Raw genomic sequence first — 54,847 nt, 5'->3', positions numbered from 1 at the left:
CGTGCCGGGGCGGGCCGAGGAGGCGGCCGCGCAGTTCGGGTTCGCCTCGGCGACCCGCGACTGGCGCGAGGTCGCCGCGGATCCGCGCGTCCAGGCCGTCAGCATCACCGCGCCCAACTTCCTGCACCGCGAGATCGGCGTCGCGATGGCCGAGGCCGGCAAACACATCTGGATCGAGAAGCCGGTCGGCCTCACCGCCGAGGACGCCCGTGCGGTGGCCGACGCGGCGGCCAGGGCCGGCGTGCAGAGCGCGGTCGGCTTCAACTACCGCAACGCGCCCGCCGTCGAGACCGCCCGCGCGCTGATCGCCTCCGGGGAGATCGGCACGGTCACCCATGTCCGGGTCCGGCTCTTCAGCGACTACGCGGCCCACCCTCAGGGCGCCCTGACCTGGCGTTACGAGCGTGAACGCGGCGGCAGCGGAGTGCTCGGAGACCTCGCCTCGCACGGCGCCGACCTGGCCCGCTTCCTGCTCGGCGACATCGCTTCCCTCACGGCCGACACCGCGATCTTCGTGCCCGAGCGCGCCCGCCCCACCGGAGCCACCGCCGGGCACACCCTGGCGACCGGAGAGCTCGGGCCCGTCGAGAACGAGGACTACGTCAACTGCCTGCTGCGCTTCGCCTCCGGTGCCCGTGGCGTCCTGGAGGCCTGCCGGGTCTCGGTCGGCGAGCAGAACAACTACGGCTTCGAGGTCCACGGTACGAAGGGCGCGGTGTTCTGGGACTTCCGCCGCATGGGTGAGCTGGGCATCAGCCGCGGCACCGGCTACCAGGACCAGGCCGTCAGCACGGTGTATGTCGGCCCGGGCGACGGCGAGTTCGGCGCCTTCCAGCCGGGCGCGGCCAACGCCATGGGCTACGACGACCTCAAGGTCGTGGAGGCGTACCGCTTCCTGCGTTCGGTCGCCGAGGGCACGTCGTACGGGGCCACTGTGGAGGACGCCGTGCACAGCGCCGTCGTACTGGATGCCATGTCGCGGTCCGCGGAAAGCGGTGCGTGGGTGGAGGTGTCGGCATGACGGTGCGGGTGGGGGTGATCGGGGCCGGGGTGATGGGTGCCGATCATGTGCGGCTGCTGCACGGGTTCGTACCGTCGGCCGAGGCCGTGGCGGTGGCGGATGTCGACGGGACGCGAGCGAGGGCCGTCGCGTCCGGCGTGCCGGGGCGCTCGTCAGCCCCGACGCGTGGGCGCTGATCGCCGATTCCCGCGTGGACGCCGTCGTGGTCGCCTCCCACGACTCCACCCACGCCGAGCTGACCGTGGCCGCCGTGCGGGCCGGGAAGCCGGTGCTGTACGAGAAGCCGCTGGTGTCGACGGTCGCCGAGTGCGTCGAGGTCGTACGTGAGGACGACAAGGCGGGCGGCGGGCGCGTGTCGGTGGGGTTCATGCGGCGGTTCGACCCGGCGTACGTCGCGTTGAAGGCCGCGCCGGGAGAGGGCCGGTGCGGTCGGCCCGGGGTGGTGCACGGTGTGAGCCGGAGTGTGACCTCGGCACCGGGCGCGGTCGGAAGACAGTGCGGGATCGTCATCCCCGACGAACAGCCGGACCGGACCCGCGGCCGGACGGCGACCTAGTACGGCATGTTGTACGGCGTCACCACCTGTATCGCCGAAGGCGTCGTCGGCCCCGCCGGCGGCAACGCCCCGTGCGCCCGCATCACGATGTGGCACGCCTCCCGCATGTCCTGCCGCAGGTCGTGATGGAGGACTGCCGACAGGCGGTGTTCTCGCAGCAGCCGGTCGTTGTCGTGGTCCAGGTCGTGGGCCACGAACACCGCGCACTCCCTGCCCAGGTCCTCGAAGGCCCTGAGCGTGGCGATGTTGCCGCCGCCGATGGAGTAGACCGCCCGGATCTCCGGATCCCGCTCCAGAGCGGCCCGGACGAGGTCGTACTGCGTGGCGTCCAGGCCCTGTCCCTCGGCGATCTCCACCACCGCGCGTTCCGGGTGGCGGGTGCGCATCACGCTGCGGAACCCCATCTCACGCTCCTCCTCGTTGCGGAAGAAACCGCTGCTGAGACTGGTGAGGACGTTGCCGGGGCGGTCGCCGAGCCACTGGCCCATGAGGTAGGCGGCGGTCGCTCCCGCCGCCCGGTTGTCGATGCCCACGTAGGCGAGGCGGGCTGTGGATGGCAGGTCGGTGACCAGGGTGACCACGGGGATGCCCGCCTCCGCGAGCCGGCCGACCGCGGCCGTGACCTCGGGGACGTCGGGAGCCTTGAGGATCACGCCCTGGGAGCCACGACGGGCTATCCGGTCGAGGGTCTTCGTCAGCTCCGCCACCGGCCCGGTCTCACGGAAGTGGAAGCGGGAGCGCAGGACCGCGGGGTGCAGCGCGGGCAGCTCGGCCTCCAGGGCGGCACGCACGGCCGTCGAGAAGCGCTCCGGCGTCTGCATCACTATGTCGATCATGAAGGTGCGGCCGACCAGCCGGACCTGGGTGCGCTGCCGGTCCAGGTCGGTGATCGCCTGGCGGACCTCGCGGGCGGTGTTCTCCCGGACCCCTCCCCTGCCGTTCAGGACCCGGTCGACGGTGGCCTCGCTCAGCCCCGCCTGACGTGCGATCTCCCGGATCGGATAGGGGTGGCCCACGCGTGTGCTCCTTGAGGGGTTTTTGATGGTTGCCTGCTGGTTGTTCGACGGCTTTGTCATGACAAGAATGACAGCGCTGAGTCGCCCCTGTCACCGAGAGGACGCCGATGTCCTTCACCGCCGTACACCGCCGTGCCTGGCTGTCCGAGCAGGACTGCGACCTCGACTCGTTCCGCGCGCTCGTCGAGCGAACGGCCGACCCCGCCGACTACCCGCACGCCGCCGCCGTAGAGCGGAACGTCCTGCTGTACGACGCCGAGCGCGTCCGCGGTGCCAAGGACCGCCGGGAAGTGCAGGAGGAGCTGGTGCGGGCCCTGACCGACGGGCCCGGGGTCGTGGTCTTCCAGGGGGCGTTCCCCGATCACGCGGTCGTCGACCGGTTCACGGAGGTCTTCGACTCGCTGATCCGCGAGCAGTACGCGGCGGGCACGACCGCGGGCGACCACTTCGCGAAGCCCGGTGCCAACGAGCGGGTGTGGAACGCGCTGGAGAAGGCGGCCCTCTACGACCCCTCGGCGTTCGCCGACTACTACGCCAACCCGGTCCTCGCCCTGGTGTCCGAGGCGTGGCTCGGCCCCGGTTACCAGGTCACCTCCCAGGTCAACGTGGTCAACCCGGGCGGCCTCGCGCAGACCGTGCACCGCGACTACCACCTCGGCTTCCTCTCCGACGAGGTCGCCGCGGCCTATCCGGCGCACGTACACCGCCTCTCCCCCGTGCTCACGCTCCAGGGCGCCGTCGCGCACTGCGACATGCCGGTGGAGTCGGGGCCGACGCTGTACCTGCCGTTCTCGCAGATGTTCGAGCCCGGGTATCTGGCATGGCGGCGGCCGGAGTTCCAGGCGTACTTCAAGGAACACCACGTCCAGCTGCCGCTCGCGAAGGGCGACGCCGTCTTCTTCAACCCGGCGCTGTTCCACGCGGCCGGGACCAACCGCACCACCGACGTGCGGCGCATGGTCAACCTCCTGCAGGTGTCCTCGGCCTTCGGGCGTGCCATGGAGACCGTGGACCGGGAGGCGGTGTCGAACGCCGTCTACCCGGCGCTGCTGCGCCGCAAGGCGGACGGCGCCGACGCCGAGTGGCTGGACAACGTGATCGCCGCGAGCGCCGAGGGCTATCCCTTCCCCACCAATCTCGACAGCGACCCACCGGTCGACGGACTCGCCCCGCCCTCCCAGGCGGACCTCGTACGACGGGCGCTCGCCGAGGGCTGGACCCCACGGACCCTCAGGGACGAGCTGCGCGCGGGCGCCGACCGGCGTACGAGCTGAATCAGCGGCGCACAAGCTGAAAGGTACTGGCACATTCATGGGACTTCTCGACGACAAGGTCGTCCTCGTCAACGGCGGCAGCCAGGGCGTCGGTGCCGCCATCGCCCGGGCCGCCGTCCGCGAGGGCGCGGTCGTGGCCGTGACCGGCCGCCGCCCCGAGCCCGGTGCGGCGCTGGTGGCGGAGCTGGAGGCGGCCGGCGGCAAGGCGCTGTTCGTCCGCGCCGACCTCGCCGACGCCGAGCAGGCCAGGGCGTCCGTCACCCGGGTCGTCGAGGCGTACGGCCGTGTCGACTGCCTGGTGAACTCCGCCGGGCTCACCTCCCGGGGCACGCTCCTCGACACCACGCCCGAGCTGTTCGACCAGCACATCGCGATCAACCTCAAGGCGCCCTTCTTCGCCATGCAGGCGGCGGTGGCGGACATGGTCGGCCGCAAGGCGCCCGGCACGGTCGTCAACATCATCACCTCCTCGGCGCACGGCGGGCAGCCGTTCCTCGCGCCCTACGTCGCCGCGAAGGCGGGCCTGATCGGCCTCACCCGCAACGCCGCGCACGCCCACCGCTGGGACCGGGTCCGGATCAACGGCCTCAACATCGGCTGGACGGCGACCGAGGGCGAGGACGCCACCCAGAAGACCTTCCACGGCGCCGGCGACGACTGGCGTGAGGAGGCCGCCGCCAAGCTCCCGATGGGCAAGCTCGGCCAGCCCGACGAGATCGCCGACTTCGTGGTCCTCCTGCTGTCCGACCGGTCGGGCGTGGTGACCGGTTCGGTGATCGACTGGGACCAGAACGTCCTCGGCGGCCTCGACTGACCCCTCCCGCTCGAGAAACACCGCTCGCCCGAAACACTCTCAAGGAGCTGCACCCTCATGCGCATCGGAATCCTCGGCCTCGGCCGCATCGGCGCCTTCCACGCCGAGACCCTCTCCGGACTCGACGCCGTCGAGTCACTCGTGCTCACCGACCCCTTCGCGGAGGCCGCCAAGTCCGCCGCGGAGCGGTTCGGCGGCGAGGTCGTGGACTCGCCGGAGGCCCTGCTGGCCGCCGGCGTGGACGGCATCGTGGTCGCGGCGGCGACGGACGCCCACCCCAAGCTGATCCTGGCCGGCGTGGAGGCCGGCATCCCCGTCTTCTGCGAGAAGCCCGTCGCCAAGCACATGAGCGAGGGCGTCGAGGTCCTCAGGGCCGTCGACGGCAGCGACGTGCCGATCCAGATCGGCTACAACCGCCGTTTCGACGCCGGTTTCGTCAACGCCCGGGCCGCCGTGCAGAGCGGCGAGCTGGGCAAGCTGCACACCGTGCGCTCGACCACGCTGGACCCGGCCCCGCCGCCGGCCGCGTACGTCGCCGCCTCCGGGGGCATCTTCCGGGACTGCTCGGTGCACGACTTCGACATCATCCGCTGGGTGACCGGCCGCGAGGTCGTCGAGGTGTACGCCGTCGGCGGCAACCGGGGCGCCGAGTACATCAAGGAGGCGGGCGACGCCGACACCACCGGCGCGATCCTCACCCTCGACGACGGCACGATCGCGGTGGTCTCCAACTCCCGCCACAACGCGCGTGGTTATGACGTCCGCATGGAGATCCACGGCTTCACGGACTCCATCGCCGTCGGCCTGGAGGACAAGCTCCCGCTGCGCTCGGTCGAGCCCGGCGTGACCTTCCCCGCGGGCACCCCGCACGACTTCTTCATGGACCGCTTCACGGCCGCCTACCGCGCCGAACTCACCGCGTTCACCGAGGTCGTGGCCGGCACCCGGCCCTCGCCGTGCACGGTCGCGGACGCCCTGGAGGCGGGCTGGATCGCCGAGGCGTGCACGCTGTCGCTGCACGAGCACCGCCCGGTGACGATCGCCGAGGTCCGCTCCGCCTGAGCCGCACGCGAACACTCCGGTCCCGGCGCCCGTCTGCCGCGAGCCGTGACCGTCGTGGGCGCCGGACCGAGCGGCCTGGTCCTGGCACACGCCCAGGACCTCGCGCGCCATCACTGCCCGCCCGCGCGGCGCACACTGATCCGGCAGGACCCCGTCCTGCCGTCGTCGAGGAGGAACCGCGGACATGAGCGAACCGCTGCGCATCGGAGTACTGGGAGCCGCGCGGATCAGCGGCGCCTCACTGATCGGCCCGGCCCGGGCGACCGGTCACCGGGTCGTCGCGGTGGCCGCGCGGGACCGGTCCCGCGCCGAGGCCTACGCGGCCGAGCACGGTGTGGAGCGGGTGGCGGGGTCGTACACCGAGCTGATCGCCGACCCCGAGGTCGAGGTCGTCTACAACCCGCTCGCCAACGGTCTGCACGGGCCGTGGAACCTCGCGGCGCTCGCCGCGGGCAAGCACGTCCTGAGCGAGAAGCCGTCGGCGAGCAACGCCGAGGAGGCCGCGGAGGTGCGGGAGGCGGCCGCGAAGGCCGGCACGGTCTTCATGGAGGCCTTCCACTACCTCTTCCACCCGGTCACCCGGCGGCTCCACGAAGTCCTCGCGAGCGGTGAGATCGGCGAGTTGCGGCACGTGGAGGCCATGGTCGCGATCCAGGCGCCGGCGGACACCGACCCGCGCTGGTCGCTGCCGCTGGCCGGCGGCGCGGTGATGGACCTCGGCTGCTACAGCCTGCACGCCCTGCGCATGCTGGCCCCGTGGGCGGGCGGCGCACCGCGGCTGGTCTCCGCGCGGGGCGGGCAGCGGGCGGGGGCGCCCGGCGTCGACGAGTGGCTCGACGCCGACCTGGCGTTCCCCGGGGGCGCGACCGGGTCGGCGCGCTGCCACATGGCGTACGACGGGCTGGAGATGAGCTGCCGGATCATCGGTTCGCGGGGCGAGGTCCTCGCGCCGAACTTCGTGCTGCCGCACCGGGACGACCGGGTCGTGGTGCGCACCGGAGACGGCGAGCGCACCGAGCGGCTCGGTACGCGATCGTCGTACACCTACCAGTTGGAGGCGTTCGCTGAGCGGGTGCGCGGGGGCGCCCCGCTGCCGCTGGACGCGGACGACGCGGTGGCGACCATGACGCTGATCGACGCCGCCTACCGGGCGGCCGGGTTCGAGCCGCGGCCACGCGTGTCCTAGCTGTCGCGCAGCTCGGCCAGTTCACGCCGGGTGATCGACTCCTTGTCGGTCTGGCCCAGTTCACCGAGTACATCGGCCAGGCAGTCCAGCGCCGAGGTCAGCTCGCCCGCGCCGTGCGGCTTGCGGGCCTCGGCCACCGCCGCCACGGCACAGGCGCGGGCCTCGGCCGGGTCCCCGGTGGCGGTGTGGCAGCGGGCGAGATCGACCAGGAGCCGTACCCGCAACGGCAGAACGATCTCGGGGACGGCCCACGCGAGGGGCCCCCGCAGCGCCTCCCGGGCCTCGGGGCCCACGCCCAGCGCGTCCCCGTATCGCCCCAACGCCCTCAGCACACCGACCAGTTCGGCGAGCACCTGCGGACGCACCAGCTCGACGTGCGCCAGCTCCCGGAGCGACATGGCGGCGAGGAGCGCGGCACACTCCTCGTAGACGGCCACGGACTCCTCGCTGCGGCCGACCGCGGCGAGCAGCATCCCGTATGTCCGCAGCGCGCCGGGCAGGCTGCCGAGCGCCCGGGCCCTGCGGTGGGGGGCGGACAGGTGGCGGTACGCCTCCACGCACGCCTGTGCCACCGACACGGCCTCCTCGGTCCGGCCGACGCCGGCGAGCGCCTGCGCCCGCACGTCCCCGACGAAGGCGGCCAGCGCCCAGGGCGCCTCGCCCGGTACGGCGGTCGCTGCCGTGCACGCCTCCTCGAAGCGGCCGGACAGCAGCAACGCGTGGGCACGCAGCGCCAGGGCACGGCTCAGCCCCTCCGTGTCGGCCGTCCCGCGGTAGACCTCGACCGCCTCCTCGGCCCAGGCCAGCCGTCGCGCGGGCGACGGCGGCGGCAGCCCCGCCCAGGAAGGGGTGACGCAGTACGACAGCGCGGCCCCCAGCAGCGGTCCGCCCTTCTCCGGCGCCCATTTGGCCGCCGCGCGCGGCAACGGCAGCAGTATCCGTACGAGTCCCATGCGCACCCCCTCGCCGCCCCGCCGAGGACAGCCGCGCCATGGTCGCACAGGGGGTCACACCGATGCCGCGATTCACCGGGTCCGTAGCGAGCACGGGGGAACTTCACCGAACTCCCCCTGTACGGCGCGAAGTCAGCCGTACAGGGCGGGCCGTTCCACGAGTTCCACGGTCGTCCGGCCGCCCTCGTTCAGCGACCTCACGCCCGCCTCGCACACCGCGGCCGCCGCGTAGCCGTCCCACACGCTGGGGCCGGTGACCTCGCCGCGGCGGGTGGCGTCGACCCAGGCCTGGACCTCACGGTCGTAGGCGTCGGCGAAGCGTTCGACGAAGTCCTGGGCGATGGTGCCGCCCCAGCGTCCTGCCATGTTGGTGACCATGGCGTGGCCGTCGCCGATGCGGGCGGTGCCGCGTTCGCAGACCGCCTCGGCCTGGACCTGGTAGCCGAAGCCGCAGTTGACGAAGATCTCGACGTCGGCGAGAGCGCCGCCGTCGGTCTCGAAGACGACGAACTGCGGGTCCTGGAGGTCGTCGGGGGCGTTCACGGACGGCGTCGGGCGCAGCACCGTGACCGCGGTGATCTCGTGCCCGAGCAGCCAGCGGGTCACGTCGGTCTCATGGGCCACGGAGTCGCTGATCAGCATGGAGCTGGTGAAGAAGGGCGGGCTCGCGGCGTTGCGGTGCCGGTTGTGCAGCATCAGCGGCCGCCCCAACTGGCCCGTCTCCAGCAGTGACTTGAGCTTCATGTACTCGGTGTCGTAGCGCCGCATGAAGCCGACCTGGGCCCGTCTGCGGCCCAGTCGTTGCTCGGCCTCCACGACCCGCAGCGCGGAGGCCGCGTCGGGGGTGAGCGGCTTCTCGCACAGCACCGGCAGATCGTGCTCGAAGGCCTGGAGGAGGGCCGCCTCGTGGGCGGGGCCCGGCGAGGCGATCAGGACGGCGTCGACATCGGCCGCCGCCATCGCGGAGGCCGGGTCGGTGTGGGCGGTGCAGCCGTCGACGCGGGCGGCGATCTGCTTGGCGCGTTCCGTGTCGACGTCCACGACGGCACTCACCCGGGCGCCGCTGACGACCTCATGGATACGGCGGACGTGGTCGGCGCCCATCTTGCCGGTGCCGATGACGGCGACGCCCAGGGTGGCTCGCTCGGTCATGGTCATCCCTTCAGGCGCCGCAGGACCTCAGGAACTTACGGGTGCGCACCGCGATCGGCAGCGGCTTGTCCGGCTCGCACGGGTACATGTCCTGCTCGACGATGGCGAACAGCTCCACGCCGAGCTTCTGCGCTGCCACCAGGACGGGCTCCAACTCGGGTACACCGGACGGCGGTTCGCACATCACTCCGCGCTGGACGGCCGGGCCGAACGGCACCTCGTTCGTGACGACGTCCGCGAGGATCTCCGGGTCGACCTGCTTGAGGTGGAGATAGCCGATGCGCTCGCCGTAGGTCTCGATGAGCTTGACGCTGTCGCCGCCGCAGTAGGCGTAGTGCCCGGTGTCCAGGCAGAGGTTGACGAGTTCGGAGTCCGTCGAGTCCAGGAAGTGCTCGACGTGGTCCTCGGTGTCGAGGTGGGTGTCGGCGTGCGGGTGGACGACGATGTCCAGGCCGTACGCCTCCTTCACCTCGTGGCCGAGCCGTTCCATGCCCTTGGTCAGGTGTGCCCACTGCTCGTGGGTCAGCTCCGGTGGCTCGAGGATCTCGGCGGTCTTGTCGTCGCGCCAGAAGGACGGGATGACGACGAGATGCCCGGCCCCCATGGCCTGGGTGAGCGCGGCGACCTGGCTGACGTGCTCCCAGGTCGACTCCCAGACCGAGGGGCCGCGGTGCAGCCCGGTGAAGACCGTGCCCGCCGAGACCCTGAGGTCGCGCCGGGCGATCTCGTCGGTCAGCCGGGCCGGGTCGGTCGGCAGATAGCCGTACGGCCCCAGCTCGATCCAGGAGTAGCCCGCCTCGGCGACCTCGTCCAGGAAGCGTTCCCACGGCACCTGCACCGGGTCGTCGGGGAACCAGACGCCCCAGGAGTCCGGGGCCGAGCCGACGCGGATACGGTCGAGTGGGGCCGCCATCTCAGGACTTCCCCTCGCCGGTGGCGGCCACGGGTGCGGTGAGGTCCTGCTCCTCGGGGAGTGCTTCGGTGTCGACGCCGCGGACCTGGCTCAACTCGTGCTTGAGGGCGGCGAGTTCGGCGCCACCGGCCATGTGGTTGGTCAGCTCCTCCAGGGTGATCTGATCGCGGGAGGCGGACAGTTCCATGGTGCCCAGGCGCAGCACGCTGAAGTGGTCGCCGACCATGTAGGCGTGGTGCGGGTTGTGGGTGATGAAGATGACCCCGAGACCCCGGTCCCGCGCCGCGGCCACGTACTTGAGCACCACACCGGACTGCTTCACACCCAGCGCGGCGGTGGGCTCGTCCAGGATCAGGACGCGGGCGCCGAAGTACACGGCGCGGGCGATGGCCACGCACTGGCGCTGGCCGCCGGAGAGGGTGCCGATGGGCTGTTCGAGGTCGTCCAGGATGATGCCCATCTGGCGCAGCTCGTGGTCGGCGGTCTGTTTCATCCTCTCGATGTCGAGGCGACGCACGGGCCAGGGGCCCTTGGTCATCTCGGAGCCGAGGAAGAAGTTGCGCCATACCGGCATCAGGGGGACCACGGCGAGGTCCTGGTAGACGGTGGCGATGCCCTTGTCGAGGGCCTCGCGCGGGGTGGAGAAGCGCACCGGGGTGTTGTCGACGAGGAACTCGCCCTCGGTGTGCTGGTGCAGGCCGGAGATGATTTTGATGAGGGTGGACTTGCCGGCGCCGTTGTCGCCCAGCACACAGGTGACCTGGCTGGGGTGCACCTTCAGGCTGACTCCGTGCAGGGCGCGGACGTTGCCGTACGCCTTGCCGGCGTTGCGCAGTTCGACGATCACTCCGTCCGCGCCCGAGGTGTCGGGGGCGTCGGCGAGAATCGCGCCGTGCGTGCCGGTCTCTTCAGTGGTCATAGCGCAGTTACCTCCGGGTCGCGGTGCGGCTGACCCACAGATTGATCAGGACGGCGCCGAGCAGCATCACGCCGAGGAAGGCCTTGAACCAGTCCGGGTTCCAGTTGGCGTAGACGATGCCCTGCTGGACCATGCCGAACATGAACGCGCCGAAGACCGGACCGATCGCCGAGCCCGCGCCGCCGGTCAGCAGACAGCCGCCGATGACCGCCGCGGAGATGTAGATCAGTTCCTGGCCGACGCCCTCGCCGGACTGCACGGTGTTGAAGGAGAACAGGTTGTGCATGCCGACGAACCAGGCGGCGAAGCCGACCAGCATGAACAGGCTGATCTTCGTGAAGGTGACCGGCACGCCCACCGCCCGGGCGGAGTCCTTGTTGCCGCCCACCGCGAAGGTCCAGTTGCCGTACCGGGTGCGCAGCAGCACCCAGGTGGCGATCGCGGCGAACACCAGCCAGTACACAATCGTGATCTTGACCTGGACGCCGCCGACCTCGAAAGAACTCGCGAAGACCTTCTTGGCCTGGTCGAAGCCGTCCATGGTGCTGATGTCGTCGGTGGCCACATTGCCGGTCACCAACTTGGTCACGGCCAGGTTGACGCCCTGAAGGATCAAGAACGTGCCGAGCGTGATCAGGAAGCTGGGCAGGCCGGTCCTGACCACCAGCCAGCCGTTGAGGAACCCGATCGCCAGCGACACCAGCAGCGCCACCACGACGCCCGCCCACACGTTCAACGTCAGCTGGAAGGCGAACATGCTCGCGGTCAGCGCCGACGTGATCACCGCGACACCCGCCGACAGGTCGAACTCCCCGCCGATCATCAGCAGCGCCACCGGCAACGCCATGATCCCGATCGTCGACGACTGGTACAGGATGTTCGCCATCGAACTGCCGTCCCGCACCGGCGGAGCGGCGATCAGGAAGAACACCCACACCGCCACCGCACCCAGGAACACACCGACCTCGGGACGCGCCAACACGCGCAGCGCGAGCGGTCGTTCCGCGGTCCGGCCGTCCTTCACCTTGCCCGGGCCGGAGGCCGGCGGTGACGACACCGCCGGCTCGGCATGCTGGGTCATACCCATCACCTGGTGCCCTTCGCGGCGAACGCGGCCACCGCGTCGACGTTGGACTTGTCGACGAAGGCCGGGCCGGTCAGCACCGGCTGCTCGCCACCGCCCATGTAGTTGCCGTTGTTCTTGTAGAGCCACAGCGAGTCGATCGCCAGGTAGCCCTGGAGGTAGGGCTGCTGGTCGACGGCGAACTCGATGGTGCCCTTGCTGATGGCGCCCGTCAGGTCCTTGTTGAGGTCGAACGTGGCGATCTTGGCCTTGCTGCCCGCGTCGGACGCCGACTGCACCGCGGTCAGCGCGAAGGGCGCACCGAGCGTGACGACGTAGTCGATGGACTTGTCCTGCGTGAGCTTGGCAGTGATCGTCGACTTCACGGACGGCATGTCGGTGCCGTTGACGTTCAGCGTCTGCAGCTTGCCGGTGAAGGTCTTCTTCACACCGTCGCAGCGCTGGGTCAGGCCGATGTTGCCCTGCTCCTGGATGACACAGACGGCGTTCTTGGCGCCGGCCTCGTTCAGCCGCTTGCCGAGTGCCTCGCCGGCCACGGACTCGTCCTGGCCGAAGAACTCCATCAGGCCGAGCTTCTGCCAGTCGCTGACACCGGAGTTGAGGCCGACGACGGGTATGCCGGCCTTCTTCGCCTTGGCCACGACGTCCTTGAGGGCGTCCGGCTTGGCAAGGGTGATCGCGATGCCGTCGACCTTCTTGTCGATGGCGTTCTGGACCAGGGTGGCCTGGTTGGCCGCGCTCGGGTCGGCCGAGTAGACCAGGTCGACGTTGTCCTTGGCGGCGGCGGCCTGGGCGCCCTTGCGGACGATGTCCCAGAAGGTGTCGCCGGGCGACTGGTGCGTCACCAGCGCGATGGTCATCCGGGGGGTGGTGGCCTTGCCCGCGGAGGCGCCGTCCGCGCTCTCCTCGGACTTCTTGCCGCCCGAGCTGCTGGAGCAGCCGGCGAGCGTCAGGGCCGCGGCCGCAGCCAGGGCCACGGCGGGAGCGAATCTCCGCGAACGGGAGAGAGAAGAGCGGTCCATCTTTCCTTGCACCTCACTGTGCGACGGGGAGAACGTCGGGAAGGGGGTGGGATTCATGGCCCGGGACCTCGGGAGTTCCGGGTCTGGTGCCGCGACATCACGGCGGTTGCGTTGGGACGGAATCCAATCCCCGAGCGCGCCCGCTGTCAATACTTTGTTAAGACATCATTTCACAAGCAGGTCCGAATGTAAGTACAAACTATTGACAGCGTCACCCTTCGAGTCCTACACCTGGGGAAGCAACGGGCCTGTAGGGCCCGTACGTCCCCAGGTCGGATCGAGGAGCGTCGCGCATGGTCGAGCCAGTCCAGCAGTTCGACGTGATCAGTATGGGCCGTATCGGAGTTGATCTCTACCCGCAGCAGTCAGGGGTCCCTCTGGCGCAGGTCAAGACCTTCGGCAAGTTCCTCGGAGGATCGGCCGCCAACGTCGCGGTCGCCGCGTCCCGGCTCGGCTGCTCCACCGCGGTCATCACCCGTACCGGAGGGGACCCCTTCGGCACGTACCTCCACCAGACCCTCACGGAGTTCGGCGTCGACAACCGCTGGGTGACTCCTGTGGCGGCCTACCCGACCCCGGTCACCTTCTGCGAGATCTTCCCGCCGGACGACTTCCCGCTGTACTTCTACCGCCGCCCCAAGGCTCCCGACCTGGAGATACACACCGACGAGCTCGACTACTTCGCCATCCGCGCGGCCCGGATCTTCTGGATCACCGGCACGGGTCTGAGCGAGGAGCCGAGCCGCTCGGCCACGCTCGCCGCCCTGAAGTGCCGCGACAGGGCGGGCGCCACGGTCTTCGACCTCGACTGGCGGCCCGACCTGTGGAGTGACACGGCCTGGGCGGACCCCGAAGAAGCCCGCCCGTACTACGCCGAGGCCCTGCGGCACGCGACCGTCGCGGTCGGCAACCTCGACGAGTGCGAGATCGCCACCGGGGAGCGTGAACCCCGGGCGTGCGCCGAGGCCCTGCTGGCGGCCGGTGTGGAGCTCGCCGTGGTGAAGCAGGGCCCGAAGGGCGTCCTCGCCGTGCACCGCGACGGCACCACGGCCGAGGTCCCGCCGGTCCCGGTCGAGGTCGTCAACGGCCTCGGCGCCGGCGACGCGTTCGGCGGCTCGCTGTGCCACGGGCTGCTGTCCGGCTGGGAGCTGGAGCGGACCGTCCGGTACGCCAACGCGGCCGGCGCGCATGTCGCCGCCCGCCTCGCCTGCTCCTCCGCGATGCCGACGCAGGCCGAGATCGACAGTCTCCTGAACGGCGTCGCGCCGTGACCGGCCCGCCCGACGGCGGCTTGGCGTACGGGCCACGATATTGCCGTACGACAGTCCCAGCACCCGGCGGCGGGCGGTTCCGGGCTCCCGCCCGTGGCCGTGCCCAGCCACTCCCCGTACCACCTCGACGTCGCCGCGGGCCCGGCTGATCCGCGCCCACCCGGACCAGCCCGCCGACCCCCGCCTCCCCTCTACACGGCACCGGAGAAGTCCTGATGAGCAGCACCACCCGCCTGACCGTCGCGCAAGCCCTCGTGCGGTTCCTCTCCGTCCAGTACACGGAGCGGGACGGCGTACGGCACCGGCTGATCGCCGGGACCTGGGGCATCTTCGGCCACGGCAACGTGGCCGGCATCGGGCAGGCCCTCCTGGAGGCGGGTGAGGACGCGATGCCGTTCCACCAGGGCCGCAACGAGCAGGCGATGGTCCACGCGGCCGTGGGCCACGCCCGTCAGCTGAACCGCCTGTCGGCCCAGGCGGTCACGACGTCGATCGGCCCGGGCGCCACGAACCTGGTCACCGGCGCGGCCCTGGCGACGATCAACCGCCTCCCGGTCCTGCTCCTGCCCGGCGACTACTTCGCCACCCGCGCCGCCGACCCGCTCCTGCAGCAGCTGGAGCATCCGACGGAGGCGGACGTGTCGGTGAACGACACCCTGCGCCCGGTGTCCCGCTACTTCGACCGCATCCACCGCCCCGAGGCCCTGATCCCCTCCGCCCTCCAGGCCATGCGGGTCCTCGCCGACCCGGCCGAGACCGGCGCGGTCACCCTCGCCCTCCCCCAGGACGTGCAGGCGGAGGCGTACGACTGGCCCGAGGAGTTCTTCGCCGAGCGGGTGTGGCGGGTACGGCGTCCCGCGCCCGACCCGGTGGAGCTGGCGGAGGCGGTGCGGGCCATCCTGGGGGCCGCGCGCCCGCTGATCGTGGCGGGCGGAGGGGTCCACCACAGCGAGGCCGAGGAGGCGTTGAAGGCCTTCGCGGACGCCACCGGCATCCCCGTCACGTCCACGCAGGCGGGCAAGGGCTCCCTGCGCCACGACCACCCCGCCGACCTGGGCGGCATCGGCCACACCGGTACGGCGGTCGCCGACGACCTCGCACGCACCGCGGACCTGGTCATCGGTGTGGGCACGCGCTACTCCGACTTCACCACCGCCTCCGGCACCCTCTTCCAGAACCCGGACGTCCGTTTCCTCAACCTGAACATCACCTCCTTCGACGCCCACAAGCTGGCCGCGCGGACGGTCGTGTGCGATGCGCGAGCGGGTCTGGAGGCGCTCACGTCGGCGCTGGAGAGCCACCGCGTGAACGCGGCCTACGAAGCCGAGTACGGGGCGGGCAAGGAGCGCTGGGAGCGAGTCGTGACCCGGGCCTTCGACGCTGCGGACGAGAACGCGGTCCCGACCCAGACCCAGCTGCTGGGCGCGCTGGACGCGGTCGTCGGCGACGAGGACGTGGTGATCAACGCGGCCGGCTCGCTCCCCGGCGACCTGCACAAACTGTGGCGGACCCGCAGCCCCCGCCAGTACCACCTGGAGTACGGCTACTCCTGCATGGGCTACGAGATCCCGGCCGCGATCGGCGTCCAGCAGGCGACCCCGGACACCCCGGTGTGGGCGCTGGTCGGCGACGGCACCTACCTGATGATGCCGACGGAACTCGTCACCGCCGTCCAGGAGGGCCTGCCGATCAACCTCGTCCTCATCCAGAACCACGGCTACGCCTCGATCGGCGGCCTGTCGGAGTCGGTGGGCGGCGAGCGGTTCGGCACCGCCTACCGCTACCGGGCGGCCGACGGCACCTTCAGCGGGGCCCCGCTCCCGGTCGACCTGGCCGCCAACGCGGCGAGCCTCGGCATGGACGTGGTGCGCGCCAAGACCGTACGGGAGCTGCGCGAGGCCCTGGCCACGGCCCGCGCCTCGGACCGGCCGACCTGCGTCTACGTCGAGACGGACACCGCGACCCCGACCGCTCCCCCGGCAGCGGCCTGGTGGGACGTGCCGGTGGCGGAGACGGCGTCGCGCGAGGCCGCCGTGGAGGCGAGGACGGAGTACGACCGTCAGGCAGCCGCGCGCCGCACCCACCTCTGATGGCCCGCCCCCGACCCTTTGAGGGAGGTACCCCCATGGCGAAGCCCCGCGACACGTCACGTGCTGCGACCGCCCCCGCGCTCGACTCCCTGGACTTCGCCCTGGACCGGGGCAGTCCGGTGCCGCTGTACTACCAGCTCGCCCGGCAGCTGGAGGAGGCGATCGAGCACGGGGCGCTCGCCCCGGGAAACCTCCTGGGCAACGAGATCGACCTCTCGATCCGCCTCGGCCTGTCCCGCCCGACCGTCCGCCAGGCCATCCAGACCCTGGTGGAGAAGGGCCTGCTGGTCCGCCGGCGCGGGGTGGGCACGCAGGTGGTGCACAGCCAGGTCAAGCGCCCCCTGGAGCTCAGCAGCCTCTACGACGACCTGGAGGCGGCCGGGCAGGGTCCGGCGACGCGGGTCGTGCGCAACGAGACCGTGCCGGTGTCCGCCGACGTGGCGGCCGCGCTGTCCGTCCCGGAGGGCAGCGAGGTCACGGCGCTCGAGCGCCTGCGCCTGACCCACGGCCAGCCCGTGGCCCTCCTCTGCAACTACCTGCCCACCGGCCTCCTCCACCTCGACAGCGACCGCTTGGAGACCACCGGCCTCTACCGCATGCTGCGCACCGCCGGCATCACCCTGCACAGCGCCCGCCAGACCATCGGCGCCCGCTCCGCCACCGCCGAGGAGGCCGCCCGCCTCGACGAACAGGCGGGCGCGGCGGTCCTGACCATGCAACGCACGGCCTACGACGACACCGGCCGCCCGGTCGAGTACGGCACCCACATCTACCGGGCGTCGCGGTACACCTTTGACTTCCGGCTGCTGGTCAGGCCCTGACCGGGCAGCGGGATCAGTACGCCGAGTCCAGCCGCGCCCGCTGCTCCCCCGTGAGCTCCAGATCCACCGCCGCCAGGTTCTCCTCCAGCTGGGCCACCGACGACATCCCGACCAGCGGGACGATCGGCAGGTCGCCGCCTGCCTGCCAGGACAGGACGACCTGGTTGACGGTCGCGCCCGTCTCCTTCGCCACCTCGGTCAGAGCCTTCAGACGAGCCGGCGTGCCCGAGTGGTCGAAGTCGGCGGGGAGGCGGTCCGGGTGGGTGTAGGCGCCCTTCAGGAGGGGTGAGTACGCGACCAGGGTGAGGTCGGGCTCCGCGCGCAGGTAGCTCAACAGGTCCGCGCCCGCGTGGCCGAGGCTGCCGTCGGGGAAGAGGGGATCCGGGACGTCGGTCCGGGGGCGCAGGTGGCTGTGGGCGTACTGGAGGACCTCGTAGGCGGGAAGGCCGGCCGCAGCCGCCAGGGCGCGGGCCCGTTCCACCCGCCACACCGCGTGGTTGCTCACTCCCAGCAGGCCCACCGTGCCCTCGGCGACCAGTTCGGCGAATCCCTCCACCGTTTCCTGGAGCGGGACCGCGTGGTCCTCGATGTGCGCGTAGAGCAGGTCCAGCTTCGACACACCCAGGCGTTCCCGGCTGCGTTCCGCGGACTCTCGGATCACCTTCGCCGACAGTCCCTCCGCGTTGTCGAGGTAGCTCGTGCCGGGCGCCAGGGGCCGGGCGCCGAGCTTCGTGGCGATGACGATCTCGTCTCCGATCCCGCGGCTGCGCCGCCACCGGCCGAGCAGTTCCTCGCTCTGGCCGCCCTGGCCGCCGTCCTCCCAGAAGGCGTAGTTGTCGGACGTGTCGATGAAGTTGCCGCCGGCCTCGACATAGCGGTCGAGGACGGCGAAGGAGGTCTCCTCGTCGGTCCGTGACCCGAACAGCATCGCGCCGAGCGCGAGGACACTGACCTCGCGGCGGGTCGCCGGATCGGTGCCGATGGTGCGGTACTTCATGATGATTCCCTCCCGTGTGTACCCGTCTTCAGGGCACACTCGGGAGTCTTCATCTTGAAGCGCACTTCAAGTCAAGGGGCCGCGTGGTCACTTGGCGAACGGGCCCTCGAGCGCCGCCCACTGGAGCAGCATGATGGTCTTGGCGTCGGCGATCTCCCCGGTACGGATCATCTCCAGGGCCCGGCGGAAGGGCAGTTCGAGGATCTCGATGTCCTCGCCCTCCTCGTCGAGGCCGCCGCCCTCGTGCGTGCGGGTCGACGGGGCGTACTCGGCGGCGTAGAAGCTGACGCGCTCGGTGACCGAACCGGGGCTCATATAGACGTCGAAGACGTGCCGGACCTCGCCGATGGTGTGCCCGGTCTCCTCGACGACCTCGCGTCGTACGGCGATCTCGGGGTGCTCGTCATCGTCGTCGAGCAGGCCGCCGGGTGTCTCGATGAGCAGTCCGTCGGGGTGTCCGTTGACATACACCGGGAAGCGGAACTGGCGGGTGAGCAGGACGGTTTCGCGTTCCGTGTCGTACAGCAGCATGGTGGCGCCGTTGCCACGGTCGTGGGTCTCGCGCTGCTGAGTGCTCCAGCTCCCGTCGGCGTGCTGGATGTCGAAGGTCGTGGCCCGCTCGACGTACCAGTGGCTGGACAGCAGTTTCACATCGCGGACCCTCACGCGCGGGTTGCCGGTCAGGTTCAGGCCGGTGCGGTCGAGTCCGGTGCGGCCCCGGCGGTCGGGAGTGTCGATGCCCTCGGTCATCGGACACCTGCCGGACGGGAGGAGGAGCGGGAGAAGTGCGAGTTGGTCATGACCGCTTCTACCATTCCGGGGCGGGCCGCGTCGCTTAGCGTGCCCATATGGAACATCCGTCGCAGCCGTCCGTACGGCACTTCGACCACTGCCCGTGGCTCTTCGCCGACGAGGCGACCGAAGAACAGCGCGCCGCACAGCGGGAGCTGCAGCGGGCCGTCGGCGGTGACACCGGGATCGGTGAGCGCTGTTACGTCGCCGAGTCCGCGGCGGTGTTCCCGGACCGGCTGCGGCTCGGCGACGACTCGTACATCGCCGCCCACGCCTACGTCACCGGGGAGTTGGACACCGGCTCCCACTGCACGCTCAACCCGTTCACCACGGTGCGCGGGAACGTCGTACTCGGTCATGGCGTACGCATCGGTGCCCACACCTCGCTGCTCGGCTTCAACCACTCCATGGCTCCCGACCGGCCCGTTTACCGCCAGCCGCTCACGAGCCGGGGCATCCGGGTCGGCGACGACGTCTGGATCGGCTCGCATGTGATCGTCGTGGACGGCGTGACCATCGGCGATCACTGTGTGATCGGGGCGGGAGCGGTGGTCACGAGAGATCTGCCGGCGTGGTCGGTGGCCGCGGGGAACCCTGCACGGGTTCTGCGGGACCGGCGGGAGGTGCGGGGGGCGGGGGCTGTGGAGGCGGAGGTGGAGGTGGAGGTGGCAATGGATCCGGTTGCGGCTGCGGCTGTGTCAGGGGTACGGCCGGATGAAGGCCGTACGCCTGCGACTCGCCCGGCGCCCGACCCCGAGCCCCGGGCGGCAGCCGCCGGCCATCCGCAGCCGACACCGCACGACCGGCGGGCGGTGCAGACGGCGAGGGCAGCGGACACCGAGGCGGCTGCGGCTGCGCCGGAGAGACGGTCCGATGACAACCGCACGCCTACCACCCGCCCGGCACCCGACCCCGAGCCCCGGGCGGCAGCCGCCGGCCATCCGCAGCCGACACCGCACGACCGGCGGGCGGTGCAGACGGCGAAGGCAGCGGACACCGAGGCGGCTGCGGCTGCGGCTGCGCCGGAGAGACGGTCCGATGACAACCGCACGCCTACCACCCGCCCGGCACTCGAGCCCGGAGCGGCGGCCACCGGCAATGCGGAGCGGGCGCCGCACGATCGGCGGGGGGTGCAGGTGGCGGCTCCGGCCGTGGGTGCCGAGGTGGCGGATCTGCCAGGGATACGGCCAGGGGGCGGCCGTACGCCTGCGACCCGCCCGGCGCCCGACCCCGGTCCCCGCGCAGCCACCCTGGCCGGCTTCGCGGACACCGCCCGGGATCAGGCTGCCCGACTCCTCGACCGTTGCTGGGACGGTGAGCGCTACGTCGATCGGCCCGGCGCCGTTCCCACCGTACGGGCTCACTGCGACGCAGTGGAGATCGCCGACCTGCTGCTCGGGGCTGTGCCGGAGCACCTGTCCGCCGAGGAGCACATCGGGCGGCTGAGCGGGCTGCAGGATCCGAAGAGCGGTCTCGTGCCGGAGTTCGGCGAACCGCTGCCGGTGGCGGACGCCGACGGGTTCATCGGGGAAGGAGCGGCGCTCTATCACGTGCTGTGCCTGGGCTACGCCCTCGATCTGCTGGGCCCCGGGCTCCCCCATCCGGTGTGCGGCGTACGGGACATGACGACACGTCAACTCATTGCACGACTGGAGGCTTTGCCCTGGCGCACGGGCGCGTGGGGCGCGGGTGCCTGGGTCGACAGCCTTGCTACTGCCGCCCATTGGAACCTGCGGCACGACGACGGCGGCGACCACGGCCACGGGACGCCGGAGGCGCTGTTCGGCTGGCTGCTGACCAGGGCCGATCCCTGGACCGGGATGTGGGGCAGGCCCTCTGCCGAGGAGGGCCGGCTCCAGGTGGTCAACGGCTACTACCGGCTGACGCGGGGCTCGTTCGCACAATTCGGGCTGCCGGTGCCGTATCCGGAACGAGTCGTGGACGCGGTCCTGGACCACGCGCGCGACGCCCGGCATTTCGGTCCCGGCCGGGAGAACGCCTGCAATGTGCTTGATGTCGCCCATCCCCTGTGGCTGTGCACTCGGCAGCTCGGGCGGGATGCCGACGGCTACCGCTCCGGCGAGATCCGCGACTGGGCCGAGCGGCAGCTGGCCACGGTCCTGCCGCGCTGGCAGGACGGCCGGGGCTTCGGCTTCGGCCCGGGCGCCGCCGGCCCCGGACCCGACCCCGGGCTCCAGGGCACGGAGATGTGGCTTGCCATCATCTGGTACCTCGCCGACCTGCTGGACCGCTCCGGCGAACTGGGGTACCGCCCCCACGGCATCCACCGCCCAGAACCGGCCCGCCAGGGAATCGCGGGCCTGAGCTGAGCCGACGGGACGTCGGGGCCCCAGCCGATCGACGGAACATCAGGATTCCGGCTGATCCGATGGGCCATCGGAGTCCTGGACGGACTCGACGACTTCGGAGCTCCAGGCCAGTCGGACTCCGCGCACCCGGTCCAAGCCTGCGCACCGGCCCTCACCCCAGCGCCCCGCCCTTCCTCAGCGCCGTCGCCAAGGAAGCACCACCGGATCCGCCTCGGCACTCTCCACCCGGTGCAACGCCTCCCCGATCGCCTCCCCGATCTCGGCGAGTTGGCGCGCCTGCTCCCGGCTTACCACGTGGAAGACCACCCGGCGCACCGCTTCGACGTGTCCGGGAGCGGCCTGTTCCAGCAGGGTCATGCCCTCGTCGGTGAGGACGGCACGCCGGCCACGCCCGTCCGCGGGGTCCTCACGGCGGTCCACCAGCCGGCCTCGGCCGGCCGGTTCACCGCGTGGATGAGCCGGCTGCGGGTGATCTTCAGGCGCCGGACCAGCTCGGACATGCCGAGGGCGTGGTCGAGGGCCGAGGAGAGCTGGGCCGGCAGGGTGTAGTCGGCGTGGGTCGTTTCGGCGTCGCGCCTCAGCCGACGGTTCAGGTAGTCGCCGAGGAGGGTCGAGAATGCGACGTATGCCATCGAGGCCCGCTGTTCGTCGGCGTCCAGCCAGCGTGGCGTCGTGTCCATGGCGTCACCCTACTCACGCCCCGTTTTAACCTTCAATCACCAGGTCCCGGCCGCATGACCATCCTCGCCCGGACCGCCCGAGTGAGGGCGTGGCCGTCACCGGTAGGTGATGGCCGACGCGCTGTACCTGCAGTGCGTGCCGTCCGCCCCGCTGCCCAGTGAGGACGGTTCGGCCCCCGACGCATTGCCCTGGAAGCGTTCGCAGACGGTGATGTTCCTGCTGCTGTCCCCGACGATGGTCACGCCCGAGAGGGTGGCCGTGTCACCGTAGTTGGCGTTGACGCCCGCGATGTCCTTGCCGCGCCCGGTGACCTTCACATTGCTGATGACGACATGGCGTTCGTACTGCGTCCTGCAGTTGCCGCACGAGCGGTAGAGCTTGCCGAAGTCGGCGACCTGGAAGTTCCTGATGGTCAGGGTTCCGGCGCCGTTGTGCTGGAAGACCTTGTCGTCCGCCTTCCGTGCACCGCCGCCGTCGACGAGGTACGTCGCTGAGGCCGACGTGCCCTTGAAGGTCGCCGCGTCCTCGCCGACGTCCTGCCACCACACGTTCTTCAGGGTGCAACTGCCCAAGCAGTGCACGCCGTCGGCGGCCGGGGAGCCGAGGATGACGTTCTTCAGCGTCGCCCCGTCGGCGAGTTCGAAGAGCGGGCCCTGGTCCTCGTCCTGGCTGTCGCTGCCGAGGCCGCCCGAACCGTGGAAGCGCTTGAGGGTGCCGTCGTAGGTGCCGGAGACCTCGATGGTGGTGGCGACCGCCTTCTCACCGGTGGCCGTGGGCCAGGCCGCGAATCCGGCGGTGGACGTGGGCGGCGCGGGTGGGGAGGCGCTCTTCCTCGCCGATGCTGAGGCGCTCGGGGAGGCCGACGTCCTCGAAGCCGACGGAGATGCGGATGCGGATGCGGAGGGGGACGCGGTCGTGGGCGGCGGGGAGGCCGTCCGCGTGGCACCGCTCGCCGGCTCCAGCCTCCAGCTCTTGCCGCTCGCCTTGTCGCACGAACTCTGCTGCGCCAGACCCGACTTGACGTTCAGGCACTTGGCGGCGGCGGAGTTGACCAGGTGGTACGTGTCGCCCACCGCGCCGACCTTCCACACCTGCGAGGCGCCGCCGTCACACGTCTGCTGCTGCACGGCCTTGCCGGCCGCCGTCGAGTCGCCCTCCACGCCCACGCAGAGCGCGCTCTGGACAGCCCGCACCGTGAACCCCTTACCGGAGGAGGCCAGTCGCCAGTTCTGGTCGGTGCCGCCGTTACAGTCGGCCTGCGCCAGCTGCACGTCGTCGGCGGTGCTCGCGTGCGGTGCCGCCAGGCAGGTGCCGTCGGCGGCGTTGACCAGCCGGTAGGTGCCCGCGCGCGGCCCGGAGGCGGACGCCGTCAGCAGCACACCGCCGGTGACGGCACCGCCGACCAGGATCGTGGCCAGCGTGCCGATCAGCAGGCCTCGGTGGCGGGTGGGCTTCTTGCGGTGCGGCTTGCGCGCGGTTCCTCTGGTGCCCATGTGGTGACTCTCGTTCGCGAATCAGGACGTTCGGCGGAGGGAGTGGGGATGCTCCTGCCCCTAGTCGCCGCCCGCCGCATCGGGGTTGCCGTCGATCGCGAAAAAGTCGATCACTCGCGTGGGTTCAGGCACGCCGCCCGAGCTGCGCGAGGATGGTGGGGTCGGTGATCTTCGTGTCGTCGGCGAGCAGGAACGCCTTGCTGAGGATCAGCGACAGCCGGTCGTCCTCGAACGGCAGGAACACCTTGCCGTCGCCCTTCCCCCGCGCCGGGACGATGCACAGATACGAGTTGTCGGGCTCCATCAGGATGTTCGCCGAGCCCAGATGGATCCGGTACGTCCGCAAGCCGCCTCGTACGACGAGGTGGCGGGCGTCGAGCGAGCACCGGTCGGCGATCTTCAGCCGGGGCAGGATCCGCGCGAGGACGTCCTTGCGCGCCTCCGCGCTCGCCGTCAGCTCGGCGAACCCGGCCCGCTCCCAGTAGGCGCGCTCAGAGCCCCGGTCGGTCCACTGGGGGTCCGCGGCGATCGAGGTCACGCCGACGAAGAGGTCCACGTCGCGCATGGCCTCGCTGAACACCAGCGGGGGTACGTCGGTGAGCGGTGTCTCCTGCCAGTCGCCCGCGACCCGGCGGGCGAAGCGCACCTGGTCGGTCGCGGCCAGCAGATCCTCACCCTGCCAGTCGGCGAGTTCGTGGTGGAAGCGGGCCCGCCACTGCCCCGCTCCCAGCGTCCGCTCCGCGGCGTCCTCGGCCCCGCCGTCCCAGGGCCCGAGCCGCTCGCTCGCCCATCCCCGGGCTCTGAGCAGCGCGAACATCCGGTGGTAGTGGACGAGATGGGCGGCGAAGCGGTTGGAGTAGACACGGGTCTCCTCCTCGGCCGGGGTGAGGAGATAGATCTCCCGGAACGCCTGCTTGAAGGGCTGCCGTACCTGCCGCTCGACCAGAAGATCCCGCCAGGCCCGCACGGCGTCCGGCTCGGAGCGGAGCGGGTGCCACAGCCGTACGGCGGCGTCGTCGGGCGCCTCGGGCAGTTCTCCGGTCTCGGGCAGTACGGCCCGCCAGGCGCCGGGCGCGACCTCGACCTCCCAGATCAGTCGGCGTACGACACCCCGGGCGAGCGGATGCCCGGCGAGCGCGGCACGCCACCAGCCGTACGGGTGTACCGCGTCGACGGTGTAGCCACCCTCCAACGCGCGGGCCAGGGTGAGGAGTTGGGCGTCCACGCGCTTGACGAGGTCGCGCAGTTCCTTGACGAGGGCGGGCTGCTCACGGCGTACGGGCGCGGGGACACCGCGCAGGGGGCGGTTGTCCTTGTGCCAGGTCAGTGTGGCGGTGTCGGTGACGGTGACGACCGCCGCGTAGCCGTCGCCCACCTCCCGGCGCAGGACGCCCTCGTCGTCGAAGCCGAGCGTGGGGAGCCGTAGCGCCACGTCGGTCCGCTCCGCGAGGGCCGCCTCGACCTTCCTGAGCATCTTGTCGAGCTGCTTGGGGACTCCGGCGTGCCGGACACTCTTGCGGACGGTCCGCAGTGACGTGACCAGTTCGGGGGTGGGGAAGTCCTGTGCGGCACGGACGAGTTCGTACAGGAGGGCCTGGGAGGGGAGAGTCCTCGCCGCGGTCGGGGCGAGGGTGATGCCGGGCAGGAGACGGTCGAACAGGTCCGGCAGCCAGGGTTCGTCACGCAGCAGAGCGACCCGTGCCGCCTGTCCGAGGGTGATGACCTCACGGTCGGTGAACGCCTTGTCCGCCCGGTAGGGGATCTCGCCGGCGTGGATCCCTTCGGCACGCTCGGCCGCCGCCTCCAGGGCTCGGCGGGCGAAGGCGATGTAGGCGGGGTTCTCGGCGAACGGCTGCCATGTGTCAGGGGCGTTCGGCGACTGGACGAGCCTGTGCTGCCGGTCCACCTCGGACAGCCGGGCCTGCTCGGCCCGAGCGAGACCGACGACGACGGCGATTTCGTCCGCGACGATGGGGCCCGTGCCACGGGAGAGACGCTCCACGACTGCCCGCAGGGTGTCCTCGCCCGCGAGCCGCGCGAGCGCGATCAGCGGATGCAGCTGACTCAGGGTGTCCTTGGCCAGGAGGGTCTCGACCAGGGTCCGGAGCGGGGCGGAGACGTCGGGCAGCGGGCCGGTGCACTGCTCCAGCGCCTGCACGCCCCGCGTGAGGTCCACCCAGCCGCGCTCCTCGCTCCGCTCCACGAGCACCTCGAACATCCGACGGCACGCGTCGGGTGTGTAGCGCGGTCGGCGGTCCCTGGCGGCGTGCTCGACCGCGTGGGCGAGTCTCGTCGACCTTTCCGGGCCCGACGGACGCACACGGTAGGCCTCCGGCAGAAGCGTCCCGAGCTCCTCGTCGGACAGCCGCGGCAGCTCACCGTACGGGACCTCGATCTCGAAGTCCGGGTCGGTCAGCGCACGCATCAGCCGGCCTGCCAGGCTCGGCTCCTGGGTGTTGGAGAGCATGGTCGGATCATGGCAGCCGCCACTGACAACACGACCGGATCGGGGGGGCGCGATGCCGGAGCGCTCGTCAGCGGCGGCTGACCGGGAACGGCACTCTGTTCAGGAGATCTCGAAGGCGCCGAGATCCGGGGCCTGTCCCTTGTACGGAAGCCCGACGTTCACGCCTTTGTCGATCAAGGTGCTGTTGGCCGTCGGGCGGAGGCTGGGCAGCGCGGGCAGGTTCCCGTCGGCCTGGCGGGACGCGTCCCAGCCGGACGTCGACACGCTCTGGAACTGTGCGTCCGACAGGGTGATGCCCAGGTTCCACGAGTTGTTCGCGGCGCTCGTACCGGTCATGTTCGACGTCAACGTGCCCGTGTAGGCGAGGTTGTTGCGCAGGTTGCCCCGGCCGACGGCGGCGCCGCTCGAGTCGACTCCCAGCATGTTGAAGTCGGGGTGATTGCCGTAACCGGTGTTGTTGAAGTAGTCGTTGGCGACCGGGTGGTGGTTGGCGTAGAACCCCGACGCCCTGTTGAGGAAGGCCACCGACGTGCGGACGGTGTGCTTGACGGCGCCGGCGTCGTAGTCGCCGCCGTAGCCGCCCGCCTTGAAGCCGGTTCCGTTGCCGGCCGCGGTGGTCGTTCCCGGCATGTATCCGTTGCGCCACGCCCAGGAGTTCTCGATGGTCACCGGCGAGTAGGCGCTGATGAGGTCGAAGCCGTCGTCGGCGTTCCACCAAGCGCGGCAGCCCCGGAACACGTTGCCGGGGTTGCCCGCCGAGACGTGCGCGCCGAACCCGTCTGCGTTCTCCCCGGCCCCGTTGGAGGAGTGGGTGTCGTAGTTGTCGTGCGCGTCGGAGTTGAGGACGAGGTTGCCGCCGCCGTTCTGGATGAACAGGCCGGGGCCCATGTGGTGGTGGGTGTTGATCTGTTCGAAGGTGTTGTTGCTGCCCGAGATCCAGATGCCCCAGGACTCGTGGTTGAGGTTGTTGTTCTGCGGAACTCCGGTGACTTCCAGGCCCTTGAGGTGGATCCAGCTGCCGGTGACGTCGAAGCCCTTGATGCGGCAGTCGTCCGTCATGCCCGAGAAGTCGAAGACGGGCTTCTCCCCCGGGTAGGCCCAGTAGCGGATCGGGCTGCCCGAACTGCCGCTCTTGTTCAGGGTGATGGCGTCGACCCTGGCCGTCTGGCTGGTACAGCCGCTGTTCGCGCGGGTGAAGCGGAAGGTGCCGCCCCGGAAGTACACGGTGTCGCCCGGCTGGGCCACGGCCTGCGCATGGGCGATCGTCGCCCAGGGAGCGGATTGCGTGCCCGCGGCACTGTCGTTGCCACCTGGGGCCACGTAATAGGCGGCCGCCGCCACTGCGTTGCTCACGGCCGCCGAACCGGCGGGGATCGCGAAGGGGCTCAGGGTGACCGCCGAGATCAGCAGGGCCCGCCCGACAAACTTGCCAGAACTCATAGTTGACTCCTGGTTCACCCGTTGAGGAATCCGTCCATGGCCGCCGTGGGCCGCCGTGTGCTCTCGTCCCAGGCCGAGCTGTTGTAGCCGTTGAACGACGGGTAGCCCTCGGGCTCCCAGAAGAAGGTGCCCAGACCGCCGAAACCCTGCAGCCCGGTGATGAACGCCTTCAGCGAGTCGCGTACCTGGGTGGGCTTGCCGACCGGCCCGCCGTACTCCACCTGCATGACCGGCTTGCCGTAACCGGACTGGATGGTCTGCATGTTGGCCAGCACGGTGGGCACGTTGCCGCCCTGCGCGTACGAGGACAGGCCGGTGATGTCCCATCTTCCGCCGTTGTCCCGGTAGGCGTTGAGGAAGTTCTGGATGCCGGCCAGGTTCTGCGGCTGGGCCAGGTGCACCATCACCGGGGTGTTCGGGAAGACGTCCTTGGACATGTCGTACGCCGCGTTCAGCAGGCCCGTCATCTGAGCGGGGCGGCTGATGCTGCCGACCGGTTTGCAGATGCCGGAGTTGGTCTCGTTGCCGATCTTCACCCAGGCAGGCGTCACGCCGTAGTACTTGATGATGTTGCACGAGTGGTAGACGTAGTCGTACATGGCGTCGAGCATCTGGCTGTAGGTCATGCTCGCCCAGGCCGCCGGCGGGTTCTGCACGCCGACCGAGTTCCAGGTGTCGCCGAAGTGGAAGCCGATGAGGACCTGCATACCGGCGTCCTTGGCGCGCTTCGCCAGCTGCGCGGTCTCCTCGATGGAGCAGTGCCCGTTGGCCGGGTCGCTGGACGGGTTGACCCAGGTCCGCAGACTGATCGCGGTGATGCCGTAGCCCTTGAGGATGGTGAACAGGTCCTGTTTCACTCCCGCGCTGTTGTTCCAGTAGTAGCCCAGTGCCTCCATCTGCGGCAGCCAGCTGACGTCGGCGCCCTTGACGAAGGAAGCGGCCTGCGCCGGGGTCGCCAGGGGGCCTGCGCCCAAGGCGAGCGCACCGGCGGCTGCGCCGAGCAGGACACTGCGCCGCCGTAAGCCGGAGGGCTCGTTTCGTTCGGTGTCGGTCATGTGGGGGTTCCTCGGTTCGTCGGGTCCGGACCGCATGGCGGCCCGGGTGGGGGTGAGGCGGTGCGGAGCGCCTCCCGCCGGCGGGCCGAGCCGCTTGCTGACCGGTACCGGGGCGGGAGCCGTCCGGAACTTCGCCTGTAGGTCGCCGCAGGCCTCGGCGAGGTTGCCGCCGTGGTGGAGGCCGTCCAGAGGTGCCCGAACACACGAAAAGGGCCCCCACAGGCTCTCGCCTGCGAAGACCCTTCGCACCGTCGGGACGACAGGATTTGAACCTGCGACCCCTTGACCCCCAGTCAAGTGCGCTACCAAGCTGCGCCACGTCCCGGTGCGCTGCCCCGCGGTGGACCGCGTGGACGCGCGTACAGAACTTTACCCCACGTCGGGGGCGGGGCCGAAGCGGCCGCCGGGCGCGGGACAATCGACGTATGGCCAGTACATCCTCAGGACGGCAGACGGGCGCGCGGGACCGGGACAGCGAGGGGCGGGCGCGCAACGCCCGGCCGCGGGACGGGCTCGGGCGGCCATTGCCGTACGGCGCCGAGGGCGTCGCCCGGCAGCCGGAGGGCGTGGTGCGCACCCCACAGGAAACCGTGGCCGAGGCCCAGCAGCTGCTGGACGCGGGGCGCCCGTTTCATGCGCACGAGGTCTTCGAGGACGCCTGGAAGTCGGGTCCCGACGAGGAGCGCGCCCTGTGGCGGGGGCTGGCCCAGCTCGCCGTGGGACTGACCCACGCGGCCCGGGGGAACGTCACGGGCGGGGCGCGGCTGCTGCGGCGAGGCGCCGGGGCCGTGGAGGAGTGGGCCGCGTCGGCTGCCGGGAGAGGACGGCCGTACGGAATGGATCTCGCGGGGCTGGCGGACTGGGCCCGGCGGCTCGCGGACCTCGTGGAGGAGACCGGTACGAGCGTCGACGCGGGGGCACGGGCACCGCGGTTGCGCGGATAGCCCTCGTCGACCCGGCCGCGCCTACGGGGGTGCCGGGTCGGGTTGCCGGGCGAGTGCGGGTGAGTGGGGGCCGGTCGCGCAGTTCCCCGCGTCCCTGGGCAGTTGCGGCCGGCCGCGTCACGACGGGCCGTTCGCCGCCTCAGCCACTACCGGCTGCCGCCTGCCCCGCGGCCAGTTCTGGCTGCCGCCGCAGCCCTCATCGATCCACGGCCGCACGCAAATCCCAGGCCCACGGCCGCACCCGCACCGTCCGCTGCCGCCTGCCTCGCGGACAGCCCCGGCTACCGCCAACTACACGCACGACCCTGGCTGCCCTGGCTCGCCGTACAGACCTCCCCCGACCCACTGCGAGACGGGCCGCCCTCATCCCCCGGCCGCCCGCGCAATCCCGGCCCCGGGCGCCCGCACGACCCCGGCTGCCCGGACAGCCCTGGTGGGACGCGGTGCACGTACTGTCAGTGGCGTGCGGCAGACTCGGGGTGTGCGAAAGATTCATGTCATCGGTATCGGCGCGGGCGACCCCGAGCAGCTGACCCTCCAGGCGGTGAGGGCGCTGCGGAGCACGGACGTGTTCTTCGTCCTGGACAAGGGCGAGGTGAAGAGCGACCTGACGCGGCTGCGCCGGGACATGCTGGACGCGCACATACCCGAGGGGGCATACCGGGTGGTCGAGGCCCGGGACCCGGAGCGGGACCGCGGTGCGGGCGGCGCCGCCTACTCCCCCGCCGTCGGGGACTGGCGCAGCGCCCGTGCCGACATCTACGAGCGGCTGATCACCTCGGAGCTGGGCGAGGAGGAGAGCGGCGCGTTCCTGGTGTGGGGGGATCCGGCGCTGTACGACAGCACGCTCGGCATCTTGGAGGAGATCCTGGAGCGGGGCTCGGTGTCCTTCGAGTACGACGTCGTGCCGGGCATCAGCAGCGTGTCGGCGCTGGTGGCACGGCACCGCACCGGGCTGAACCGGGTCGCGCGGCCCGTCCAGATCACCACCGGCCGACGTCTCGCCGAGGGTTTCCCGGAGGGGGTGGACGACGTGGTCGTGATGCTCGACGCCCACCAGGCCTTCCGCGCGTACGCCGACGAGGACATCGACATCTACTGGGGCGCGTACATAGGCACGCCGGACGAGATCCTCGTCCACGGGCCGATCGCCGAAGCCGCGCCCCGGATCGAGCGGCTGCGTGCCGAGGCCCGGGAGCGCAAGGGCTGGATCATGGACACGTATCTGCTGCGCCGTGACCCGAAGCAGCGGTAGACCTGCCTCCGGGGCCGCATCCGAGCGGACGGCCCTGACATGTACGGATGGCCCGGCGGTGTGATCGTGCCGCTGTGACGGTCGCCGAGGACACCGCACCTCCCGGCGGCCGCCCGACCGCCCGTGCTGGACGCGCGCCGCCGCAATGTCGTCTTCGTGACGATCATGCTGGGGATGCTGCTCGCCGCCCGCGACCAGACCCTGGTGGGCACCTGGGCAGCTCCTTCGGCACCGCGGTCTTCGGCACGATCCACACCAACTCCCTGACCCCGAACCCCAAGGACGGCATCGCCTCCGCGGTGCGGGTGGGTGGCGGGTCGGACGCGGCCGCCTTCACCAGGGCGGCAACCAGCCCGGAGGGGCTGTACCGGCTCCCGCCGGCCGTCGCCGCGCTCGGCTTCGTCGTCGCCCTGTTCCTCGAGCAGGTCGAACTGCGCGACAGCGCGCGGGCCGGTTCGACCGACATGGGTGAGGGGTCCGCGTCACCGTCCGGAGCGGACTCGCAGCGGACCCTGGAGGCCTCGGTCGGGAAGATTCCTCGGCAGCACGGACCTGGACACCGCGTGCCGGATCATGACGGTTTCCGACATCCGGCTCGATGTCGCCGGGGCCTGGGCCGTGACGCAGGTGGAACTGCACGCGCGGACGGTCGGCCACGCGAGCCTCGGCATGATCGCCGCGCGCCGTCTGCCGCCCGACGTGCTGCTGCCGGTCTTCGGCCGGATGGTCGAGGAGGGCTGTCCGACCCGCGACGGCACTGTCCTCTCGCACACCCGGACGGGCGGGCGCGCGGCCCAGGTCATCGGCACGGCGTGGGGCAACTGGCTGGCGGACCGCGTCCAGCGGGGCATCGGCCGCCCCTCGGGCACGGACCTGAGGGCGGCGGTGGACACGATCGCGAAGCGGCTCCTGGTGGAGGACCTGAACAACGGGCTGCCGCGGCGGGCGCGGGAGTTGGCGGGCAGCAGCACCGCCTGAGTGGGTTCGTGGCCGCCTCCCCGCGTCACGGCGAGACGAGGTCCAGCCACCGCTGAACTCCCGCCACGTCCGGCACGGAGGTCACCCCGTCCGGGAGGGCCGGTCGGCGTACGACCACTACGGGCAGGGCCAGTTCGCGGGCGGCCGTGAGTTTGGCGGACGTGGCCGCTCCCCCGCTGTCCTTGGTCACCAGGACGTCGATGCAGTGGTCGTAGAGGAGCGTCGACTCGTCGGCCACCGTGAACGGGCCACGAGACAGGAGCACTTCCGTGTGCGGGGGCATGGGCGGCTCGGGCAGCTCAACCGACCGTACGACGAAGTGCAGTTCGCTGAGGTGGGCGAAGACTGCGAGCTCCATGCGGCCGGTGGTCAGGAACACTCGCCGACCGAGGCTCGGCAGCAACGCGGCGGCCGCGTCGAGGGAGTCGACCGGATGCCAGCGGTCCCCCGGTCCGGGGCGCCAGCTCGGGCGGCGCAACACCACGGAGGGCACGCCGGTCGCCTCAGCTGCCCGCGCCGCATGGGCGGTGATCGCGCGGGCGAAGGGGTGTGTGGCGTCGATCAAGGCGTCTACGTGCTGCTCCCGCATCCAGTCGGCCAGCCCGGCCGCCCCGCCGAACCCCCCGATCCGCACCTCCCCCGCGACCGCGCCCGGCCGGGTCACCCGTCCCGCGAGAGAGGTGGTGACGCGAATTCCCGGCCGCGCCGTGAGCACGGCGGCCAGTTCGCGGGCCTCGGTGGTGCCGCCGAGGATCAGGATGTGGGGGGCCATGGCGGGTAGCGTACGAGGTCAGGGGCGGAAGTCGACACGGCGGGCGCGCACCGCCGGCCGACGGCGGGCGCCCTACGGGCAGGGCGTGCGAGACGCACGACGACGCGCGCTCCCGCCCGTCCGTGGTTATCGTCCGGGCATGGCATCCGTGCGCGCAGTCCTGATCGACATCGACGGGGTTCTCACCGTGTCGTGGGAGCCGTTGCCGGGGGCGGTTGCGGCGTTGCGGGAGGTTCGGGAGGCCGGTTTCGGCGTCGCGTTGGTGACCAATACGACCTCGCGGACGCGGGCGTCGATCGCCTCGGTGCTGAAGGGGGCGGGATTCACCGTGTCGGCGCAGGACATTCTCACCGCGCCCTCGGTCACCGCCGCGTATCTCGCCGAGCGCTGTCCCGGCGCGCGCTGCACGCTGCTGAACAGCGGGGACATCACCGAGGATCTCGCGGGCGTCACGCTCGTGGGCGTCGAGTCCGAGGACGTGGATGTCGTCGTCCTCGGGGGCGCCGGCCCCGAGTTCGGCTACGCGGCGCTGAACCAGGCCTTCGCACATCTCCAGCGCGGGGCCCGACTGGTGGCGATGCACCGCAATCTGTACTGGCGTACCGACGACGGGCTCCAGCTCGACTCCGGGGCCTTCCTGGCCGGGCTGGAGAAGGCCGCCCGGACCGAGGCCGAGGTCACCGGCAAGCCGTCGCCCGCGTTCTTCGAGGCGGCGCTGACGCGGCTCGGGGTCGGGGCGGACGAGGCGCTGATGGTGGGGGACGACATCGAGTCGGACGTGCTGGCCGCGCAGCGCGCCGGACTCACCGGGGTGCTCGTGAAGACCGGCAAGTACCTCCCGGAGACCCACCGCTCCGCCAGTGGCGCACCTGACCACGTGGTCGAGTCGTTTGCGGACCTGCCGGCGCTGCTGGGCGAGTCAGTGGACCAATAGCTGTACGCCGCCCACGATCGTCGCCGCGATCACCAACTGTTCGAACAGCCTCTGGTTGATCCGGTTCACAGCCCATTTGCCGAGGAACGCACCGGGCACGACGAACGCCACGAGGGCGAGGTCGAGCAGTAGCGAGTGGCCGTCGATCAGGCCCAGGCCGACGCTGAAGGGCACTTTGGAGACGTTGACGATCAGGAAGAAGAATGCCGAGGTGCCGAGGAAGCCGAGTTTGCGGAAGCCCGCCGACAGCAGATACATCGACATCACCGGGCCGCCGGCGTTGGCGACCATGGTGGTGAAGCCGCCGAGGACGCCGTAGGAACGGGCCTTGACGCGGCCCGTCCGGGTGGCGACCTCGTCGGGTTCCTCCGGCGCGTCGGCCGCGCGACGGCGCCACAGCGTCACTGCGGCCATGAACAGCAGGATCGCGCCGATCGACGTCCGTACGATCCCGTCGTCCGCCCATTGCAGGAACAGCGTGCCGGCGACCACGCCGACCGCGACCGCCGGGAACAGGCGCCAGAGCGTGGGCCAGTGGGCGTGCCGTCGGTAGGTGAGCACCGCGAGCACGTCCCCGGCGATCAGGATCGGCAGCAGGGCGCCGGTGGAGGCGCGGGCGGGCAGCACGGCGGCGAAGATCGCGAGGCTGACCGTGTTGGCACCGCTCACGGCCGTCTTGGAGAAGCCGACGAGCACCGCCGCGGCGGCGAGCGCGGCGAACCCCCAACCGGAAATGTGCCAGAGCGTCATCGTGTCCATGCGGAGACCGATGCTAGGTGCAGGTAGGCGGTCTGGTAAGTGCCGTCTCGCCGAGTGGTCCTGTTGGCGCGCTTCCGCTGGTGCCGCTCCACCAGCATCGCGCTCCCCTGCCCCACGCCCACACACACGGTCGCCAGCCCCTGTGCCGCCCCTGTCCGTCGCATCCGGTGCAGCAGGGTCGTGAGCATGCGAGCGTCCGAGCAGCCGAGCGGGCGGCCCAGCGCGATCGCGCCGCCGGTCGGGTCGACGCGGTCGGGGTCGATGCCGAGCTCGTCGACGCAGTCGAGGGCCTGGGCAGCGAAGGCCTCGTTGAACTCGGGCGGACAGGGCGCCGCGGAGTCGGCCTCTGGAGGTGCGGCGGGCGGCGGGCGGCGGGCGGCGGGCGGCGGGCGGCGAAGTGGACGGGGCGCACGACGGGACTCCTGACCGTCGTCATCGAGGGGCCGGGAAGCTTTAATTAGCAATGCTAGTTTCGGACTGTGGCGCAACTGGAGGAGACATGGCCGAGCACGTCCTCGCCGGAACGCAGGGCAGCCTCACCGTGCGCGAGTGGCCCCACGACCGGCCCCGGTACATGGCACTCCTCGTACACGGCTACGGCGAACACGTCGGCCGGTACGAGGAGCTCGCCGGGGTCCTCGTGACGCACGGCGCGGCCGTCTTCGGGCCCGATCACACCGGGCACGGCAAGTCCGCGGGCGAGCGTGTCCTGATCGAGGACTTCGAGGACGTTGGTCACGGATGTGCACGCGGTGGCCGACTTGGCCCGGGACACCCACCCCGGGGTGCCCCTCGTGATGGTCGGGCACTCCATGGGCGGTCTGATCGCCGCCCGCTTCGCCCAGCGGTACGGCACCGAGCTTGCCGCGCTCGTGCTGTCGGGGCCGGTGATCGGCGCCTGGGAGCTGCCGGGGGCGCTGCTCGCCCTCGACGAGATCCCCGACACGCCCATCAGCCCGGCCTCGCTCTCCCGCGACCCGGCGGTCGGCGCGGCGTACCGGGCCGATCCCCTCGTCTGGCACGGTCCGATGAAGCGGCCCACGGTGGAGGCCTTCGCCCGCACCCTGGAGACCGTGTCCACGAGCGGTGACGTGGGACCGCTCCCGCTGCTGTGGCTGCACGGCGACGACGACCGGCTGGTCCCGCTCGCCGGAAGCCGCGTCGGAGTCGAGGAGCTCAGGGGCGGGAGGTTCGCCGAGCGGATCTACGCCGGTGCCCGGCACGAGGTGTTCAACGAGACGAACAGGGCGGTGGTCTTCGCAGACGTGACGGACTTCATCGACGCCGTGCTCACGCGCTGAGACACCGCTGTTTGCACGAGTACGCCCGGGGCACCCGCGCCCCCATGGAGTGGTTGCGTCGAGCAGCCTGCGTGGGAGAGGACCCTGAACTGTTCTTCCCTGTGGGCACACAAGGACCCGCGCTGCGGGACATCGCAGCGGCGAAGCGCGTGTGTGCCCGTTGCCCGGTCACCCCCGAGTGCCTCGACCTGGCGCTCAGCGGAGGGCAGACCTCGGGCGTGTGGGGAGGAACCTGCGAGCAGGAACGCGACGCGCTGCTCCGTGACGGCATTGACCATGCCAGAAGGAGGAGCACGGTATGACTGTGGTGAGGAGCACCCTGCCCGATTCGGCCCGCGAGGTGGTCGGAGAGGCCCTGCAGAGCACTCTGGTGGATCTGGTCGGCGTGTCGCTGATCGGGAAGCAGGCGCACTGGAACATCGTGGGCCCGCGTTTCCGGTCCATCCACCTCCAGTTGGACGAGGTGGTGTCGACGGCTCGCTCGTTCTCCGACACGGTGGCGGAGCGCGCCGCGGCACTGGGCCTGCCGCCCGACGGCCGGCCGGAGACGATCGCCGCGGCCTACACGCTGCCCGGTTCGAAGAGCGGCTGGATCCGGGACGACGAGGTCGTCCGGTTGATAGTCGAGACGCTGGAGGCGGCGATCGGCCGGCTGCGCGAGCGCATCGACGCCACCGAGAAGGCCGATCCGGTCACGCAGGATCTGCTGATCGGCATCACCGCGGAGCTGGAGAAGCAGCGCTGGATGTTCGAGGCCGAGAACTGGCCCCGGGACTGACCAGCCCCGAAGCACCACGGAAAGGCGCATGCGATGACCGACGCCCTCGAACTCGACGCACTGTGGGAGGACTTCCACCGTGCGGTGAACATGACCTCGCAGGAACTGGCCGCCTGGCTGCGGGTGAGCGACGCCGACGAGTCCGCGGAGCCGCTGCCGGAGCACGCGGGTGAGCCGACCGGGCAGCATGTCCTCGCGATCCTGCAGAAGCGGCGCACGGACCTGACCGACGACGACATCGAGGTGATGTACGAGGTCGTGGACACCGTCACCGCCGAGGCCGACGTGGAGAACGAACCCGAGGCCGAGAAGACCGTGCGCAGGCATCGGTTGATGACGCTGGGGCACGACCCGCTCAAGCCGTAGCCACAGCGGGACGACTGGTCATGGCCGACGGGTTTCCGCCCGTCGGCCATGACTGCTCGGCCATCCATGACGATCCGGCCGAAGACGCCCTCCGGCGCGCCGGATGACATGGCACACTGCTCGCACATCCAGTCGAGCAGAGGAGTTTGTGTGACCGGGACCGAGTCGGCCGGCCGGCGGATCGACACGAGCAGGCCGCATCCGGCCCGGGTGTACGACTGGTTCCTCGGCGGGAAGGACAACTACCCCGTCGACGAGGAGCTCGGACGGCGGATCACGGCGCAGGGGGACGCACCCCGGCAGGCACGCGCCAACCGCCGGTTCATGGAGCGGGCCACCCGGGTCGCCGTACGGGACGCGGGAATCCGCCAGTTCCTCGACATCGGCTCCGGCATCCCCACCGAGCCCAACCTCCACCAGATCGCCCAGTCCGCGGTACCGGACGCACGGGTGGTGTACGTCGACAACGACCCGATCGTCCTCGCCCACGCGGCTGCCCTGCTGCACGGCACGCCGGAGGGGGCGACGCACTACCTCCAGGCCGACGCCCGCGAGCCGCAGCGGATCCTCCAAGGGGCCTCCGCCGTCCTCGACTTCGAGCAGCCCGTCGCGCTGTCGCTGGTCGCGCTGCTGCATTTCATCTCCGACGAGGACGGCGCGCAGGAACTGGTGGACACACTGGTCGGCGCGCTGGCGCCGGGCAGTTGTCTGGTGCTGTCGGCGATGACGGCGGACTTCGATCCGGAGAAGGTGAACGCGGGCATCGCGGCGTACACGGCGAGCGGGGTGACCCTGGTGGCCCGCTCGCGCGACGAAGTGAGCCGTCTCTTCAAGGGACTCGAGGTGCTGGAACCGGGGATCGTGTCCCTGTCGCGGTGGCGTCCGGACGCGCGTGAGGACGGCGACCCCGTATCGCTGTACGGGGCGGTCGGCATCAAGCGCTGAGCCTCGAGCCGGCGACTCACCCCAGCAGCCACCCCCCGTCCACGCTCAACTCCACCGCGTTGACCGAGCCGTTGCGCAACAGGAAGTCCACGGCGTCCACCACGTCCGCCACGGTCGCGAGCCGTCCGGTCGGGGTCCTGGCCCGCAGTCCCGCCAGGACCTGCTCCGGTTTGGCCCGCCAGTGGGGGCTGTCGCCCACGACTCCGGGGTGGATCGCGTTGACCCGGACGGGCGCGAGTTCGACGACGAGGGTGTGCATCAGCCCGGTCACCCCGGCGTTGACGGTCGCCACCGTCGTGGCGCCCGGGTACGGCCGCTCCTTGGCCTGTCCGCCGAACAGCACGATGGCGCTGTCGTCGTGCAGCCGGGACCGCAGCGCGTGCACGACGGCGGTGTAGCCGACGAGCTTGAGCGTGACGAGGTGGACGGCGGCGTCGATGTCGTACTCGGCCACCCGGTTCTCGTCCCGGGAGACGCCCGTGATCACCAGGTGGTCGACGGTCCCCACATCGCCCAGCGCGTCGGCGATCCCCTTCGGCCGCGCGAGGTCCAGGGCGAGCCCCCGGGCGCCGATCTCCTTGGCCGCGGTGTCGGCGCGGTGGGCGTCGCGCCCGGTGATCACCACCTCGTCGCCGCGCTCCGCCCGCACCCTGGCGAACTCCCTGCCGATGCCCGAGGTTCCGCCGATCACCACCACGCCGCTCATCGGGAAGCCTCCCTCAGGTAGTCCCAGTCCCGCGTGAAGCGGTACGAGTGCCGCGCGGGCGGCTGCGGGGCCTGTGTCTCCAGCCAACGCAGCGGTCCGTCACCGGCGTTGGAGAAGCCGTGCACACAACCGGCGCCCGCCCAGGCGCAGTCGCCCGGACCGAGCCGGTGTCGCGCACCGTCGAAGACCCCGTCCACCTCGCCCTCGAGGAACAGATACGTCTCCTCGAAGGGATGGTCGTGCGTGCCCGCGACGCCGTCGGGCGCGTACTGCACCATGAACATCGTCGAGGCCACCGCGCCGAGATCGCTGTCGACCATCATCTTCACCGTGATCCCGCTGTAGACGAGAAGCGCGGTCCGCATGCTCGCCGACACCGCGAGCAGGTCCTGGGACTGCTTGCCCGGGTCCATCTGGGCGGGATCGAAGTGACCGAAGGACCGGGTGCGCGGATCGCGGACGTCGATACGGACGGGCGGGCGCGCGGGCCACGCCGGGACCGCCTGGGTGTCGTACCCGTACCGGGCCCGCGGCACCGGCGCGAGCATGTCGGCCCAGCGGGCGACAGTGTCCCCGGCGCCGCGCCACGCGTGCGGGACCCCGGCCGGGAGGAGGCCGTAGTCACCCTCCTCCAGCAGGTACGACCCCTCGGGCACATCGAGGACCACGGTCCCGTCAAGGACGTGGAAACTCTCCTCGTACGAGTGCACATGAGCCGGGACCGCCCCATCGGGCCGCAGCTCGCACACCCCGAAACCGGTGTGCGAACTGCCGTCGCCCTCGCCGACCAACTCCCGACGCCGGTAGCCGTGTTCGTCGTACGACGGCTCCGGCACGTCGGCGGCCCGGCGCACCAGGTGTCGCGTCACGCCCGGGCCTCCTTCGCGGCCAGCAGCCGGTCACGGGACTCCTCGACCAGGCGCCGGGCGCGCGCCACGTCGGCGGTGAGCCTGCCGTCGCGCTTGCGGACGACGCCGTCGACGAGGACGGTCTCCACGTTGGACACGTCGGCGCTCAGCGCGACCGCCGCGGCGGCGTCGTGAACCGGGGTCACATTCAGGGCGGTTGCGTCGATCGCGACGACGTCGGCGCGCTTGCCCGGGGTGAGGGAGCCGGTGCGGTCCTCCAGACCGGCGACATGCGCGCCGTTGCTGGTGGCTATCTCCAGCATCTGACGTGCGGTCAACATCGTGTCGGGTACCGGGACATCGGCCTGCCAGCTCGCCGCGTTGACGCGGGCCCGCTCGGCGCCGAAGGCCGCGCGGATCTGGGTGAACATGTCGCCGGGCACGGTGGTGACGACGTCGATGCTGAGCGAGGGGCGCAGTCCGTGCTCGATCGCCTTCATCACCGGCGGCCAGCCGTGCCCCATCTGCGTCTCCACCTGCGGCGCGATGGAGACCGTACCGCCGCTGTCGGCGACCAGCCGCCACTCCTCCTCGCTGAAGTAGCAGCAGTGGACGTAGGTGGTGTCGGGGCCGAGCAGTCCGAGGTCGTGGAGCTGCTTGACCATCCCGAAGCGGCCGGCGAGCCGTCCCATGGCCACGTGCACGGTGATCGGGATGTCCAGCTCGCGGGCGAGGGCCCACTCCGAGGTGACGACGTCGTTGACGCAGAAGCCGGGGCCGCGGGTGGCGAGGGCCAGGGTGAGCAGGCCGTCGTCCGAGGCGAAGTACTCGGTGCGGACGCGGCGTACGTCGTCGCCCGGGATCGCGATCTTGCTCTCGAACCAGTAGTCGGCGAGGGAGGTGTTGGCGCTGCCGTAGGCGTACTGGGCGCGGATGCCGGTCTCCGTGAGGGCCCGGATCGCCGCGTCCGGGTGCTCGGGCGTGTTGTTGATGTGGGACCAGTCGACGAGCGTGGTGATGCCGGCGTTCAGGCACTCCAGGGCGCCCGCGAGGTTGGCCGCGTACACGTCCTCGGGTGTGTAAAGGGGTGCGAAGGTGTCGAGGATGTCGACGAAGTAGTCGTCGAGGGTGGCGTCGGGCGCCACGTTCCGGATCGAGGCCTCCCACGTGTGACGGTGGGTGTCGACGAAGCCGGGGATCACGATGCGGCCGGCCATGTCGAGGACTTCGGCCTCCGCGTCGATCTCGCGGTCCACGGCCGCGATCTTCCCGTCCTCGATGAGGACGTCACCCTTGGGCAGGTCCCCGACTGCGGGGTCCATCGAGAGCACGTGTCCGGCACGAAGGAGTATCCGATGGGTCATCGCGCTTCCTCCTGAAGGGTGTTCAGTACGCGGCCAGGCTCCTGACGGCCGCCACGACCTTGTCGACGGTGGGGATGACCTGCTCCTCCAGCACGTCCGCGAACGGCAGCGGCACACACTCCGCCGCCACCCGCCGCACCGGCGCGTCCAGCAGAGCGAAGCCCTCGTCGGCGACGACGGAGACGAGCGTGGCGCCCCAGCCGCCCTGGTACGGGTTCTCCTCGACGGTGACCAGCCGGGAGGTCCGGCCGAGCGAGGCGAGGACGGTGGCCATGTCGAGCGGCACGAGGGACCGCAGGTCGACGACCTCGACGCCGATGTCCTCCTCGGCGAGCAGCGAAGCGGCCTGCAACGCCACCGGCACCATCGAGGCGAGCGCCACCAGCGTCACGTCGGCGCCCTCGCGCGCGACGGCGGCGCGCCCTAGTTCGACCACGTGGCCGGGCGGCGCGGGCGCGCCCTTGGCGGCCAGCAGCCCCTTGTGCTCGAAGAAGACCACGGGGTCGTCGCTGCGTACGGCCGCCGCCATCATCCCGATGACGTCGGCGGGGGTGGAAGGTGCCGCGATCTTCAGTCCGGGGACGGTCAGCGCCCAGTTCTCGGTGGCCTGAGAGTGCTGCGCGCCGAAACCGAGCCCGCCGCCGTTGGCGGTGCGAACGACGAGGGGCACGGTGACCTGACCACCCGTCATGTAACGCACCTTGGGTATCTCGTTGGCGAGGTAGTCCCAACAACAGGCCAGAAAGTCCGAGAACATGATCTCCGCGACGGGCCGCATCCCGGTCATCGCGGCACCCATCGCCGCGCCCACGATGGCCTGTTCGGAGATCGGCGTGTCCCACACCCGCTCCCGCCCGAACTCCTTCAGCAGCCCGGCGGTCGTCTTGAACACCCCGCCGGCCTCACCGATGTCCTCCCCCAGGCAGACGACGGACGGATCGCGTCGCATCTCCCGCGCGATGCCCTCGGCGACCGCCTCCCGGTACGTGATCACGTCCGCCATGCCGCACCTCCGTCCGCCCACACGTCGGTGAACGCCTCCCGCGGATCCGGCGGCGGCGCGCTCTTCGCGGCCTCGATCGCCTGCCGTACGACTGTCTGTGCGCGCCCGTCGGCCGCGGTGACCGTCTCCTCGGGCACCCCCGCCTCGATCAGCCGCCCGCGCGCGATGTCCAGCGGGTCGTGTTTGAGCCAGCGTTCGACCTCCTCGGCCGGGCGGTAGGTCGCCGGGTCGGACCGGCTGTGCCCGAAGTGGCGGTAGGTCTCGGCCTCCAGCACGGCGGGCCCGTCTCCGGCCCGGGCCCGTCGCGCCAGCCGTGCCACCGCCTCCTGGACGGAGACGACGTCGTTTCCGTCGACGACCTCACCGGGGATGCCGTACGCCGGTGCCCGGTCGGCGGCCGGCCGGGGCACCGCCGTGACGTCGGCGATCCGCGTGTACTCCATGTACAGGTTGTTCTCGCAGACGAACAGCACGGGCAGCTTCCATACGGCGGCCAGATTCAACGCCTCGTGGAAGGAGCCGATGTTGGTGGCGCCGTCCCCGAAGAAGGCGACCGCGAGCTGTCCGGTGCCGCGCAGCCGGGCGGACCAGGCGGCGCCGACCGCCATCGGCAGGTGGGCGCCGACGATGGCGTAGGAGCCGAGCATGTTGGCGTCGGCCTTGGTGAGGTGCATGGACCCGCCCTTGGCCTTGCACAACCCCGTCGCCCTGCTCATGAGTTCGGCCAGGCACTCCTCGACGGTGGCGCCCCGGGCCATCGCGTGGTGGTGGCCGCGGTAGGTGGCGAAGACGTAGTCGTCGTCGCGCAGGGCGGCGCTCGCGCCGACCGCGATCGCCTCGTGGCCGGCGGCGAGGTGGGTGGTGCCCTTGACGAGGCCCTGGAGGAACAGGTCGTGGGCGGCCTTCTCCGTACGGCGGATGAGGGCCATCTGCTCGTACAGGGCGAGGAGTTCAGCGGTGTCCATCGATGGTCCCCGTGTTCAGGTGGGACTGCGCCTCCCGGGCGGTGTTGAGCTCGCCGCCCACGGTCCAGTACTTGCGGCCGGCCACCAGCAGCTCCTCGGCCGGGAACTTGGTGATGACCTCGCAGCCGTCGGCGGTGACGACCAGCTCTTCCTCGATCCGGGCGGCGGACCAGCCGTCGGCGGCCGGCCAGTAGGTCTCCAGGGCGAACACCATGCCCTCCTCGAGGACTTCGGGGTGGTCGAGGGAGACCAGGCGGCTGAAGATGGGCTTCTCCCAGATCGACAGGCCCACCCCGTGGCCGTACTGGAGAGCGAAGGCGGCGGTCTCGTCGGCGAAGCCGAACTCCTCGGCGCGCGGCCAGACCTGCACGACGTCGGCGGTGGTGGCGCCCGGCCGGACCAGGGAGATCGCCTCGTCCATGTACGCGCGGCAGCGGACGTAGGCGTCGCGCTGGGCACGGGAGGCGCTGCCCACGGCGAAGGTGCGGTAGTAGCAGGTGCGGTAGCCGAGGTGGCTGTGCAGGATGTCGAAGAAGGCGGGGTCGCCCGGGCGGATCAGGCGGTCGCTGTAGACGTGCGGGTGGGGTGAACAGCGCTCCCCGGAGATGGCGTTGACACCTTCGACGTACTCGCTGCCGAGGTCGTAGAGGACTTTGCTGACCAGTCCGACGCACTCGTTCTCGCGGACTCCTGGGCGGAGGTAGCCGTACAGCTCCTCGTAGGCCGCGTCGACCATCGCGCAGGCCTGGGCGAGCAGGGAGATCTCGCCGCCGGTCTTGATGCGGCGGGCCTCGAGGAAGACCTGCTGCCCGTCGACCACATCGATGCCCTCGGCCCGCAGGGCGGCGAGGACCGGCATCTCGGCGACGTCGATGCCGAGCGGTTCGCCGGCGAGACCGTGGGCGCGTAGTTCGGCGGCGATCTTCGCGGCGACGTCCTCGGCGATGCCGGCGTCCGGGTGGAAGGCGCCCCGCAGGGTGGAGATGCCCGCGCGGGCTCCGGTGGGCGGGCCGCCCTTGCCGTCGCTGTAGTCGAGCCAGGGGTTGTAGAGCTGGTGGTGGCGGGCCGCGGAGCCGAAGTCCCAGACGATCGGTTCGCCCCCGCGGACCAGCAGGGCGAAGCGGATCAGCTTGTCCATCGCCCAGGTGCCGATGTGCGTGGCGGTCATGTAGCGGATGTTGGCGAAGTCGAAGCTGAGCACAGCGCCCAGTTCGGAGCGGTTCAGTGTGTCGTGGAGCCGGGCCAGACGCTGTCTGCGCAGCCGGTCCAGGTCGACGCGCTCTTCCCAGTCGACGGCATTGGGGCCGTAAGTGCGGATCGCCATCGCGACCACCCCCACCATCGAGTCAACGACCGTCCACAAGGGGTGTCAAGTGTCACTGAACGGTTTGGCTTGCCACGAACCAGACGCCCACGGCCGGTACGTCGCCGTCGTTGCGGTAGCGGTGGGGGGTCGTGGACTCGAAGCAGACGGCGTCGCCGGGGCGCAGAACCTGCTCGTCGAAGCCGAGGGTGAGGACGAGTTCACCGGAGGTCAGATAGCCGTACTCGCTGCCGGCGTGCCGCATCAGGCCGCCCGAGCCGGAGGAGGAGCCGCCGGGCCGGTACGTGACGAGCAGGAAGTCCACGTCCGTGCCGGGGACGTGCCCGAGCCGCTCCCACACGACGCCGGAGTCCAGCTCCAGCACCTCCCGCTCACCGGGGCTGACCAGGGGGCCGATGCGTCGGCCGGGGTCGGCCGCGAAGGCCGCCAGGGCGTGTACGACCGTGTCCGAACCCACCGCGGCTGCGGTCTCCCGTCCCTCGAAGAGGGCTTCGACCGAGATGCCGAGGGCCGTGGTGATCGCGTACAGGGTGCTGACCGACGGCTGGCTCTTCCCGGTCTCTATCTGGGAGACCAGACTCGCGGAGACGCCGACCTCACGGGCCAGCGCGCGCAACCCCACACCACGCTCCAGCCGCGCCTGCCGAATGCGCGCCCCGACGGCCGGCACGGAAACAGGGGACACGGGCGGGCTCCTCTCGTGTGCAGCCCCATTGAACAACCCGGCCCCCCGGCCGGGGAAGACTGCCCGCGTCATCGGGGCGAGAGCGCCGCGCAGGCCCGGCAGACCGCCCGCAGTCTCGGGGACGAGGTCCCGCGTCATCCGGCAAAGATCACCCACACCCTCCGCCCCAAGCCCCCCGTCATCCGGGAAGCAGCGCCCGCACCTCCCACCCCTGCTCCGCCCGCGGCCCCGCGTGCAGTTCGCCGCCGAGGGCCGTCACCCGTTCCTTCAGGCCGACGAGACCGAAGCCGCCCCCGTGCGCCGCGGGCGGCAACTGGCTGCCGCCGCGCCCGTCGTCGGACACGGTCACCTCCAGGCGGGCCCGCTCGTAGCCCAGCCCGACGGTGACCTGGGTGGCGTCGGCCGCGTGCCGGCGTACGTTGGTCAGGGCCTCCTGCACCACCCGGAAGGCGGCCGCCTGGACTTCGTGCGGGAGGTCGTCGGGTACCGCGGGGGCGCGGTGCAGGGTGGCTTTCTGGATGGGGCTCGCGAAGCCGTCGATGAGGCCGGCGATGCCCGCGAGGTCGCCCACCGGGCGCCGGTCGGCCGGGTCCTCGGTGTCGCGCAGCACACCGACCGTGCGGCGCATCGACGCCAGCGCCTCGGTCGCGGCCCGCTCGATACCGGCGAGGACGGGGTCGAGTTCGTCGGCGCCGGTGTCCGCCATCATCCGCGCCACCTGGGTCTGCACCAGGATGCCGGTGACATGGTGGGCGACGAAGTCGTGCAGGTCGGCGGCGATGGCCAGGCGCTCCGCCCGCCGGGTCTCGCTGACGGCGACGGTCCGCCGGTAGTCCTGCGAGCGCAGATATGCGGCAAACGCCACGGTGAGGCCGATCAGGACGAACCCGATCAGCATGTACGCCAGCATGAGGTCCTCGTCGTCGAGGAACGGCCGCACCGGCAGCGCGAGGACGGCGGCGCCGTCGAGCGACGCGCACGCCATCACCGAGGTGCGCGGACAGTGCCGTACCGCGACGAACAACAGGCACAGCAGGATCGCCAGCTCGCCCGGTCCGAACAGGGCACCGGAGCGCACCACGGAGTCGGCCGTGCACAGGAGGGAGGCCACGGCCGGCACGACGGCGCGCAGTTGGGGGGTGAGCCAGGGCGGGCGCCGGTGGGCCGGCCACAGTACGGCGGCGGTGCCGAGCAGCAGCACGGCCGCCTGTGGCCAGCCGACGCCCTTGTCGGCGCCCGAGGCGAAGAGGTCGACAGCGGCCGCTGCGACGAGGGCACCGATGCCGGCGGCCCATACGCAGCCCCGGGCGGAAACGGACTTCATGCCGCTCACGCTATGCGCAGCCGCCGCAGACGGGATCGGCCGAACGGTCGAGGCGCCGCCGTGCCGGACCCGGAGATCTTGGCCGTTCGGCCGAGGCGGGCGCCCGGCCCCGCGGGCGAGAGTGGAGCCACTTCCGAGGAGACGCCTCTTCCCCGGAGCCCCTCCTCCCCTGTCCTCAGGAGTACGTGATGCAGAGCAAGTACCTCGTCGGCGCCGTCGGCGCAGTGGCCGGCGCGGCCGTCGTCTTCGGACTCGGCGGCCACTTCCTGGCCGGCACCGAGTCGACCACCTCCCTGGACACCCAGAGCACGGCTTCCGTCGGCGGCCACAAGGCGCTCGCCGCGTACGTCGTCGAGGGCCGCACCCAGAGCAAGTACCACCCGCTGCCGTGGGTCGGCGTGAAGGTCACCGACGTCTCCTGCCCAAGCGGGCTCAAGGCCGTCGCCGGCGCCACCCTCACCTGCACCGGCGCGAAGAGCGGCGGCGGGACCGTGGACATACCGGTGACCGTGGTCAAGGCCTCGGACAAGTCCGTCACCTGGAAGTTCGACCGCTGACAAGGGGACCCGATCACATCATGAACACCGTCCTGGCCGGTTACGGCCTCGTCAAGAAGTACGGCTCCACCACCGCGCTGGCCGGTGTGGACGTCGACGTCCGCGAGCGCGACTCGTTGGCGATCATGGGCCTGTCCGGCTCCGGCAAGTCCACCCTGCTGCACACCCTCGCGGGGATCGTCCGCCCGGACGCCGGCGAGGTGCTGCTGAGAGGCGAGCGCATCGACCGGCTCGGTGAGAACAGACTGAGCGCACTGCGCCGGAAGCGGTTCGGGTTCGTCTTCCAGTCGGGTCAGCTGCTCCCGGAGCTGCCCGCCGAGGAGAACGTGGCGCTGCCGCTGATGCTGGAGGGCATGCCCCGCAGACAGGCCGTCGAGCGAGCCCGCCGCTGGTTCGCACCGCTGGGTCTCGACGGCCTCGCGCACCGCAGGCCCGGTCAGCTCTCCGGCGGTCAGGCCCAGCGCGTGGCGATCGCCCGGGCCCTGGCCGTCGAACCGGACGTGGTCTTCGCCGACGAGCCGACCGGCGCCCTGGACCAGGCCACCAGCACGGAGGTGGTCCGACTGCTGACGTCCGTCACGCGGGAACAGGGCGCCGCCCTGGTGATGGTCACCCACGACGCGGAGGTCGCCGGCCACTGCCACCGCGTCCTCCAGGTCCGCGACGGCCGCGTCAGCGGCCACAGCCCATACACGGTCGCCTGAGCGGCAGGAGATGTCATGCGTTCCCCCGTCCTGCCCCTGACCTGGCACATCGTCCGGTCCTCCGGCCGCCGTGGCCTGCAGAGCCGGCTGCTGGCGGCCGGTGCGGCCACCGTCGGCACGTTCGTCCTGCTGGTCATGGTCGCCGCCGCCCTCGGCTCCGGCGCCCGCGCCGACCGCACCGCCTGGCGCACCCCCGAACCCGCGAAGCACGGCACCGCGGTCCAGGCGCTCGCGACGACGTACGTACGCCACGAGCCCGTCACCGTCGTCTCCGTCGCCCAACTCCCCGGACGCCGCGGAACCCCCGCACCGCCCGGCCTGACCTCCTTCCCGGGGAAGGGCGAGGTGTACGTCTCCCCCGCCCTGGCCGCACTGCTGCACAAGCTGCCCGCGAACCAACTGGCCGACCGTTTCCCGAAGGTGCCCTCGTACGGCACGATCGGCGCCGCCGGTCTGGCCTCGCCGGACGAGCTGGTGGCCGTCGTCGGGCGTGCCCCGACCGATCCCGCGGTGTCCGAAGCGGCCGAGGGCTCCACGGTGTCCGACATCGATCAGGCCGCGCGCGCCGAGATCAGCGGTTTCTCGGGCACCCACGCGAGCCTGTTCACCGCCTACGACCAGCAGACGGCCCTGGTGGGTGTGGCGCTGCTGGTGATGCCGGTGGTGGTTCTCGCGGCGGCCTCCGGGCGGCTCGGCGCGGCCCGGCGCGAGCAGCAACTGGCCGCGCTGCGACTGGCCGGGGCGACCCCGCGGCAGATCATCGGCATGACCGCGCTGGAGACCGCGGCGCTCGGCGCGGCCGGTGCCCTGACCGGTGCGGCGCTGTACGCGGGACTGCTGCCCCTGCTCGCCGAGATCCCGTACGGCATCGGCGGCTGGTACGTGAGTCAGCTGTGGGTGGGGTTGCCGTGGCTGGTGACGGTCGTGGTGGCGGTCACCGGGGTCATCACCCTCAGCGCGGTGTCGATGCTGCGTCAGGTCGCGACCTCGCCGCTCGGCGTCGCCCAGCAGGCCGACCCACGGCGGACCCGGATCATCCGGCTCGTGCTGTTCGTGGCGGTCCTGCTCTATGTGTGGAGTTCCACTGGCGGCGGGCAGCTGTCGACCCGTCAGGTGGTCGGTCTGCTGCTGCTGTTCTACGGGGCTTTCTGGCTGTTCGGGCCGTGGGTGGTGGACCGGCTCGGCCGACTGGTCGGCCGCTTCGCCCGGGGTCCGGCGACCCTGCTGGCGGGCCGTCGTCTGAGCGACGACCCGCGCGGTGCCTGGCGTACGGTCAGCGGTCTCGTGCTGGCCGGGTTCGCGGCGGGGTTCTTCGCGGTGAGCATGGTCGGCATGGACGGCTCGGCCCACCGGGACCAGGTCGCGGTGGCCGGTGCGCACGCCTCGCAGGTCCGTACGCTCCTCCGTGACGCCGGTGTCACCGCCACCGTCGACACGGTGGGCGAGGACGACTGGGACGGGCTGCTGAGCGGCACGCCGGGCGTGATCGCCCACATATCCGGCGACGGCCGGGCCCGTCTCGACACCGCCGTCACCGCGTTGACGGCCGCGAACCCGGCTCGGCCGCCCCTCACCCAGGACTACGTGACGGCGGGCGACCGCACCGGCATCGGCCGCTTCGCCGAGGTCAGCACGGCGACTCTGGCGCTGAGCTTCCTCGTCGCCACGACGTCGGCCGGCCTCACCGCCGCCGCGGGTGTCCTGGACCGACGCCGGATCTACGGCCTTCTCCGCCTCGCCGGCACTCCTCTCAAGGTGCTGGACCGGGCCCGCGTCCGCGAGACCGTGATCCCCCTGGTCGCCCTGGCCGGCGGCACCACCGCCATCGGCGTCTACCTCTCCTACCGTCTCAACAGGGCTGTCGGCGCCTCGATCAACGTGACGGGCGTCCTGGAGCTGGCCGTGTGCGTGGCCGTGGGCGCGCTGGCGATGTTCGCGGCGATCGGCGGCAGCAGACCGTTGCTGCGCAGAGTGACGGAGGACGCAGCACGCAGCGCGGACTGAGACACCGGCTGGGAGCGACTCCGCTGATCGGATCGGTGCCGTGGCCACGAGCCGGCCTCCCGCCCGAGCGGTAGGGGCGGCCCGAAACGGCCGCCATCGGCTCCCGGTCCGGCGTGGCCCCGTGGCGGAGACAGTGCCGGCCACGGGTCGGCGCCCGCCCGAGAGGTGGGGCGGACTGGCCGACCGATCGTCGTCGGGTCCCGGCTCCGCGAGGGCCCAGCGACGTCCTCGCGCCGACACGGGACTGGTGCGAAGCACCGGCCGTGACCAGGACACAGCCCGCCCTCAGACCGGCACCGGGCCCGACCGTCACCCTCCGGCCGGGCCCGGTACCACAACCCCGCCCCGTCCGCAGCGCCACCGTGCCCGTCCTTCCCTGAGGCATGATCGACCCATGACGAGCCCCACCCCGCCGGCCGTGCCCATCCGTGTGCTGATCGCCGACGACCAGGACATGGTCCGTACCGGCTTCCGTTTCTTCCTGGACGCGCAGCCGGACATCACCGTGGTCGCCGAGGCCGCCGACGGGGAGACGGCGGTGCGGCTGGCCCGGGAGGTGCGGCCCGATGTGTGTCTGCTGGACATCCGGATGCCGAAGCTGGACGGGCTGGAGGCGACCCGGCTGCTGGCGGGGCCCGAGGTCGCCGATCCCCTGCGGGTGGTCGTGGTCACCACCTTCGACCTCGACGAGTACGTCTACGGCGCGCTGCGCGGCGGTGCCTGCGGGTTCTTGCTGAAGGACTCCGGGCCCGTCCTCCTCGCCGAGGCGGTCCGTGCCGCCGCGGCCGGGGACTCGCTGGTCTCCCCCTCGGTCACCGTGCGCCTGCTCCGGCACGTCACGGCGGACCCGGCCCCCGCGCCGGTCGTCGCGGCCTGCCCCGCACCCACCACCGAACCCCTGACCGACCGTGAGCTCGACGTGGTCCGCCTGGTCGCCCTCGGCCGTACGAACGCCGAGATCGCCGCCGAGCTGTACGTCTCCCTCTCCACGGTCAAGACCCACCTCTCCAGCGTCCAGCTGAAACTGGCCGCACGGAACCGCGTGGAGATCGCCGCCTGGGCCTGGCAGCACGGGCACGCGCGGCCAGAGAGCTGAGTCACCCGTTCTTCTTCCCCTCGAGCAGTTCTTCCAGCCGGTCGAACCGCTCGTGCAGGGCATGCAGCGCCCGGGCGCCCACAGGGTGCAGGCGCTTCTGCTCCCGCCCCACGAACCAGGTGGCGAGCGCCGCCGTGACCATGCCGAACGTCGTGATCCCGACGACCATGACCACCGTGCCGACGGCCCGGCCCCACCAGGTGACGGGGTAGAAGTCGCCGTATCCGACGGTCGTCGCCGTCTCGACCGACCACCACAGGGCCTTCGGGTACGACGTCAGGTTGGCGCCGCGCGCCTCCTCCTCGGCGACGATCACCGCCCAGGAACCGGTCAGCATCACCGCGAGGAGCACGAGGGTCGCACCGCCCGCCGCCTTCAGATGGAGCGACCGCCCCTCCCGGCCGAGCATCAACCCGACGACCCTGACGAGGATTCCGGGCAGCATGCTCACTCCTGGCAGTCCGCGGGCAGGGGCGGGGCGTACGGGGCCAGTGTCACCGCCGGGAGGGCGCCCGGCACCTCGGACGGGGCGTTCGAGTCGCCGTTTCCGGGACAAGCTGATCATCGGACGGCACAATGGCGGCAACGGCCGCAGGCACGAGAAGGAGCACAGTCGTGAGCGAGAGCCACACCCCGTCGGGTGCGTCGGCGAGGCTGAACACAGGTGTGGCGCACAACGCGCGCGTGTGGAACTACTGGATCGGCGGCAAGGACAACTACGAGGTCGACCAGCGGGTCGGCGATCACGTCGCCGGGATGTTCCCGATCATCCAGGAGATCGCCCGCGCGGACCGCTGGTTCCTGGGCCGCTCGGTGCGCTTCCTCACCGAGGAGCAGGGCATCCGGCAGTTCCTCGACATCGGCACCGGGCTGCCGACGGTGGACAACACCCACGAGATCGCTCAGCGCATCGCCCCCGACGCACGGATCGTCTACGTCGACAACGACCCGATCGTGCTGGTCCACGCCCGCACCCTGCTGACCAGCACCCCCGAGGGCGTCACGGACTACATCGACGCCGACGTCCACGACCCGGCCGCGATCCTTGAACGCGCCGCGCAGACCCTGGACTTGAGCAGGCCGGTCGCGGTGATGATGCTCGGCATCCTCAACTTCGTCCTCGACACCGATGAGGCCCGGCGGATCGCACGGGAGGTCATGGCCGCGATGCCCGCCGGGAGCCACCTGGCGCTGACGCACCCCACGTTCGACGCCGACCTCGGCGGCGAGGGCCAGATCCCGGCCATGAAGTTCTGGAACGAGAACGCCACTCCGCCGATCACGGCCCGCAGCGGCGAGGACATCGCCACGTTCTTCGAGGGACTCGACCTCCTCGAACCGGGCCTGGTCTCCTGCTCGCAGTGGCGTGCCGAGTCCGACTCCCCGGTCGTGGTACCGCAGTTCGGCGCGGTGGCCGTGAAAAGGTGACGCGGGATCCGATCCGGCCGAGCCCGTCGTGGAGGACGTATGACCACCCTTGCCGACCCCGTCCCCGGCGGCCGTCCCGGTGACGTGGACCGGGCCACCGCACTGAGCGAGGAGCTGGCCGAGAAGGGCGTGCGCGGCGTGGTCCTGGCCTACGTCGACACCGCGGGCATCTGCCGGGTGAAGACGATCCCGACGGCGAAGCTGCCCTCCGCCGCGGCCTGGGGCGTGGGCATGTCGCCGGTGTTCGACACGTTCCTGGCGAACGACTCCATCGTCACGACCGACACCCTGGGCTCCCCCGACGGCGATCTGCGCCTCTACCCCGACCTCGACCGGCTCGTGGCGCTGGCCGGGCAGCCCGGCTGGGCCTGGGCGCCGGTCGACCGGATCACGCAGGAGGGCGAGCGGCATCCGGGCTGCTCCCGCACGGTCCTCCGGCGGATCGTCACCGAGGCCGCCGAGCGGCACGGGATCACCTTCAAGGCAGGCGTCGAGATCGAGTGGGCGGTGGGCCGGGGCCCGGCGGCGGACGGTGACTTCGTGCCCGCCGTGTCGGGACCGGCGTACGGCGCCACCCGGCAGGTCGAGCTCGGCGACTACGCGGCCGACCTGCTGGCGGCCTGCGCCGAGCAGGGCATCGAGGTCGAGCAGCTCCATCCCGAGTACGCGGCCGGGCAGTTCGAGATCTCGACGGCTGCCCTGGACCCGGTGGCGGCGGCCGACGTCAGCGTGCTCGTACGGCAGACGATCCGGGCGGTGTCCCAGCGGCACGGGCTGGTCGTCTCCTTCGCCCCGGCGGTCTTCGCGGAGGGCGTCGGCAACGGCGGCCACCTCCACCTCTCCGCCTGGCGCGAGGGCGTGAACCTGCACTCGGGCGGCAAGGGCCGCTACGGCATGACGCCCGAGGCCGAGTCGTTCGTCGCGGGTGTCCTCGCCCATCTGCACGCGCTCACGGCCCTGACCGCGCCGAGCCCGGCCAGCTATCTGCGCCTCAAACCCTCCCAGTGGGCGGGGGTGTTCACCGCCTGGGGCCGCGAGGCCCGGGAGGCGGCCGTCCGGATCGTCACCGGCACCGCGGGCCGGACCGACCGGGCCGCGAACCTGGAGCTGAAGCCGGTCGATCTGGCCGCCAACCCGTATCTCGCGTTCACCGGTCTGATCGCCGCCGGACTCGACGGCCTGACCTCGGCCATGCCGCTGCCCAGAGAGATCACCGGCGATCCGGCCCTGCTCCCCACCGACCGGGCCACCGCCATGGGCGTACGCCGGCTGCCGACCTCCCTGTCCCAGGCGGTCAGGGCGTTCCGCGCCGACGAACAGCTGCGGGCCGCGCTGGGGCCGGTCCTCACCGACGCCGTGGTCGCCGTGCGCTTCGGAGAGAGCGATTCCGTGGCCGAGCTGGACGACGAGCAGATCGCGGCGGCGTACCGCTGGAAGTACTGAGCATGAGCGGAGGCGTCCAAGAGTCCCTCGCCGCCGCCCGGCTGGTGGACCACCACTGCCACGGGGTCGTCATCGACGGCCTCGACCGCACGGGCTTCGAGTCGCTGCTCACCGAGGGCGCGGCCTGGCCCGGGATCTCCCCCTTCGACAGCCCCGTCGGCGTGGCGGTCCGCCGGCACTGCGCACCCCTGCTGGACCTCCCGCGCCACGCGCCGCCCGACGCCTACCTGGCCCGCCGCGCGGAACTCGGCCCGCGGGAGGTCAACCGCCGCTTCCTGACCGCCGCGGGCACGGACGTGTTCTGCGTGGACACCGGGTACGCGCCGCAACGTCTCACCACACCGGCGGAGCTGGCGCAGGCCGCGGGCGGGACGGCGTACGAGATCGTGCGGCTGGAGGGCGTCGCGGAGGCGGTGGCGGCGCGGGGCGTGGAGCCGGACGCGTACGCGGACGAGTTCCACGCGGCCGCTCTGGAGGCCGTGGGGCGGCCGGGTGTGGTGGCCGTGAAGTCGGTCGCCGCCTACCGCACCGGCTTCGACCTGGACCCGGCGCGCCCCTCGGACGCGGAGGTCACCCGTGCCGCCACCGACTGGCTCGCCCACGGTGGACGACTGGCCGATCCGGTTCTCGTACGGCATCTGCTGTGGACCGCGGTGGACCTGGGGCTGCCCCTCCAGCTGCACACCGGGTTCGGCGACAGCGACATCCGTATGCACCGCGTGGACCCGACCCACCTCACGGACTGGCTGCACCTGACCGCGGGCACGATCCCGGTCCTGCTGCTGCACTGCTGGCCGTATCAGCGGCAGGCCGCCTATCTGGCCGCGGTGTTCGAGCAGGTGTACCTCGACGTGGGTCTCACCCTGCACTACGTCGGACCCGCACGGTCCCGGGCGATCCTGGCGGAGGCGCTGGAGATCACTCCGTTCCGCAAGCTGCTGTACAGCTCCGACGCGTACGGAGTGGCCGAATTCCATCTGCTCGGCGCGCTGTCGTTCCGGCAGGGACTGGCCGGGCTGCTCCAGGAGCGGGTGGACGCCGACGAGCTGAGCCTGCCGGACGCGTTGCGCGTCGCGGCCTGGACGAGCGGGGACAACGCCCGCCGCCTCTACGGACTTCCCGCCCCGTCCCCGTCCCACCAGGCGAGCGCGACTGAGCGCCCGCCGTCCCCGGAAAGTATGATCTAGCAATGTCTGACTTGACCGAAACCACGCCCGGCTGGCTGAGCGCCGACGATCTCGAGCAGACCCGCGCTCGGATGCCCATCCTGTACGTCGAGGCCGTGCCCGTGCGCGTCGACGACAGCGGCGAAGTCACCAGCGTCGGCCTGCTGCTGCGCATCGGACCGGACGGAACGGTCAGCCGCACTCTGGTCTCCGGCCGCGTTCTGCACCACGAGCGGGTCCGGGACGCCCTCCTGCGCCACCTGGAGAAGGACCTGGGACCCGTGGCCCTGCCCCGGATCCCGCCCTCCCTGCAGCCCTTCACGGTGGCGGAGTACTTCCCCACCCAGGGGGTCACGCCGTACCACGACCCACGCCAGCACGCGGTGTCCCTCGTCTACGTCGTCCCGGTGAGCGGTGACTGCCAGCCCCGCCAGGACGCCCTGGACCTGGTGTGGTTCAGCCCGCAGGAGGCCCTGTCACCGGCGGTGGAGAGCGAGATGCCCGGCGGTCACGGAGTGCTGCTCAAGCAGGCGTTGGCCCACATGGGCTGCGCTGTCTGAGGACCCGGTCAGTCGGTCTCCTTGCGCTGCGTCGTGCCGGGCTCGCCGTCGTCCCGCGTCCACGCGACGACGAGTTCGTCCTTGCTGCCGAAGCGGACCAGGTGGCTGCCGACGACACCCTCCAGGAGATCGAGGTGCTCGGACTCCGTCTCCAGCCTCAGCACCAGCGCACCCTCGGTGGCGGTGAGGGAGCCTTTGCCTCCGTTCTGGAAGAGCAGGCTGCCCTCAC

General features: G+C 71.4%; 53 protein-coding genes, 1 tRNA gene and 4 pseudogenes (2 of these 58 cut by a window edge). 28 read left to right on the top strand and 30 right to left on the bottom strand.

Going from position 1 to position 54,847, the window contains the following annotated elements; genetic code table 11:
* The 3 genes in view from QF027_RS42660 to QF027_RS42650 are tightly spaced (at most 14 nt apart) and all read left to right on the top strand, a layout consistent with a single transcriptional unit that may run on beyond the window.
* Window positions 1-1,021, top strand: partial view of a Gfo/Idh/MocA family protein gene (locus QF027_RS42660; RefSeq protein WP_307080782.1) — the 3' portion only. The gene continues 134 nt to the left of window position 1, outside the view; the window shows 1,021 of its 1,155 coding nt (coding positions 135-1,155); its start codon lies beyond the left edge, outside the window; it ends in the stop codon at window positions 1,019-1,021.
* A complete protein-coding gene (locus QF027_RS42655) occupies window positions 1,018-1,197 on the top strand; it encodes a Gfo/Idh/MocA family oxidoreductase (protein ID WP_306973535.1) in 180 nt (59 codons plus the stop codon). The genes QF027_RS42660 and QF027_RS42655 overlap by 4 nt, the downstream gene beginning before the upstream one ends.
* A 14-nt stretch (window positions 1,198-1,211) precedes the next feature.
* A complete protein-coding gene (locus tag QF027_RS42650) occupies window positions 1,212-1,577 on the top strand; it encodes a Gfo/Idh/MocA family protein (RefSeq protein ID WP_307080780.1) in 366 nt (121 codons plus the stop codon).
* Here QF027_RS42650 and QF027_RS42645 read toward each other — a convergent pair.
* Window positions 1,574-2,593: a LacI family DNA-binding transcriptional regulator gene (locus QF027_RS42645; RefSeq protein ID WP_307080779.1), complete on the bottom strand. Its 1,020-nt coding sequence runs from the start codon at window positions 2,591-2,593 to the stop codon at window positions 1,574-1,576. The two genes, QF027_RS42650 and QF027_RS42645, sit on opposite strands and share 4 nt — an antisense overlap.
* A 107-nt stretch (window positions 2,594-2,700) precedes the next feature.
* Between QF027_RS42645 and QF027_RS42640 the strand changes: the two genes are divergently transcribed.
* The 4 genes from QF027_RS42640 (at window position 2,701) to QF027_RS42625 (ending at window position 6,929) form a co-directional block, all read left to right on the top strand.
* Window positions 2,701-3,867 carry a phytanoyl-CoA dioxygenase family protein gene (locus QF027_RS42640; RefSeq protein WP_307080777.1) on the top strand — a complete coding sequence of 389 codons (1,167 nt, stop codon included), beginning with the start codon at window positions 2,701-2,703 and terminating at the stop codon, window positions 3,865-3,867.
* Between the two features lie 37 nt (window positions 3,868-3,904).
* Window positions 3,905-4,681, top strand: a complete 777-nt coding sequence (locus QF027_RS42635) for an SDR family oxidoreductase (RefSeq protein WP_266511042.1) — start codon at window positions 3,905-3,907, stop codon at window positions 4,679-4,681.
* A gap of 57 nt (window positions 4,682-4,738) precedes the next feature.
* Window positions 4,739-5,743 carry a Gfo/Idh/MocA family protein gene (locus QF027_RS42630; RefSeq protein WP_306973545.1) on the top strand — a complete coding sequence of 335 codons (1,005 nt, stop codon included), beginning with the start codon at window positions 4,739-4,741 and terminating at the stop codon, window positions 5,741-5,743.
* A gap of 184 nt (window positions 5,744-5,927) precedes the next feature.
* On the top strand, window positions 5,928-6,929 hold the full coding sequence (locus QF027_RS42625) for a Gfo/Idh/MocA family protein (protein ID WP_307080775.1): 1,002 nt from the start codon (window positions 5,928-5,930) through the stop codon (window positions 6,927-6,929).
* On the opposite strand, the gene QF027_RS42620 is transcribed toward QF027_RS42625, so the two are convergent.
* From QF027_RS42620 to QF027_RS42595, 6 genes are all read right to left on the bottom strand, one after another.
* Entirely contained in the window at window positions 6,926-7,882 is a 957-nt protein-coding gene (locus QF027_RS42620; RefSeq protein ID WP_307080773.1) for a hypothetical protein, read from the bottom strand. The genes QF027_RS42625 and QF027_RS42620 overlap by 4 nt on opposite strands.
* 132 nt (window positions 7,883-8,014) lie before the next feature.
* Entirely contained in the window at window positions 8,015-9,034 is a 1,020-nt protein-coding gene (locus QF027_RS42615) for a Gfo/Idh/MocA family protein (protein ID WP_307080771.1), read from the bottom strand.
* A gap of 10 nt (window positions 9,035-9,044) precedes the next feature.
* Window positions 9,045-9,947, bottom strand: a complete 903-nt coding sequence (locus QF027_RS42610) for a sugar phosphate isomerase/epimerase family protein (protein ID WP_306973553.1) — start codon at window positions 9,945-9,947, stop codon at window positions 9,045-9,047.
* A 1-nt stretch (window position 9,948) separates the two neighbouring features.
* Window positions 9,949-10,866, bottom strand: a complete 918-nt coding sequence (locus QF027_RS42605; RefSeq protein WP_306973555.1) for an ATP-binding cassette domain-containing protein — start codon at window positions 10,864-10,866, stop codon at window positions 9,949-9,951.
* Window positions 10,867-10,873: 7 nt separating this feature from the next.
* The gene (locus QF027_RS42600) at window positions 10,874-11,953 is read right to left on the bottom strand and encodes an ABC transporter permease (protein WP_307080769.1); all 1,080 of its coding nucleotides are present in this window, start codon (window positions 11,951-11,953) and stop codon (window positions 10,874-10,876) included.
* Entirely contained in the window at window positions 11,953-12,972 is a 1,020-nt protein-coding gene (locus QF027_RS42595; protein WP_306973558.1) for a sugar ABC transporter substrate-binding protein, read from the bottom strand. Before QF027_RS42595 ends, QF027_RS42600 begins: the two co-directional genes overlap by 1 nt.
* Before the next feature lie 293 nt (window positions 12,973-13,265).
* On the opposite strand from QF027_RS42595, the gene iolC reads away from it, so the two are divergent.
* The 3 genes from iolC (at window position 13,266) to QF027_RS42580 (ending at window position 17,154) form a co-directional block, all read left to right on the top strand.
* Window positions 13,266-14,243, top strand: coding sequence for a 5-dehydro-2-deoxygluconokinase (gene iolC, locus QF027_RS42590; RefSeq protein ID WP_307080767.1), 978 nt, complete (start codon window positions 13,266-13,268; stop codon window positions 14,241-14,243).
* A 215-nt stretch (window positions 14,244-14,458) separates the two neighbouring features.
* Entirely contained in the window at window positions 14,459-16,333 is a 1,875-nt protein-coding gene (iolD, locus tag QF027_RS42585; protein WP_307080765.1) for a 3D-(3,5/4)-trihydroxycyclohexane-1,2-dione acylhydrolase (decyclizing), read from the top strand.
* 35 nt (window positions 16,334-16,368) lie between these two features.
* Window positions 16,369-17,154, top strand: a complete 786-nt coding sequence (locus QF027_RS42580) for a GntR family transcriptional regulator (RefSeq protein ID WP_306973564.1) — start codon at window positions 16,369-16,371, stop codon at window positions 17,152-17,154.
* Window positions 17,155-17,167: 13 nt separating this feature from the next.
* Here the strand turns inward: QF027_RS42580 and QF027_RS42575 are convergent, their stop codons facing one another.
* Window positions 17,168-18,151: an aldo/keto reductase gene (locus tag QF027_RS42575; protein ID WP_307080763.1), complete on the bottom strand. Its 984-nt coding sequence runs from the start codon at window positions 18,149-18,151 to the stop codon at window positions 17,168-17,170.
* A gap of 87 nt (window positions 18,152-18,238) precedes the next feature.
* Window positions 18,239-18,901: an NUDIX domain-containing protein gene (locus QF027_RS42570; RefSeq protein ID WP_306973568.1), complete on the bottom strand. Its 663-nt coding sequence runs from the start codon at window positions 18,899-18,901 to the stop codon at window positions 18,239-18,241.
* Window positions 18,902-18,999: 98 nt separating this feature from the next.
* Between QF027_RS42570 and QF027_RS42565 the strand changes: the two genes are divergently transcribed.
* A complete protein-coding gene (locus QF027_RS42565; protein WP_307080761.1) occupies window positions 19,000-21,273 on the top strand; it encodes a DapH/DapD/GlmU-related protein in 2,274 nt (757 codons plus the stop codon).
* 174 nt (window positions 21,274-21,447) lie between these two features.
* Here QF027_RS42565 and QF027_RS42560 read toward each other — a convergent pair whose 3' ends face one another.
* From QF027_RS42560 to QF027_RS42525, 8 genes and pseudogenes are all read right to left on the bottom strand, one after another.
* On the bottom strand, window positions 21,448-21,630 hold the full coding sequence (locus QF027_RS42560) for a hypothetical protein (RefSeq protein ID WP_307080759.1): 183 nt from the start codon (window positions 21,628-21,630) through the stop codon (window positions 21,448-21,450).
* Window positions 21,627-21,953: a hypothetical protein gene (locus QF027_RS42555; protein ID WP_307080757.1), complete on the bottom strand. Its 327-nt coding sequence runs from the start codon at window positions 21,951-21,953 to the stop codon at window positions 21,627-21,629. The genes QF027_RS42560 and QF027_RS42555 overlap by 4 nt, the downstream gene beginning before the upstream one ends.
* 96 nt (window positions 21,954-22,049) lie before the next feature.
* The gene (locus QF027_RS42550; RefSeq protein ID WP_373432521.1) at window positions 22,050-22,916 is read right to left on the bottom strand and encodes a pectate lyase; all 867 of its coding nucleotides are present in this window, start codon (window positions 22,914-22,916) and stop codon (window positions 22,050-22,052) included.
* A gap of 39 nt (window positions 22,917-22,955) precedes the next feature.
* Window positions 22,956-23,447, bottom strand: a pseudogene (locus QF027_RS42545) (RICIN domain-containing protein); the annotation flags it as partial.
* Window positions 23,448-23,571: 124 nt separating this feature from the next.
* Window positions 23,572-25,914, bottom strand: a complete 2,343-nt coding sequence (locus QF027_RS42540) for a DUF4132 domain-containing protein (protein ID WP_307080755.1) — start codon at window positions 25,912-25,914, stop codon at window positions 23,572-23,574.
* A gap of 99 nt (window positions 25,915-26,013) precedes the next feature.
* Window positions 26,014-27,354, bottom strand: coding sequence for a right-handed parallel beta-helix repeat-containing protein (locus QF027_RS42535; protein WP_307080753.1), 1,341 nt, complete (start codon window positions 27,352-27,354; stop codon window positions 26,014-26,016).
* A 14-nt stretch (window positions 27,355-27,368) separates the two neighbouring features.
* Window positions 27,369-28,409 carry a glycosyl hydrolase 53 family protein gene (locus QF027_RS42530; protein WP_306973576.1) on the bottom strand — a complete coding sequence of 347 codons (1,041 nt, stop codon included), beginning with the start codon at window positions 28,407-28,409 and terminating at the stop codon, window positions 27,369-27,371.
* A 251-nt stretch (window positions 28,410-28,660) separates the two neighbouring features.
* Window positions 28,661-28,734: transfer RNA gene (locus QF027_RS42525), tRNA-Pro, on the bottom strand.
* A gap of 100 nt (window positions 28,735-28,834) precedes the next feature.
* On the opposite strand from QF027_RS42525, the gene QF027_RS42520 reads away from it, so the two are divergent.
* From QF027_RS42520 to QF027_RS42510, 3 genes and pseudogenes are all read left to right on the top strand, one after another.
* Window positions 28,835-29,353 (top strand): DUF309 domain-containing protein, encoded by a 519-nt coding sequence (locus QF027_RS42520; RefSeq protein WP_306973578.1) that lies wholly within the window; start codon window positions 28,835-28,837, stop codon window positions 29,351-29,353.
* Between the two features lie 481 nt (window positions 29,354-29,834).
* Window positions 29,835-30,608 (top strand): precorrin-6A synthase (deacetylating), encoded by a 774-nt coding sequence (gene cobF / locus QF027_RS42515; RefSeq protein ID WP_307080752.1) that lies wholly within the window; start codon window positions 29,835-29,837, stop codon window positions 30,606-30,608.
* Window positions 30,609-30,820: 212 nt separating this feature from the next.
* Window positions 30,821-31,586: pseudogene (locus QF027_RS42510) on the top strand (MFS transporter); the annotation flags it as partial.
* 25 nt (window positions 31,587-31,611) lie between these two features.
* Here the strand turns inward: QF027_RS42510 and QF027_RS42505 are convergent.
* On the bottom strand, window positions 31,612-32,358 hold the full coding sequence (locus QF027_RS42505) for a cobalt-precorrin-6A reductase (RefSeq protein WP_307080750.1): 747 nt from the start codon (window positions 32,356-32,358) through the stop codon (window positions 31,612-31,614).
* Window positions 32,359-32,497: 139 nt separating this feature from the next.
* Between QF027_RS42505 and QF027_RS42500 the strand changes: the two genes are divergently transcribed.
* Window positions 32,498-33,292 carry a TIGR01458 family HAD-type hydrolase gene (locus QF027_RS42500; protein ID WP_307080748.1) on the top strand — a complete coding sequence of 265 codons (795 nt, stop codon included), beginning with the start codon at window positions 32,498-32,500 and terminating at the stop codon, window positions 33,290-33,292.
* On the opposite strand, the gene QF027_RS42495 is transcribed toward QF027_RS42500, so the two are convergent.
* Together QF027_RS42495 and QF027_RS42490 are read right to left on the bottom strand one after the other, a co-directional pair.
* Window positions 33,278-34,051 carry a sulfite exporter TauE/SafE family protein gene (locus QF027_RS42495; RefSeq protein ID WP_306973586.1) on the bottom strand — a complete coding sequence of 258 codons (774 nt, stop codon included), beginning with the start codon at window positions 34,049-34,051 and terminating at the stop codon, window positions 33,278-33,280. The genes QF027_RS42500 and QF027_RS42495 overlap by 15 nt on opposite strands.
* Window positions 34,052-34,131: 80 nt before the next feature.
* Window positions 34,132-34,440: pseudogene (locus QF027_RS42490) on the bottom strand (3-oxoadipyl-CoA thiolase); the annotation flags it as partial.
* Between the two features lie 110 nt (window positions 34,441-34,550).
* Here QF027_RS42490 and QF027_RS42485 point away from each other — a divergent pair.
* The 5 genes and pseudogenes from QF027_RS42485 (at window position 34,551) to QF027_RS42465 (ending at window position 37,441) form a co-directional block, all read left to right on the top strand.
* Window positions 34,551-35,352 (top strand): annotated as a pseudogene (locus QF027_RS42485) (lysophospholipase).
* A gap of 44 nt (window positions 35,353-35,396) precedes the next feature.
* On the top strand, window positions 35,397-35,654 hold the full coding sequence (locus QF027_RS42480; RefSeq protein ID WP_266568451.1) for a WhiB family transcriptional regulator: 258 nt from the start codon (window positions 35,397-35,399) through the stop codon (window positions 35,652-35,654).
* Complete coding sequence (locus tag QF027_RS42475; protein ID WP_306973590.1) at window positions 35,651-36,130, top strand: Dps family protein; 480 nt, start codon at window positions 35,651-35,653, stop codon at window positions 36,128-36,130. The genes QF027_RS42480 and QF027_RS42475 overlap by 4 nt, the downstream gene beginning before the upstream one ends.
* Window positions 36,131-36,163: 33 nt before the next feature.
* A complete protein-coding gene (locus QF027_RS42470) occupies window positions 36,164-36,496 on the top strand; it encodes a DUF3140 domain-containing protein (RefSeq protein WP_307080746.1) in 333 nt (110 codons plus the stop codon).
* Window positions 36,497-36,646: 150 nt separating this feature from the next.
* Window positions 36,647-37,441, top strand: a complete 795-nt coding sequence (locus QF027_RS42465; RefSeq protein WP_307080744.1) for an SAM-dependent methyltransferase — start codon at window positions 36,647-36,649, stop codon at window positions 37,439-37,441.
* A gap of 16 nt (window positions 37,442-37,457) precedes the next feature.
* On the opposite strand, the gene QF027_RS42460 is transcribed toward QF027_RS42465, so the two are convergent.
* The 8 genes from QF027_RS42460 to QF027_RS42425 all read right to left on the bottom strand — a co-directional run bounded on the left by QF027_RS42460 (window position 37,458) and on the right by QF027_RS42425 (window position 45,660).
* On the bottom strand, window positions 37,458-38,147 hold the full coding sequence (locus QF027_RS42460) for an SDR family oxidoreductase (protein ID WP_307080742.1): 690 nt from the start codon (window positions 38,145-38,147) through the stop codon (window positions 37,458-37,460).
* Window positions 38,144-39,016, bottom strand: a complete 873-nt coding sequence (locus QF027_RS42455) for a cupin domain-containing protein (RefSeq protein WP_307080740.1) — start codon at window positions 39,014-39,016, stop codon at window positions 38,144-38,146. Before QF027_RS42455 ends, QF027_RS42460 begins: the two co-directional genes overlap by 4 nt.
* On the bottom strand, window positions 39,013-40,359 hold the full coding sequence (locus QF027_RS42450) for an amidohydrolase family protein (RefSeq protein WP_307080738.1): 1,347 nt from the start codon (window positions 40,357-40,359) through the stop codon (window positions 39,013-39,015). Before QF027_RS42450 ends, QF027_RS42455 begins: the two co-directional genes overlap by 4 nt.
* 22 nt (window positions 40,360-40,381) lie before the next feature.
* The gene (locus tag QF027_RS42445; protein WP_307080737.1) at window positions 40,382-41,362 is read right to left on the bottom strand and encodes an alpha-ketoacid dehydrogenase subunit beta; all 981 of its coding nucleotides are present in this window, start codon (window positions 41,360-41,362) and stop codon (window positions 40,382-40,384) included.
* Window positions 41,350-42,327 carry a thiamine pyrophosphate-dependent dehydrogenase E1 component subunit alpha gene (locus tag QF027_RS42440; RefSeq protein WP_307080735.1) on the bottom strand — a complete coding sequence of 326 codons (978 nt, stop codon included), beginning with the start codon at window positions 42,325-42,327 and terminating at the stop codon, window positions 41,350-41,352. Before QF027_RS42440 ends, QF027_RS42445 begins: the two co-directional genes overlap by 13 nt.
* Window positions 42,314-43,651 carry a M24 family metallopeptidase gene (locus QF027_RS42435; protein WP_307080734.1) on the bottom strand — a complete coding sequence of 446 codons (1,338 nt, stop codon included), beginning with the start codon at window positions 43,649-43,651 and terminating at the stop codon, window positions 42,314-42,316. The genes QF027_RS42440 and QF027_RS42435 overlap by 14 nt, the downstream gene beginning before the upstream one ends.
* A gap of 52 nt (window positions 43,652-43,703) precedes the next feature.
* A complete protein-coding gene (locus QF027_RS42430) occupies window positions 43,704-44,336 on the bottom strand; it encodes a helix-turn-helix domain-containing protein (protein ID WP_306973609.1) in 633 nt (210 codons plus the stop codon).
* A 178-nt stretch (window positions 44,337-44,514) separates the two neighbouring features.
* On the bottom strand, window positions 44,515-45,660 hold the full coding sequence (locus QF027_RS42425; RefSeq protein WP_306973610.1) for a sensor histidine kinase: 1,146 nt from the start codon (window positions 45,658-45,660) through the stop codon (window positions 44,515-44,517).
* Window positions 45,661-45,848: 188 nt separating this feature from the next.
* Here QF027_RS42425 and QF027_RS42420 point away from each other — a divergent pair, with 188 nt between their 5' ends.
* The 4 genes from QF027_RS42420 to QF027_RS42405 all read left to right on the top strand — a co-directional run bounded on the left by QF027_RS42420 (window position 45,849) and on the right by QF027_RS42405 (window position 50,021).
* On the top strand, window positions 45,849-46,217 hold the full coding sequence (locus QF027_RS42420; RefSeq protein WP_306973612.1) for a DUF4333 domain-containing protein: 369 nt from the start codon (window positions 45,849-45,851) through the stop codon (window positions 46,215-46,217).
* 20 nt (window positions 46,218-46,237) lie between these two features.
* Complete coding sequence (locus tag QF027_RS42415; protein WP_306973614.1) at window positions 46,238-46,921, top strand: ABC transporter ATP-binding protein; 684 nt, start codon at window positions 46,238-46,240, stop codon at window positions 46,919-46,921.
* A gap of 15 nt (window positions 46,922-46,936) precedes the next feature.
* Window positions 46,937-48,925 (top strand): FtsX-like permease family protein, encoded by a 1,989-nt coding sequence (locus QF027_RS42410; RefSeq protein ID WP_307080731.1) that lies wholly within the window; start codon window positions 46,937-46,939, stop codon window positions 48,923-48,925.
* A gap of 394 nt (window positions 48,926-49,319) precedes the next feature.
* Window positions 49,320-50,021, top strand: a complete 702-nt coding sequence (locus QF027_RS42405; RefSeq protein WP_306973618.1) for a response regulator — start codon at window positions 49,320-49,322, stop codon at window positions 50,019-50,021.
* A 1-nt stretch (window position 50,022) separates the two neighbouring features.
* Here the strand turns inward: QF027_RS42405 and QF027_RS42400 are convergent, their stop codons facing one another.
* Entirely contained in the window at window positions 50,023-50,466 is a 444-nt protein-coding gene (locus tag QF027_RS42400; protein WP_307080730.1) for a potassium channel family protein, read from the bottom strand.
* A 170-nt stretch (window positions 50,467-50,636) separates the two neighbouring features.
* Between QF027_RS42400 and QF027_RS42395 the strand changes: the two genes are divergently transcribed.
* Genes QF027_RS42395 through QF027_RS42380 form a run of 4 tightly spaced genes read left to right on the top strand, consistent with a single transcriptional unit; the run spans window position 50,637 to window position 54,618 of the window.
* Entirely contained in the window at window positions 50,637-51,449 is an 813-nt protein-coding gene (locus tag QF027_RS42395; protein ID WP_306973622.1) for an SAM-dependent methyltransferase, read from the top strand.
* A 39-nt stretch (window positions 51,450-51,488) separates the two neighbouring features.
* A complete protein-coding gene (locus tag QF027_RS42390) occupies window positions 51,489-52,892 on the top strand; it encodes a glutamine synthetase family protein (protein WP_307080728.1) in 1,404 nt (467 codons plus the stop codon).
* A 2-nt stretch (window positions 52,893-52,894) separates the two neighbouring features.
* A complete protein-coding gene (locus QF027_RS42385) occupies window positions 52,895-54,079 on the top strand; it encodes an amidohydrolase family protein (protein ID WP_307080726.1) in 1,185 nt (394 codons plus the stop codon).
* Between the two features lie 2 nt (window positions 54,080-54,081).
* Window positions 54,082-54,618: an NUDIX hydrolase family protein gene (locus QF027_RS42380; protein WP_306973628.1), complete on the top strand. Its 537-nt coding sequence runs from the start codon at window positions 54,082-54,084 to the stop codon at window positions 54,616-54,618.
* Window positions 54,619-54,626: 8 nt separating this feature from the next.
* On the opposite strand, the gene QF027_RS42375 is transcribed toward QF027_RS42380, so the two are convergent.
* On the bottom strand, window positions 54,627-54,847 hold the 3' portion of the coding sequence (locus tag QF027_RS42375) for a DUF2218 domain-containing protein (RefSeq protein WP_307080724.1). 109 nt of this gene lie beyond the right edge of the window; 221 of the gene's 330 nt are visible here — the last part of the coding sequence; the start codon falls outside the window, past its right edge; its stop codon occupies window positions 54,627-54,629.

This window comes from Streptomyces canus (genome assembly GCF_030816965.1).
Lineage (GTDB): Bacteria > Actinomycetota > Actinomycetes > Streptomycetales > Streptomycetaceae > Streptomyces > Streptomyces canus_E.
This window is presented reverse-complemented; position numbering and strand designations above follow the sequence as displayed.

Bases quoted from the DNA above. Each gene is read 5' to 3' on its own strand.
- QF027_RS42655 (WP_306973535.1), top strand. From the start codon at position 1,018: ATGACGGTGCGGGTGGGGGTGATCGGGGCCGGGGTGATGGGTGCCGAT.
- QF027_RS42505 (WP_307080750.1), bottom strand. From the start codon at position 32,358: ATGGCCCCCCACATCCTGATCCTCGGCGGCACCACCGAGGCCCGCGAA.
- QF027_RS42380 (WP_306973628.1), top strand. From the start codon at position 54,082: ATGTCTGACTTGACCGAAACCACGCCCGGCTGGCTGAGCGCCGACGAT.
- QF027_RS42555 (WP_307080757.1), bottom strand. From the start codon at position 21,953: ATGGACACGACGCCACGCTGGCTGGACGCCGACGAACAGCGGGCCTCG.
- QF027_RS42635 (WP_266511042.1), top strand. From the start codon at position 3,905: ATGGGACTTCTCGACGACAAGGTCGTCCTCGTCAACGGCGGCAGCCAG.
- QF027_RS42480 (WP_266568451.1), top strand. From the start codon at position 35,397: ATGGAGTGGTTGCGTCGAGCAGCCTGCGTGGGAGAGGACCCTGAACTG.
- QF027_RS42500 (WP_307080748.1), top strand. From the start codon at position 32,498: ATGGCATCCGTGCGCGCAGTCCTGATCGACATCGACGGGGTTCTCACC.
- QF027_RS42620 (WP_307080773.1), bottom strand. From the start codon at position 7,882: ATGGGACTCGTACGGATACTGCTGCCGTTGCCGCGCGCGGCGGCCAAA.
- QF027_RS42440 (WP_307080735.1), bottom strand. From the start codon at position 42,327: ATGGACACCGCTGAACTCCTCGCCCTGTACGAGCAGATGGCCCTCATC.
- QF027_RS42540 (WP_307080755.1), bottom strand. From the start codon at position 25,914: ATGCTCTCCAACACCCAGGAGCCGAGCCTGGCAGGCCGGCTGATGCGT.
- QF027_RS42415 (WP_306973614.1), top strand. From the start codon at position 46,238: ATGAACACCGTCCTGGCCGGTTACGGCCTCGTCAAGAAGTACGGCTCC.
- QF027_RS42625 (WP_307080775.1), top strand. From the start codon at position 5,928: ATGAGCGAACCGCTGCGCATCGGAGTACTGGGAGCCGCGCGGATCAGC.
- iolC (WP_307080767.1), top strand. From the start codon at position 13,266: ATGGTCGAGCCAGTCCAGCAGTTCGACGTGATCAGTATGGGCCGTATC.
- QF027_RS42575 (WP_307080763.1), bottom strand. From the start codon at position 18,151: ATGAAGTACCGCACCATCGGCACCGATCCGGCGACCCGCCGCGAGGTC.
- QF027_RS42495 (WP_306973586.1), bottom strand. From the start codon at position 34,051: ATGGACACGATGACGCTCTGGCACATTTCCGGTTGGGGGTTCGCCGCG.
- QF027_RS42470 (WP_307080746.1), top strand. From the start codon at position 36,164: ATGACCGACGCCCTCGAACTCGACGCACTGTGGGAGGACTTCCACCGT.
- QF027_RS42520 (WP_306973578.1), top strand. From the start codon at position 28,835: ATGGCCAGTACATCCTCAGGACGGCAGACGGGCGCGCGGGACCGGGAC.
- QF027_RS42435 (WP_307080734.1), bottom strand. From the start codon at position 43,651: ATGGCGATCCGCACTTACGGCCCCAATGCCGTCGACTGGGAAGAGCGC.
- QF027_RS42405 (WP_306973618.1), top strand. From the start codon at position 49,320: ATGACGAGCCCCACCCCGCCGGCCGTGCCCATCCGTGTGCTGATCGCC.
- QF027_RS42475 (WP_306973590.1), top strand. From the start codon at position 35,651: ATGACTGTGGTGAGGAGCACCCTGCCCGATTCGGCCCGCGAGGTGGTC.
- QF027_RS42580 (WP_306973564.1), top strand. From the start codon at position 16,369: ATGGCGAAGCCCCGCGACACGTCACGTGCTGCGACCGCCCCCGCGCTC.
- QF027_RS42605 (WP_306973555.1), bottom strand. From the start codon at position 10,866: ATGACCACTGAAGAGACCGGCACGCACGGCGCGATTCTCGCCGACGCC.
- QF027_RS42530 (WP_306973576.1), bottom strand. From the start codon at position 28,409: ATGACCGACACCGAACGAAACGAGCCCTCCGGCTTACGGCGGCGCAGT.
- QF027_RS42640 (WP_307080777.1), top strand. From the start codon at position 2,701: ATGTCCTTCACCGCCGTACACCGCCGTGCCTGGCTGTCCGAGCAGGAC.
- QF027_RS42450 (WP_307080738.1), bottom strand. From the start codon at position 40,359: ATGACCCATCGGATACTCCTTCGTGCCGGACACGTGCTCTCGATGGAC.
- QF027_RS42410 (WP_307080731.1), top strand. From the start codon at position 46,937: ATGCGTTCCCCCGTCCTGCCCCTGACCTGGCACATCGTCCGGTCCTCC.
- iolD (WP_307080765.1), top strand. From the start codon at position 14,459: ATGAGCAGCACCACCCGCCTGACCGTCGCGCAAGCCCTCGTGCGGTTC.
- QF027_RS42400 (WP_307080730.1), bottom strand. From the start codon at position 50,466: ATGCTGCCCGGAATCCTCGTCAGGGTCGTCGGGTTGATGCTCGGCCGG.
- QF027_RS42425 (WP_306973610.1), bottom strand. From the start codon at position 45,660: ATGAAGTCCGTTTCCGCCCGGGGCTGCGTATGGGCCGCCGGCATCGGT.
- QF027_RS42630 (WP_306973545.1), top strand. From the start codon at position 4,739: ATGCGCATCGGAATCCTCGGCCTCGGCCGCATCGGCGCCTTCCACGCC.
- QF027_RS42535 (WP_307080753.1), bottom strand. From the start codon at position 27,354: ATGAGTTCTGGCAAGTTTGTCGGGCGGGCCCTGCTGATCTCGGCGGTC.
- QF027_RS42385 (WP_307080726.1), top strand. From the start codon at position 52,895: ATGAGCGGAGGCGTCCAAGAGTCCCTCGCCGCCGCCCGGCTGGTGGAC.
- QF027_RS42595 (WP_306973558.1), bottom strand. From the start codon at position 12,972: ATGGACCGCTCTTCTCTCTCCCGTTCGCGGAGATTCGCTCCCGCCGTG.
- QF027_RS42570 (WP_306973568.1), bottom strand. From the start codon at position 18,901: ATGACCGAGGGCATCGACACTCCCGACCGCCGGGGCCGCACCGGACTC.
- QF027_RS42390 (WP_307080728.1), top strand. From the start codon at position 51,489: ATGACCACCCTTGCCGACCCCGTCCCCGGCGGCCGTCCCGGTGACGTG.
- QF027_RS42565 (WP_307080761.1), top strand. From the start codon at position 19,000: ATGGAACATCCGTCGCAGCCGTCCGTACGGCACTTCGACCACTGCCCG.
- QF027_RS42560 (WP_307080759.1), bottom strand. From the start codon at position 21,630: ATGACCCTGCTGGAACAGGCCGCTCCCGGACACGTCGAAGCGGTGCGC.
- QF027_RS42610 (WP_306973553.1), bottom strand. From the start codon at position 9,947: ATGGCGGCCCCACTCGACCGTATCCGCGTCGGCTCGGCCCCGGACTCC.
- QF027_RS42615 (WP_307080771.1), bottom strand. From the start codon at position 9,034: ATGACCGAGCGAGCCACCCTGGGCGTCGCCGTCATCGGCACCGGCAAG.
- QF027_RS42420 (WP_306973612.1), top strand. From the start codon at position 45,849: ATGCAGAGCAAGTACCTCGTCGGCGCCGTCGGCGCAGTGGCCGGCGCG.
- QF027_RS42460 (WP_307080742.1), bottom strand. From the start codon at position 38,147: ATGAGCGGCGTGGTGGTGATCGGCGGAACCTCGGGCATCGGCAGGGAG.
- QF027_RS42445 (WP_307080737.1), bottom strand. From the start codon at position 41,362: ATGGCGGACGTGATCACGTACCGGGAGGCGGTCGCCGAGGGCATCGCG.
- QF027_RS42600 (WP_307080769.1), bottom strand. From the start codon at position 11,953: ATGGGTATGACCCAGCATGCCGAGCCGGCGGTGTCGTCACCGCCGGCC.